Source organism: Pseudoxanthomonas sp. (assembly GCF_002863005.1).
In the GTDB taxonomy this organism is placed as follows: domain Bacteria; phylum Pseudomonadota; class Gammaproteobacteria; order Xanthomonadales; family Xanthomonadaceae; genus Pseudoxanthomonas_A.
Genome location: NZ_PKDG01000016.1, coordinates 1 through 57,671, shown reverse-complemented (window position 1 = coordinate 57,671; position 57,671 = coordinate 1). Strand labels below are relative to the sequence as shown.

48 protein-coding genes and 1 pseudogene (1 of these 49 running past the window's edge) are annotated in these 57,671 nt (G+C 66.0%); 29 read left to right on the top strand and 20 right to left on the bottom strand.

Features of this window, described 5'->3' with window-relative positions:
• The 3 genes from sbcB to CYU89_RS07640 all read left to right on the top strand — a co-directional run.
• On the top strand, positions 1 to 189 hold the 3' end of the coding sequence (gene sbcB / locus CYU89_RS07650) for an exodeoxyribonuclease I (RefSeq protein WP_296279934.1). Its footprint begins 1,251 nt before the window's first position; 189 of the gene's 1,440 nt are visible here — the last part of the coding sequence; its start codon lies off the left edge, out of view; its stop codon occupies positions 187 to 189.
• 59 nt (positions 190 to 248) lie between these two features.
• Entirely contained in the window at positions 249 to 935 is a 687-nt protein-coding gene (locus CYU89_RS07645) for a DUF2461 domain-containing protein (RefSeq protein ID WP_296279933.1), read from the top strand.
• Positions 936 to 1,002: 67 nt separating this feature from the next.
• Positions 1,003 to 1,509 carry a DUF2939 domain-containing protein gene (locus tag CYU89_RS07640; RefSeq protein ID WP_296279957.1) on the top strand — a complete coding sequence of 169 codons (507 nt, stop codon included), beginning with the start codon at positions 1,003 to 1,005 and terminating at the stop codon, positions 1,507 to 1,509.
• Positions 1,510 to 1,533: 24 nt separating this feature from the next.
• On the opposite strand, the gene CYU89_RS07635 is transcribed toward CYU89_RS07640, so the two are convergent.
• The 5 genes and pseudogenes from CYU89_RS07635 to CYU89_RS07615 form a co-directional block, all read right to left on the bottom strand.
• Positions 1,534 to 2,442 (bottom strand): 5'-nucleotidase, encoded by a 909-nt coding sequence (locus tag CYU89_RS07635; protein WP_296279931.1) that lies wholly within the window; start codon positions 2,440 to 2,442, stop codon positions 1,534 to 1,536.
• Between the two features lie 46 nt (positions 2,443 to 2,488).
• A complete protein-coding gene (locus tag CYU89_RS07630; protein WP_296279929.1) occupies positions 2,489 to 2,977 on the bottom strand; it encodes a hypothetical protein in 489 nt (162 codons plus the stop codon).
• 119 nt (positions 2,978 to 3,096) lie between these two features.
• On the bottom strand, positions 3,097 to 3,864 hold the full coding sequence (locus CYU89_RS07625; RefSeq protein WP_296279927.1) for an NAD kinase: 768 nt from the start codon (positions 3,862 to 3,864) through the stop codon (positions 3,097 to 3,099).
• A 24-nt stretch (positions 3,865 to 3,888) separates the two neighbouring features.
• Positions 3,889 to 4,491: a hypothetical protein gene (locus tag CYU89_RS07620; RefSeq protein ID WP_296279925.1), complete on the bottom strand. Its 603-nt coding sequence runs from the start codon at positions 4,489 to 4,491 to the stop codon at positions 3,889 to 3,891.
• 75 nt (positions 4,492 to 4,566) lie between these two features.
• A pseudogene (locus CYU89_RS07615) lies at positions 4,567 to 9,465 on the bottom strand (NAD-glutamate dehydrogenase domain-containing protein); the annotation flags it as partial.
• 484 nt (positions 9,466 to 9,949) lie between these two features.
• Here CYU89_RS07615 and CYU89_RS07610 point away from each other — a divergent pair.
• From CYU89_RS07610 to CYU89_RS07590, 5 genes are all read left to right on the top strand, one after another.
• A complete protein-coding gene (locus tag CYU89_RS07610; protein WP_296279923.1) occupies positions 9,950 to 10,663 on the top strand; it encodes a TetR/AcrR family transcriptional regulator in 714 nt (237 codons plus the stop codon).
• Positions 10,660 to 11,841: an efflux RND transporter periplasmic adaptor subunit gene (locus tag CYU89_RS07605; protein WP_296279921.1), complete on the top strand. Its 1,182-nt coding sequence runs from the start codon at positions 10,660 to 10,662 to the stop codon at positions 11,839 to 11,841. The genes CYU89_RS07610 and CYU89_RS07605 overlap by 4 nt, the downstream gene beginning before the upstream one ends.
• 15 nt (positions 11,842 to 11,856) lie before the next feature.
• Positions 11,857 to 15,021 (top strand): efflux RND transporter permease subunit, encoded by a 3,165-nt coding sequence (locus tag CYU89_RS07600; protein ID WP_296279919.1) that lies wholly within the window; start codon positions 11,857 to 11,859, stop codon positions 15,019 to 15,021.
• A gap of 305 nt (positions 15,022 to 15,326) precedes the next feature.
• On the top strand, positions 15,327 to 16,472 hold the full coding sequence (locus tag CYU89_RS07595) for an efflux RND transporter periplasmic adaptor subunit (protein ID WP_296279918.1): 1,146 nt from the start codon (positions 15,327 to 15,329) through the stop codon (positions 16,470 to 16,472).
• Positions 16,473 to 16,484: 12 nt separating this feature from the next.
• Positions 16,485 to 19,658 carry an efflux RND transporter permease subunit gene (locus tag CYU89_RS07590; protein ID WP_296279916.1) on the top strand — a complete coding sequence of 1,058 codons (3,174 nt, stop codon included), beginning with the start codon at positions 16,485 to 16,487 and terminating at the stop codon, positions 19,656 to 19,658.
• 131 nt (positions 19,659 to 19,789) lie between these two features.
• Here the strand turns inward: CYU89_RS07590 and CYU89_RS07585 are convergent, their stop codons facing one another.
• The 4 genes from CYU89_RS07585 to CYU89_RS07570 all read right to left on the bottom strand — a co-directional run bounded on the left by CYU89_RS07585 (position 19,790) and on the right by CYU89_RS07570 (position 24,659).
• On the bottom strand, positions 19,790 to 21,358 hold the full coding sequence (locus CYU89_RS07585) for a hypothetical protein (protein ID WP_296279914.1): 1,569 nt from the start codon (positions 21,356 to 21,358) through the stop codon (positions 19,790 to 19,792).
• Positions 21,355 to 22,218, bottom strand: coding sequence for a hypothetical protein (locus CYU89_RS07580; protein WP_296279913.1), 864 nt, complete (start codon positions 22,216 to 22,218; stop codon positions 21,355 to 21,357). Before CYU89_RS07580 ends, CYU89_RS07585 begins: the two co-directional genes overlap by 4 nt.
• Positions 22,219 to 22,252: 34 nt before the next feature.
• Positions 22,253 to 23,944, bottom strand: coding sequence for a type IV secretory system conjugative DNA transfer family protein (locus CYU89_RS07575; RefSeq protein WP_296279911.1), 1,692 nt, complete (start codon positions 23,942 to 23,944; stop codon positions 22,253 to 22,255).
• A 331-nt stretch (positions 23,945 to 24,275) separates the two neighbouring features.
• On the bottom strand, positions 24,276 to 24,659 hold the full coding sequence (locus tag CYU89_RS07570) for a helix-turn-helix domain-containing protein (RefSeq protein ID WP_093486189.1): 384 nt from the start codon (positions 24,657 to 24,659) through the stop codon (positions 24,276 to 24,278).
• A 126-nt stretch (positions 24,660 to 24,785) separates the two neighbouring features.
• On the opposite strand from CYU89_RS07570, the gene CYU89_RS07565 reads away from it, so the two are divergent.
• Complete coding sequence (locus CYU89_RS07565) at positions 24,786 to 25,682, top strand: SDR family oxidoreductase (RefSeq protein ID WP_296279906.1); 897 nt, start codon at positions 24,786 to 24,788, stop codon at positions 25,680 to 25,682.
• 60 nt (positions 25,683 to 25,742) lie between these two features.
• Here the strand turns inward: CYU89_RS07565 and CYU89_RS07560 are convergent, their stop codons facing one another.
• Positions 25,743 to 27,620 (bottom strand): DUF885 domain-containing protein, encoded by a 1,878-nt coding sequence (locus CYU89_RS07560; RefSeq protein ID WP_296279904.1) that lies wholly within the window; start codon positions 27,618 to 27,620, stop codon positions 25,743 to 25,745.
• 165 nt (positions 27,621 to 27,785) lie between these two features.
• Positions 27,786 to 28,934 carry an acyl-CoA dehydrogenase family protein gene (locus CYU89_RS07555; protein ID WP_296279902.1) on the bottom strand — a complete coding sequence of 383 codons (1,149 nt, stop codon included), beginning with the start codon at positions 28,932 to 28,934 and terminating at the stop codon, positions 27,786 to 27,788.
• A gap of 125 nt (positions 28,935 to 29,059) precedes the next feature.
• Here CYU89_RS07555 and CYU89_RS07550 point away from each other — a divergent pair, with 125 nt between their 5' ends.
• The 5 genes from CYU89_RS07550 (at position 29,060) to CYU89_RS07530 (ending at position 36,491) form a co-directional block, all read left to right on the top strand.
• Positions 29,060 to 29,989, top strand: coding sequence for a metalloregulator ArsR/SmtB family transcription factor (locus tag CYU89_RS07550; RefSeq protein ID WP_296279900.1), 930 nt, complete (start codon positions 29,060 to 29,062; stop codon positions 29,987 to 29,989).
• Positions 29,986 to 31,074 carry a homocysteine S-methyltransferase family protein gene (locus CYU89_RS07545; RefSeq protein WP_296279898.1) on the top strand — a complete coding sequence of 363 codons (1,089 nt, stop codon included), beginning with the start codon at positions 29,986 to 29,988 and terminating at the stop codon, positions 31,072 to 31,074. The genes CYU89_RS07550 and CYU89_RS07545 overlap by 4 nt, the downstream gene beginning before the upstream one ends.
• Entirely contained in the window at positions 31,071 to 33,758 is a 2,688-nt protein-coding gene (gene metH / locus CYU89_RS07540; RefSeq protein WP_296279896.1) for a methionine synthase, read from the top strand. The genes CYU89_RS07545 and metH overlap by 4 nt, the downstream gene beginning before the upstream one ends.
• Positions 33,759 to 33,839: 81 nt before the next feature.
• Entirely contained in the window at positions 33,840 to 35,285 is a 1,446-nt protein-coding gene (locus CYU89_RS07535) for an amidohydrolase family protein (RefSeq protein WP_296279956.1), read from the top strand.
• A gap of 21 nt (positions 35,286 to 35,306) precedes the next feature.
• Positions 35,307 to 36,491, top strand: coding sequence for an MFS transporter (locus CYU89_RS07530; RefSeq protein ID WP_296279894.1), 1,185 nt, complete (start codon positions 35,307 to 35,309; stop codon positions 36,489 to 36,491).
• On the opposite strand, the gene CYU89_RS07525 is transcribed toward CYU89_RS07530, so the two are convergent.
• The 6 genes from CYU89_RS07525 to CYU89_RS07500 form a co-directional block, all read right to left on the bottom strand.
• Complete coding sequence (locus CYU89_RS07525; RefSeq protein WP_296279892.1) at positions 36,483 to 37,202, bottom strand: alpha/beta fold hydrolase; 720 nt, start codon at positions 37,200 to 37,202, stop codon at positions 36,483 to 36,485. The two genes, CYU89_RS07530 and CYU89_RS07525, sit on opposite strands and share 9 nt — an antisense overlap.
• Complete coding sequence (locus CYU89_RS07520; protein ID WP_296279890.1) at positions 37,199 to 37,822, bottom strand: DUF2058 family protein; 624 nt, start codon at positions 37,820 to 37,822, stop codon at positions 37,199 to 37,201. Before CYU89_RS07520 ends, CYU89_RS07525 begins: the two co-directional genes overlap by 4 nt.
• 36 nt (positions 37,823 to 37,858) lie before the next feature.
• Positions 37,859 to 38,095 (bottom strand): SlyX family protein, encoded by a 237-nt coding sequence (locus CYU89_RS07515; RefSeq protein ID WP_296279888.1) that lies wholly within the window; start codon positions 38,093 to 38,095, stop codon positions 37,859 to 37,861.
• On the bottom strand, positions 38,085 to 39,437 hold the full coding sequence (locus CYU89_RS07510; protein WP_296279886.1) for a UDP-glucose/GDP-mannose dehydrogenase family protein: 1,353 nt from the start codon (positions 39,435 to 39,437) through the stop codon (positions 38,085 to 38,087). Before CYU89_RS07510 ends, CYU89_RS07515 begins: the two co-directional genes overlap by 11 nt.
• A 44-nt stretch (positions 39,438 to 39,481) precedes the next feature.
• Positions 39,482 to 40,417 carry an FKBP-type peptidyl-prolyl cis-trans isomerase gene (locus tag CYU89_RS07505; protein WP_296279885.1) on the bottom strand — a complete coding sequence of 312 codons (936 nt, stop codon included), beginning with the start codon at positions 40,415 to 40,417 and terminating at the stop codon, positions 39,482 to 39,484.
• 83 nt (positions 40,418 to 40,500) lie between these two features.
• Positions 40,501 to 41,040, bottom strand: a complete 540-nt coding sequence (locus tag CYU89_RS07500; RefSeq protein WP_296279954.1) for a glutathione peroxidase — start codon at positions 41,038 to 41,040, stop codon at positions 40,501 to 40,503.
• Between the two features lie 159 nt (positions 41,041 to 41,199).
• Between CYU89_RS07500 and CYU89_RS07495 the strand changes: the two genes are divergently transcribed.
• The 9 genes from CYU89_RS07495 (at position 41,200) to CYU89_RS07455 (ending at position 47,230) form a co-directional block, all read left to right on the top strand.
• Entirely contained in the window at positions 41,200 to 41,460 is a 261-nt protein-coding gene (locus CYU89_RS07495) for a hypothetical protein (protein ID WP_296279884.1), read from the top strand.
• A gap of 3 nt (positions 41,461 to 41,463) precedes the next feature.
• Positions 41,464 to 41,826 carry a GntR family transcriptional regulator gene (locus CYU89_RS07490; protein ID WP_296279883.1) on the top strand — a complete coding sequence of 121 codons (363 nt, stop codon included), beginning with the start codon at positions 41,464 to 41,466 and terminating at the stop codon, positions 41,824 to 41,826.
• Complete coding sequence (locus tag CYU89_RS07485; protein ID WP_296279881.1) at positions 41,826 to 42,701, top strand: ABC transporter ATP-binding protein; 876 nt, start codon at positions 41,826 to 41,828, stop codon at positions 42,699 to 42,701. The genes CYU89_RS07490 and CYU89_RS07485 overlap by 1 nt, the downstream gene beginning before the upstream one ends.
• Entirely contained in the window at positions 42,698 to 43,696 is a 999-nt protein-coding gene (locus CYU89_RS07480) for an ABC transporter permease (RefSeq protein WP_296279879.1), read from the top strand. The genes CYU89_RS07485 and CYU89_RS07480 overlap by 4 nt, the downstream gene beginning before the upstream one ends.
• 61 nt (positions 43,697 to 43,757) lie before the next feature.
• Complete coding sequence (locus CYU89_RS07475) at positions 43,758 to 44,426, top strand: hypothetical protein (protein WP_296279877.1); 669 nt, start codon at positions 43,758 to 43,760, stop codon at positions 44,424 to 44,426.
• 77 nt (positions 44,427 to 44,503) lie between these two features.
• On the top strand, positions 44,504 to 45,169 hold the full coding sequence (locus tag CYU89_RS07470; protein WP_296279875.1) for a hypothetical protein: 666 nt from the start codon (positions 44,504 to 44,506) through the stop codon (positions 45,167 to 45,169).
• Positions 45,170 to 45,237: 68 nt separating this feature from the next.
• The gene (locus tag CYU89_RS07465) at positions 45,238 to 46,074 is read left to right on the top strand and encodes a hypothetical protein (RefSeq protein ID WP_296279873.1); all 837 of its coding nucleotides are present in this window, start codon (positions 45,238 to 45,240) and stop codon (positions 46,072 to 46,074) included.
• Between the two features lie 16 nt (positions 46,075 to 46,090).
• Positions 46,091 to 46,741 carry a DUF2884 family protein gene (locus CYU89_RS07460; protein WP_296279871.1) on the top strand — a complete coding sequence of 217 codons (651 nt, stop codon included), beginning with the start codon at positions 46,091 to 46,093 and terminating at the stop codon, positions 46,739 to 46,741.
• 63 nt (positions 46,742 to 46,804) lie between these two features.
• Complete coding sequence (locus CYU89_RS07455) at positions 46,805 to 47,230, top strand: hypothetical protein (protein ID WP_296279869.1); 426 nt, start codon at positions 46,805 to 46,807, stop codon at positions 47,228 to 47,230.
• Positions 47,231 to 47,245: 15 nt separating this feature from the next.
• On the opposite strand, the gene CYU89_RS07450 is transcribed toward CYU89_RS07455, so the two are convergent.
• Positions 47,246 to 48,667, bottom strand: coding sequence for a class II fumarate hydratase (locus CYU89_RS07450; RefSeq protein ID WP_296279867.1), 1,422 nt, complete (start codon positions 48,665 to 48,667; stop codon positions 47,246 to 47,248).
• A 138-nt stretch (positions 48,668 to 48,805) separates the two neighbouring features.
• On the opposite strand from CYU89_RS07450, the gene purB reads away from it, so the two are divergent.
• The 6 genes from purB (at position 48,806) to CYU89_RS07420 (ending at position 56,722) form a co-directional block, all read left to right on the top strand.
• Positions 48,806 to 50,173, top strand: coding sequence for an adenylosuccinate lyase (gene purB, locus CYU89_RS07445; protein ID WP_296279865.1), 1,368 nt, complete (start codon positions 48,806 to 48,808; stop codon positions 50,171 to 50,173).
• Positions 50,174 to 50,195: 22 nt separating this feature from the next.
• Positions 50,196 to 50,594 carry a VOC family protein gene (locus CYU89_RS07440; RefSeq protein WP_296279864.1) on the top strand — a complete coding sequence of 133 codons (399 nt, stop codon included), beginning with the start codon at positions 50,196 to 50,198 and terminating at the stop codon, positions 50,592 to 50,594.
• Positions 50,591 to 51,499 (top strand): subclass B3 metallo-beta-lactamase, encoded by a 909-nt coding sequence (bla, locus tag CYU89_RS07435; protein ID WP_296279862.1) that lies wholly within the window; start codon positions 50,591 to 50,593, stop codon positions 51,497 to 51,499. Before CYU89_RS07440 ends, bla begins: the two co-directional genes overlap by 4 nt.
• An 85-nt stretch (positions 51,500 to 51,584) precedes the next feature.
• Entirely contained in the window at positions 51,585 to 52,835 is a 1,251-nt protein-coding gene (locus tag CYU89_RS07430) for a cupin domain-containing protein (RefSeq protein WP_296279860.1), read from the top strand.
• Positions 52,832 to 53,743 (top strand): GNAT family N-acetyltransferase, encoded by a 912-nt coding sequence (locus tag CYU89_RS07425; RefSeq protein WP_296279858.1) that lies wholly within the window; start codon positions 52,832 to 52,834, stop codon positions 53,741 to 53,743. Before CYU89_RS07430 ends, CYU89_RS07425 begins: the two co-directional genes overlap by 4 nt.
• A 180-nt stretch (positions 53,744 to 53,923) precedes the next feature.
• A complete protein-coding gene (locus CYU89_RS07420; RefSeq protein ID WP_343125245.1) occupies positions 53,924 to 56,722 on the top strand; it encodes a 2-oxoglutarate dehydrogenase E1 component in 2,799 nt (932 codons plus the stop codon).
• A gap of 103 nt (positions 56,723 to 56,825) precedes the next feature.
• On the opposite strand, the gene CYU89_RS07415 is transcribed toward CYU89_RS07420, so the two are convergent.
• Together CYU89_RS07415 and CYU89_RS07410 are read right to left on the bottom strand one after the other, a co-directional pair.
• Positions 56,826 to 57,068 (bottom strand): zf-HC2 domain-containing protein, encoded by a 243-nt coding sequence (locus CYU89_RS07415; protein WP_168915413.1) that lies wholly within the window; start codon positions 57,066 to 57,068, stop codon positions 56,826 to 56,828.
• On the bottom strand, positions 57,065 to 57,671 hold a 607-nt coding region (locus CYU89_RS07410), incomplete at its 5' end, for a sigma-70 family RNA polymerase sigma factor (protein ID WP_296279856.1). The genes CYU89_RS07410 and CYU89_RS07415, both read right to left, overlap by 4 nt.

The following is a 57,671-nucleotide window of genomic DNA, read 5'->3' as shown; positions in this document are numbered from 1 at the left end:
GATCGCCAGCGCTGGGACGACTACCGTCGCCGGCGCCTGGCGATGGACAGCGGCCTGTCCGAATACAGCTTCGACCAGTTCGATGCGGAAGTCGCCGAACTGCGCCGGGGCCAGGCCGGCAATGCCGACAAGCTGGCGCTGCTCGACCGGCTTCAGCAATGGCGCGCCGAGCTCGAGGCCGGGCTGTAGCGGCAGGTCGAGGACAGCCTTGTCGGTCCCATGACACCGGCTTGTCTAGAATGGCGTCCATGGCCACCTACTTCTCCGATGCCAGTTTCAAGTTCCTGCGCGGGCTGGCGCGCCACAACGACAAGACCTGGTTCGCCGACCACAAGGCGCAGTACGAAGCCCATGTCCGCCAGCCGTTCCTCCGCCTGCTGACCGACCTGCAGCCCGACCTGGCGGCGGTCAGCCTGCATTTCCGCTCGGATCCGAAGACGGTCGGCGGCTCGCTGTTCCGCATCTATCGCGATGCCCGTTTCTCCAACGACAAGTCGCCATACAAGTCGTGGCAGGGCGCCCGCCTGTACCACGAGCGCCACAAGCAGGTGCCCGCGCCGTCCTTCTATCTACACCTGCAGCCGGGCGAGTGCTTCGTCGGCGCCGGTCTCTGGCACCCGGAACCGGACACGCAGCGCCGCGTCCGCCAGTTCATCCTCGACAATCCGGGCAGTTGGAAGAAGGCCGCGCACGATCCGGCGTTCCGGCGCCGCTTCGACTTCGAGGAAAGCGAAAAGCTGGTCCGCGCGCCGCGCGGCTTCCCGACGGATTTCGAGTTCATCGAGGACCTCAAGCACCGCAACTTCGTGTTCTGGCGCTCGCTGGACGACACCACCCTGACGGGCCCGCGCCTGAGGCAGACGCTGGCCGGCGATCTCAAGACGCTGGGGCCGTTCGTCGACTACCTGTGTGCGGCGCTGGATCTCGAATTCTGACCGGGAGGATTCGCCGATGACGCGCTCTCAGACGAAGACGTGGCTCCTGGGCGGCACATTGCTGGCCATGCTGCTGGGGGTGGCCATCTATGTGATCGCTGGACCTTACCTCGCCCTGCACGGCATCCGCACCGCAATCGCGGAACAGGACACGGCCCGATTGCAGAAGCACGTGGATTTCCCCGCGCTGCGGGTCAACCTGCGCGCGCAGGTGGAGGACTATCTCGCACGCAAGGCCGGCCCCGACGTCGCCTCCAACCTGTTCGGCGCGGCCGCATTGTCCCTCGCCAATCAGGTGCTCGGACGCGGCGTGGACACGCTGGTCACGCCCCTGGGGGTCGCCGCCATCCTGCAGGGCCGCTCGACGTGGAAACGCGCGATCGGCGAGACGATCGGTGGCGATACCTATGCGCCGCCGGTACCGGCGGAACCGCTGAAGGCCGCCGAGCATCACTACGAATCGCTGTCGCGTTTCACCGCGACCGTGCACGACGATGACGGCGACCCGGTGGTGTTCGTGCTCACCCGACAAGGCCTGCGCTGGCGGCTGACGGATATCCGGCTGCCGCTTTGACATGCTTGGCGGGATGGGCCAGCGCTACGGATTGGCGACACCGTGGGGTACATGACCGGCCGCCACGTGAAGGCGCGCGCTGTCGATGTTGTGCTGCGAATCATCGAAGAAGATGTCGGCACCGAAAGCTTCCAGGAACGGCCCCTTGTGGCGTCCGCCGAGGAACAGTGCTTCGTCCAGGCGCACGCCCCACTCCCTCAATGTCCGGATCACCCGCTCGTGGGCGGGGGCCGAACGCGCGGTGACCAGCGCGGTACGGATCGGCGAGCGTTCGTCGGCGGGGAACACCTGCTGCAACTGGTGCAGGGCCGCCAGGAAGTTGCGGAAGGGTCCACCGGACAACGGTTCGCGCGCGCGCGCCTGTTCGTGCCTGCCGAAGGCCTCCACGCCCTGCTCGCGTGAAATGCGTTCGCTCTCGTCGCCGAAGATCACCGCGTCGCCATCGAAGGCAATGCGCAGCTGGTGCTCATGGCGTTGCTGCGGCGCGCCGGCCGGCAGGATGGTGGCCGCGGCGATGCCATGTTCGAGCGAGCGCCGCACCGATTCCGGATTCGCCGACAGGAACAGGTCGGTGCCGAACGGCTTGACGTACGGCCAGGTGGGTTCCCCCGCGGTGAACGTGGCACGCACGATGCCCAGCCCGTAGTGCTGGATTGAATTGAAGATCCGCAGGCCGGTATCCGCGGAATTGCGCGACAACAGGATCACCTCCACGCGTGGCGCGTCGGGCGGCGCACCGGCGTTCAGGGCCAGCAGCTTGCGCACCACCGGATACGCGATGCCGGGGGCCAGCACGTCGTCCTCATGGTGCCGCTGGTAATCGCTGTACGCCTTCACCCCCTCGCGTTCGTAGAGGGCGTGGCTTTCTTCCAGATCGAACAAAGCGCGCGACGTGACGGCGACGGTCAGCAGGCGGGGGGTGTTGTCGGGCATGCGCACAGTATCGGCGATCGACGGCGCGCGAAGCGAGACCGCCCGATCATCCCCCGGGAGCCGACGCGATGCGCAGTTGCGCCGGCGGGCCGCGTCGGTTGTCCGCGGTGACCGCACGTACCTCGACGATCAGGTCGATGCGCGATTGCTGCACGGGCGGTCCGTCCTTCCACAGGAACACGAACTCGCTGCGCCTGCCTTCCAGCCGTCCAGCGACCGGCTCGCGGGGAAAGATCGCAAGGGCGTCTTCCCCCACTACGCGGAACTCGAACCCCAGGTCACGCAGCTTGTAGTCCGTCCCGCGCGGCCACTCGACACTCAGCGTCAGCAGGCCGCTGGCGTCGCAGGATGCCCGCCCATCGACGCCGCGCGTGAGGCTGACCAGATCAAGGACCGGCGCTTTCAGACCCGCTTCATCGGCTGCCGCCGCGACGCCGTGCGTGGCGAACACGGTCGTCCCGGTGGACAGATTGCAGGCGTTTCCTTCCCCGATGGCAAGCAATAGCAATACCCAGACCGCGTACCTCATCTGCATCGTGACCCCTCCCCGGGTGGATGCGAACCGGACCGCTACGGGGCGCTGGATAACATGCGTGACATGACCCGGCAAGCCGCAATGCGGCGAAACCGCGATGTCCGCGGGGACATTGCGACTCAGGTCATGAACTGTTCGCTGAGGATGCGTTCTTCCAGGTTGTGCTCGCGATCGAACAGCAGCGTGACCGTCCGGTCGCGCGACTCGCGGATGGTTACTTCCACCACGTCGCGGATTTCGTGCGAATCGGCGGTCGCGCTGACCGGGCGCTTGTACGGATCGAGTACGCGGAAACGCACTTCGGTATCGGCCTTGAGGATGGCGCCGCGCCAGCGGCGCGGGCGGAAGGGCGCGATCGGGGTCAGTGCGATGGTGTGCGAACCCAGGGGCAGGATGGGGCCGTGCGCCGAGAAGTTGTACGCGGTGGAACCGGCGGGCGTGGCGGTGAGCACGCCATCGCAGATCAGTTCGTCCAGGCGTGTCTCGCCATTGAGGTCGATCTGGATGTGCGCGGCCTGCCGGGTCTGCCTCAACAGGGATACCTCGTTGTAGGCGAGCGAGGCCGTGGACGCCCCGGATTCCGTGAGGGCCTGCATCTCGAGCGGGCGCAGCTTGGCGGGTTCCGCCGCGGCGATGCGCTCCATCAGGCCATCGGGCCGATGGTGGTTCATCAGGAAGCCCACCGTGCCCAGCTTCATGCCGAATACCGGCTTTCCCAGGGCACCGTGGCGGTGCAGCGTCTGCAGCATGAAGCCGTCGCCGCCGAGGGCGCACAGCACGTCGGCCTGGTCCGGCGCATGGCTACCATGCTCGCGCTGCAGGACCGCCAGCGCTTGCTGCGCCTCGGGCGTCGGACTGGCGAGGAAGGCGATGTGCGGATCGGACATCCGTGGCTCCGGGTCGGCGCGGGATCAGTCGGGGCAACGCGCAATCAATGATGTCACGTCGAGGGCCTCGGCGATCTTGCCGGGATCGCTGATGATGAAGGCGCCGTGGTCGCGGGTCCAGTAGTCGTATGCCAACGCCCTGACATCGGGATCGGTGATGGCGAAGCCGCCTTCGGCTTCGCGCGATTCCAGCATCCTGCGCGTTGCGTCGAAGGCTTCCACGCCTGCCTGCTGGAACAGCAGGCGGCCGCCGCCATACGTGTCATGGAGTCGCTTCTGCAGCTTCACGTTGCCGATCAGCATCGTCAGCACCGCCTCCTTCTGCGCAGGCTCCTCCGGCAGCGCATAACCGTTATCGCTGCACGCGGCATAGGCGGTGATCGCCGCCTCGGCACGCTGCTTCTCGGCCGCTGTCGGACGCACCGCGTCCGCGTGCCGTCTCATCCATTGGCGCAGGACCGGGACCATGAATACCTCGCGCGCACTGTCGGCGCGCACCCGTCCCTCGCCCACGATCTGGTCGGCATAGACCGGCTGGCCATCGACCTGCCCGATCTGCCGGCGCGGCTCCGTCGCGTCCACCGTCAGTGCCCATGCCAACAACGCCCACGCTGCCATCCTGCGCATGCCCTGCTCTCCCTGGAAAGAAAAAAGGCGGCCCCGGAGGGCCGCCTCGATTCTAGCCAGCCTTCAGTGCCGGCATCATGCCTGCGACGCCAACTGCCCCAGTCGCTGTACCGCCACCGATGCAGTGGGATAGTCCAGCGTCTTCTGCGCCGCCAGCTCATTCAGCATGCTGAGCGTGAAGCGCAGGGCGGCATCGTCGCGACCCAGCCAGGCCTTGACCTTGGCGTCGGCATTGCCGCCCGGCAGCGAGAGCACCTGGTTGGTCAGGGTGCGCTGATGGGCGGCGAGCTCATCACGCAGCACGCCACGGGCGACCGCGTGCCAGCGGCCATCGACCTTCAGGGCCTCGATCTGGTCCTGCAGCCACGGCAGGTGCAGCGCTTCACCCAGGCGGTAGTGGACCTTCGACACCTCGACCGGCTTCAACTTGCGAGCACGTGCCAGTTCGATGATGTCGCACGAGGGCTCCAGGTACGGCAACGCCGCGATCTGGCCGGCCAGTGCCGCCGGCAGGCCCTTGTCCTTCCACGCCTGCAGGCTGGCGTTGTACGCCGGACGCAGCGAATCCGGCAGCACGCCATCCGCCGCGCGGATTTCGTTGAAACCGTCGTGGTAGCGCTCGACCGCGGTGGAGATCGCCGGGATCGGACCCTGCCGGGTCAGCAGCCAGCGGGTGAAATTGCGCTGCACCTGCCAGATGACCTGCAGCGCATCGATCTGCACCGACTCCGGCACCTTGCCGTCCAGCGCATCGATCTGGTTCCACAGCGCCCGCGCATCCAGCGTCTCGCGGGTGATGGTGAACGCCTTGGCGACCTCCGCCGGCGACCGGCCGGTGTCCTCCTGCATGCGCAGCAGGAAGGTCGCGCCCATGCGGTTGATGGTGGTATTGGTGACCGCCGTGGCGATGATCTCGCGCTTCAGGCGGTGCTTCTCCATCTCCGAGGCGTACTTCTTCTGCAGCGGCTGCGGGAAGTACCGCTGCAGCTCCTTGGAGAGGTACGGATCCTCGGGGATGTCGGATTCCAGCAACTGCTGGAACGCCACCAGCTTGGAGTACGACAGCAGCACCGACAGTTCGGGACGGGTCAGGCCCTGCCCACGCGCCTTGCGCTCGGCAAGCTCGGCATCGGACGGCAGGAACTCGATCTGGCGGTCCAGCAGGCCCTGCGACTCCAGCGTCTGGATGAAGTGCTGCTTGGAGCCCAGGCGCGAGACGCTCATGCGCTCCATCAGGCTGATGGCCTGGTTCTGGCGGTAGTTGTCCCACAGCACCAGGTCGGCCACCTCATCCGTCATGTCGGCCAGCAGCTTGTTGCGGGCGTCCATCGACAGCTTCTTCGCCTGCACCACGCCGTTGAGCAGGATCTTGATGTTCACCTCGTGGTCGGAGGTATCCACGCCGGCAGAGTTGTCGATGAAGTCGGTATTCAACAGCACGCCGTGCTGCGCCGCCTCGATGCGGCCGAGCTGGGTCAGGCCCAGGTTGCCGCCCTCGCCCACCACCTTGCAGCGCAGGTCGCGACCGTCGACGCGCAGGCCGTTGTTGGCGCGGTCACCGACGTCGGCATGGGTTTCGCTCGCCGCCTTGACGTAGGTACCGATACCGCCGTTCCACAGCAGGTCGACCGGCGATTTCAGGATCGCGCTCATCAGTTCGTTCGGGGTCATCGACTTCACGCCGTCGGCAATGCCGAGCGCGGCGCGCACTTCCGGGGTGATCTCGATGGACTTGGCACTGCGCGGATGGATGCCACCGCCCTTGGAGATCAGCCTGGCATCGTAGTCCGCCCAGCTGGAACGCGGCACCTTGAACATGCGTTCGCGCTCCTTGAACGACTTCGCCGCATCCGGATTCGGGTCCAGGAAGATGTGGCGGTGGTCGAACGCCGCCAGCAGGCGGATGTGCTCGGACAGCAGCATGCCGTTGCCGAACACGTCGCCCGACATGTCGCCGATGCCCACGCAGGTGAAGTCTTCGGTCTGGCTGTCGCGGTTCATCGCGCGGAAATGGCGCTTGACCGACTCCCATGCGCCGCGCGCGGTGATGCCCATGCCCTTGTGGTCGTAGCCGACCGAACCACCTGAGGCGAACGCGTCGCCCATCCAGAAGCCGTGCGCGATGGCCAGGCCGTTGGCGATGTCCGAGAAAGTCGCGGTGCCCTTGTCCGCCGCGACGACCAGGTACGGGTCGTCCTGGTCATGGCGCACCACGTTGACCGGCGGGACGATCCTGTTGCCGACGATGTTGTCGGTGATGTCCAGCAGTCCCTGGATGAACAGCTTGTAGCAGGCGATGCCCTCGGCCAGCACCGCATCACGGTCCCCGCCCACCGGCGAACGCTTCACGAAGAACCCGCCCTTCGCGCCGACCGGCACGATGACGGTGTTCTTCACCATCTGTGCCTTCACCAGGCCGAGCACTTCGGTGCGGAAATCCTCGCGACGGTCGGACCAGCGCAGGCCGCCGCGCGCCACCGGACCGAAGCGCAGGTGCACGCCTTCCACGCGCGGGCTGTACACGAAGATCTCACGGTACGGGCGCGGCTTCGGCAGATCGGGCACCTTCGCCGAATCGAACTTGAAACTGATGGTGTGCGCCGGCTTCCCGTCCTTGTCCACCTGGTAGAAGCTGGTGCGCAACGTGGCTTCGATCGCCCCCATGAAGCCGCGCAGGATGCGGTCGTCGTCCAGGCTGGAGACACGGTCCATCAGCTTCAGCAGCGACTGGTGCGCGACTTCGATCTGCTGTTCGCGCTTGCCGCCACGCGCCTCGACCAGCGCCGCCAGCGTCCTGGCCGCGGCCTCGTCGTCGCCGGCCAGCGCCTTCAGCTGTGCAGCGAACCGCTCCTGCCCTTCCTTGACCTGCGCCTTGCTCTCGCTGCCGGTCGACGGATCGAAGCGCGCTTCGAACAGCTCCACCAGCAGGCGGGCCAGCAGGGGATACCGGTTGAGCGTTTCTTCCACGTAACTCTGCGAGAACGGCACGCCGGTCTGCAGCAGGTACTTGCAGTAGCCGCGAAGCAGCGCGACCTGGCGCCACGCCAGGCCGGCGCCCAGCACCAGCTTGTTGAAGCCGTCGTTCTCGGCATCGCCATGCCACACGCGGGCGAAGGCTTCCTCGAACGCAGGCGCGAGGCGGTCGATGTCGAACTCGCCACCGACCGGCTCGACCTCGAACTCCTGGATGTAACGCGCACCCTGCGCGGTCTCCAGCCGGAACGGATGCTCCGAGATCACGCGCAGGCCCATGTTCTCCATCAGCGGCAGCGCGTCGGACAACGGAATGTCGGATTCCTGCCTGTACAGGTTCAGGCGCAGGCGGCCCTGCCCGGGACGCTTGCGGCGCGATTCGTGCAGGCTCAGGCGCAGGTCGTCGGCGCCCGACAGCGAAGCGAGATGTTCGACGTCGCGCGCCGCGCCTTCCGGCGACACGACTTCGATGTAGCCCGCGGGCAGCGCACGGCCGTAGCCGCCTGCGAGCAGCAGACCCTTGGATTCGCCATGGCGGCTGATCAGGGTTTCGCGCAGGTCGTCCTGCCAGTTGCGCAGCAGGTGGGCGATATCCGCTTCCAGCGCGGACGTGTCCACCTCGACCTGCTCGCCGGCCTTGGGTCGGATGGTGATGTGCAGCTGCGCCAGCGGCGACTCGCCGAGCAGCACGCTGCTGTCCACGTACTCGCCACGCATGGCGTCCTTGAGCAGCGATTCGATGCGCAGGCGCACGTCGGTATTGAAGCGCTCGCGCGGGATGTAGACCAAGGCCGAATAGAAGCGGCCATAGCGGTCGCGGCGCAGGAACAGCTTGCTGCGCACGCGCTCCTGCAGGCCCAGGATGCCCATCGAGGTACGGAACAGTTCCTCGTCGCTGGACTGGAACAGCTCCTCGCGCGGCAGCGTTTCCAGGATATGGCGCAATGCCTTGCCGCTGTGGCCGCTGGGCGACAGGCCGGACTTCTGCATGACGTATTCGTGTCGTTCGCGCACCAGCGGGATTTCCCATGGGCGGCGGTTGTAGGCGCTGGACGTGTACAGGCCGATGAACCGCTGCTCGGCGATCGGATTGCCCTGCGCGTCGAACTCCAGCACCCCGATGTAATCCATGTTGCCCGGGCGGTGCACGGTGGAGCGGCGGTTGGTCTTGGTGAGGATCAGCGCGTCCACCGAGCCGCCCTGCGGCAGGTAGTGCGCGGCGAGCGTCTTGATGTTGCGCGGCGGCGTGGTGTCGCCCTCGCGCAGCAGGCCCAGCCCGCTGTCCTCGACGGCGGCGAGGATGCCGGTGCGCTTCTCGACGCGGTACTCGCGGTAACCGAAGAACGTGAAGTGGTCGGCGGCAGCCCAGCGCAGGAACTCCTGCGCCTCGCGGCGGCCATCGTCGTCCACCGGCATGCGGCGGGTGGCCATGTCGTCGGCCAGGGCCAACATCTTCTCGCGCATGCTGGACCAGTCGCGCACGATGGCGCGCACTTCCTCCAGCACGCTGCGGATGCGCTTCTCCACCTGGGCCATTTCCTCCGGCGGCAGGCGGTCGATCTCCAGCAGCATCAGCGACTCATGCTTGCCCTCGCCCACGGCGGTGACCTTGCCGGCCTTGTCGCGCGCCAGCCGCACCAGCGGGTGGCCGAGCACGTGCACGCCCACGCCCATCTCGGCCAGCGCCATGCTGACCGAATCGACCAGGAACGGCATGTCGTCGTTGACGATCTGCAGCACGGTATGCGGCGACTCCCAGCCGTGCGTCTTCTGCGTGGCATTGAAGATGCGCACGTTGGCGGTGCCTGGCTTGCGGGTGCGCGCGAACGCCAGGGTATCGGCGGCGATCGCGGCCCAACCGTCCGCACCGTGGTGCGGGTACTCGTCTTCCTCCATGCGCTTGTAGAACGCTTCGGCGAACGTGCGGGCCTCGGCCTGCGCAGCGGCACCGGAGACGCGCTTGCGGATCGCGTCGAGGATCGGCGCCAGCGAGAACGCCTCGCCTGCCTTCGCCATCGCCTTGCCGGTCTTTTCCGCGGCCTTCGCCGCCTTCTCCGGTCGGGCGGCCACCTTCCTGGTGGGCGTGGCCTTCGGGCTCACCGCGTGGGTGGCCTTCTTGGCTTCCGGTTTGGACGACGGTTTGGCGGCTTTTTTCGGGCTGCGCGCAGCGTTCATGCAGAGAATGGCTCAACAAGTGGTAGTCGAATGGTCATTGTATCTCCCGACGCCGTGACAAAACTTGCTGCGAGGCGTCATTGGCGCGGGTTGCAATCGCATGCCGGATTGTCTAGCGAGAGCGGAACGGGCGTTTGTCGGCAAGCGCCTCGGCGGATTGCCGAGAACGCGACCAACATTCGGCAGCGCACGGAAGCACGCGCCTCGCCGTCACGCATCCCTCACGAAGTACACCCTTCGCTTTGTGCACGGAAATGCCGTGTTTTCAAGCCTGTCAAAATTCTGAACTGGACGGTATAGTCCAATCCGTATGAGCCCCTCCCCCGACCTTTCCGCGCCCGATCAACGTCGTGCCCGCGTCCATAGCGCCGTGCGGGAACTGATGTCGGAACAGGGCTTCCGCGTCAGCATGGACGCGGTCGCCGCCCGTGCCGGCTGTTCCAAGCAGACGCTGTATGCGCATTTCGGCAGCAAGCAGGAGCTGCTGCGCAGCGTGATCGCGGAGCACCAGGACGTCGCGACCGCGCGCCTGTCGCCAGTGGTGGAGGATCCCCGCGTCGCGCTGGTCGACTTCGCCACGGAACACCTGCGGCATCTCTGCGATCCGGCCATCGTCTCCACCAGTCGCCTGCTGGCGGCGGAAGCGCACCAGTTTCCCGACGAAGCGCGCGATCTCTACCGGCAGGCCTGCGATACTCTGGTCCAGCGCCTCGCCACCTGGCTGCAGCACGCCATGGACCAAGGCAGGTTGAGGCATGACGATCCGCATTACGCCGCGGAGTTGCTGCTCAGCATGATCGTGGGAATGGACTTCGAACGGCAGCGGTTCGGCGTGCGGCATCGCGCGGGCGATCGCGCGCGCCGACGCTGGGCCGAGTTCGCGGTAGATGCCTTTCTGCGCGCCTTCCAGGCTTCATCCGACACCCCCGACCCGGTCCCTTCCGATGCGCCCCCCGGGCGGCGCATCCGCTCATCGCATTCCCTTCCCACGTCTGCAAGAAAAAGAAACGGAGCTTCCCCATGACGTCCCCCGTCCGTTCCCTCGTCCTCGCCAGCGCGCTGCTGGCGATCCTCGCCGCCTGCAGCAAGCCCGAACCGCAGCAGATGCCGCCCCCCGAAGTGGTGGTGCTTAGCGCCACGCCGCAGGATGTGCCGCTGCAGCGCGACCTCGTCGGCCGCCTGTCGCCCTTCCGCAGCTCCGACGTGCGTGCGCGCGTGGCCGGCGTCGTGCAGAAGCGCGTGTACCAGGAAGGCAGCGACGTGAAGGAAGGCCAGGTGCTCTTCCTGATCGACCCCGCGCCGTTGCAGGCCTCGCTGAGCGCCGCGCAGGCGAACCTGGCCTCGGCACAGGCGTCCTACGCCAATGCCAGGGTGTCGGCGGACCGCGCCCGCCAGCTCGCGCCGCAGAAATTCGTGTCGAAGTCGGACCTCGACAACGCCGAGGCCGCGGAACGCAGCGCCGCCGCCGCCGTGCAGCAGGCGCGCGCCAACGTCGAGTCCGCCCGCATCAACCTCGGCTACGCCAGCGTCACCGCGCCGATCTCCGGCCGCGCCGGCAAACAGCAGGTCACCGAGGGCGCGCTGGTCGGCCAGGGCGATGCCACGCTGCTGACCACGATCGACCAGATCGATCCGCTGTACGCCAACTTCTCGATGAGCGCCAGCGAGATGCAGGCCATCCAGCAGGCCCAGGGCGCAGGCAAGGTGCAGCTGGCCGGTGAAGGCCAGCGCACGGTGCAGATCGTGCTGCCCAACGGGCAGGTGCTCGACCAGACCGGCACGCTGGACTTCTCCGACACCGTCGTCGATCCCGCCACCGGCAGCGTCTCGTTGCGCGCCACCCTGCCGAATGCGGACCGCGCCCTCCTGCCGGGCACCTTCGTCACCCTGCGCGCCACGCTGGGCGAACAGAAGGGCGCGTTCCTGATCCCGCAGGGCGCGATCCAGCGCGATACCGTCAGCGCCTATGCGATGGTCATCGGCAAGGACGGCAACGTGGCGCGCAAGAACGTCAGCGCGCAGCAGGCCATCGGTGCCGATTGGCTGGTCACCGAGGGCCTCGTGGCCGGCGACCAGGTCATCGTCGAGGGCCTTCAGAAGGTCAAGGAAGGCGCGCCGGCCAAGGGTGTGACCGCCGAACAGGCGGCCGCCGCCAAGGCCGCCCAGGCCAAGCCCGCGCCCGCGCCAGGCAAGGCCGAGTAAGAAGGACCCTCCCCCATGCCCAAGTTCTTCATCAACCACCCGATCTTCGCCTGGGTCGTGTCGATCCTGATCTCGCTCGCCGGCGTGATCGCGATCCTCAACCTTGGCGTCGAATCCTATCCCTCCATCGCGCCCCCGCAGGTCACGGTCAGCGCGAGCTATCCCGGTGCCAGCGCGGAGACCACCGAACGCTCCGTCACACAGGTCATCGAGCAGCAACTGACGGGCATCGACAACCTGCTGTACTTCAGCTCGAGTTCCAGCTCCGCCGGCCAGGCCTCGATCACGCTGACGTTCCAGACCGGTACCGACGCCGACATCGCGCAGGTGCAGGTACAGAACAAGGTATCGCTGGCCACCCCACGCCTGCCCAGCGAGGTCACCGCACAGGGCGTCGTCGTGGCGAAGGCGAACGCCGGCTTCCTGATGGTGGTGGGCCTGCAGTCCGACAACGCGAGCATCGACCGCAATCGCCTGAACGACATCGTCGCCTCGCGCGTGCTCGACCAGATCGCCCGCGTGCCCGGCGTCGGCAGCACGCAGCACTTCGGCTCCGAGTACGCCATGAACCTGTGGCTGGACCCGGGCAAGCTGCAGGGCTACAACCTGTCGGCCACCGAGGCCCTGTCGGCCGTGCGTGCGCAGAACGTGCAGTTCGCCGCCGGCTCGGTCGGCTCCGATCCCGCGCCGGAAGGCCAGGCGTTCACGGCCACGGTATCGGCGGAAGGCCGCTTCACCTCGCCGGAGCAGTTCGAGCAGATCATCCTGCGCGCGAACAACGATGGTTCCACCGTCCGCCTGAAGGATGTCGCGCGCGTGGAGTTCGGTGCGCAGAACTTCGGATTCGACACCCAGTTCAACGGCAAGCCGGTCGGCGCGTTCGCCATCCAGTTGCTGCCGGGTGCCAATGCGCTCAACGTCGCCGACGCCGTGCGCGCGAAGATGGATGAACTGGCGCCGAGCTTCCCGCCCGGGGTCACGTGGTTCTCGCCGTACGACACCACCACCTTCGTCAAGATCTCGATCGAGGAAGTGGTCAAGACGCTGATCGAAGCGGTGATTTTGGTGTTCCTGGTGATGCTGGTGTTCCTGCAGAACTTCCGCGCCACCATCATCCCGACCCTCGTCATCCCGGTCGCCCTGCTGGGCACGTTCTGGGGCCTGAGCCTGATCGGCTTCACCATCAACCAGCTGACCATGTTCGCGCTGGTGCTGGCGATCGGCATCGTGGTCGACGACGCCATCGTGGTGATCGAGAACGTCGAGCGCATCATGGCGGAAGAAAAGCTGCCGCCGCGCGAAGCGACCATCAAGGCGATGGGCCAGATCACTGGCGCCGTCATCGCGATCACCGTGGTGCTGGCGGCGGTGTTCATTCCGTCGGCGCTCCAGGGCGGCGCCTCGGGCGAGATCTACAAGCAGTTCGCGCTGACCATCGCCATCTCGATGGCGTTCTCCGCCTTCCTGGCGCTGGGCTTCACGCCGGCGCTTTGCGCGACGTTCCTGAAGCAGCACGAGCACGACAGCCACGAGAAGAAGAACGTCATCTTCCGGACGTTCGAGAAGTACTACGGCAAGCTCGAGAAAACCTACGTGGGCCACATCGGCGCCGCGATCAAGCACGCCCCGCGCTGGATGATCGTGTTCGCGCTGCTGACGGTGCTGGCGGGCTTCCTCTTCACTCGACTGCCCAGCAGCTTCGTCCCTGAGGAAGACCAGGGATATGCGCTGGCCATCGTGCAGCTGCCGCCGGGCAACACGTTGCAGAAGACCAAGCAGGTGTTCAACCAGGTCCGTGGCACGCTGCAGCAGATGGACGGCTTCGACGGCGTGATGGAAGTGGCGGGCTTCAGCTTCCTCGGCCGTGGCGAGAACGTCGGCATGGCCTTCATCCGCCTCAAGCCCTGGGACGAGCGCGACGTGACCGTGCCGGAGTTCATCCAGCAGGCCAACCAGCGTTTCTACGGCATCAAGGGCGCGCAGATCTTCGTGGTGAACCTGCCGACGATCCAGGGCCTGGGCCAGTTCGGCGGCTTCGACATGTGGCTGCAGGACCGCGCAGGCCTGGGCGAAGAAGCCCTGATGGCGGCGCGCAACCAGCTGTTGGGGGCGGCCGCGCAGGATTCGAGCCTGATGGCGGTGCGACCGAATACCCTCGAGAACGCACCGCAACTCCAGCTGCACGTGGATCGGGTGCAGGCGCAGGCGATGGGCATGTCGTTGAGCGACATCTACAACGGCATCCAGCTGATGCTGGCGCCGGTGTACGTCAACGACTTCTTCTATGAAGGCCGCATCAAGCGCGTGAACATGCGCGCCGACGCGCCGTACCGCACCGGCGCCGAGTCGCTGGCGAGGATCTATTCTCCGAGCAGCCAGCAGAGCGACGCCAACGGGGGCCGGGCGATGATCCCGTTGTCGAACGTGGTGCAGTCGTCGTGGGCCTCGGTGCCGCCGTCGCTGTCGCGCTACAACGGCTACTCCGCGGTGAACATCAATGGCTCGGCGGCGCCGGGCAGTTCGTCGGGCCAGGCGATGACGACGATGGAGAACATCGTCACCGACCAGCTGCCACAGGGCTTCGGCTACGACTGGAGCGGCATGTCGTACCAGGAGATCCTGGCCGGCAACAGCGCCACGCTGCTGATGGTGCTGTCGATCGTGGTGGTCTTCCTCTGCCTTGCCGCGCTGTACGAGAGCTGGTCGATCCCGGTGGCCGTGCTGCTCGTGGTGCCGCTGGGTGCGCTGGGCGCGCTGGCCTTCACCATGCTGCGGGGTCTTTCCAACGACCTGTTCTTCAAGATCGGGCTGATCACCATCATCGGCCTGGCGGCGAAAAACGCCATCCTGATCGTCGAGTTCGCGGTGATGGAGCGCAAGCAGGGCAAGACGTTGCGCGACGCGGTGATCTCGGCGTCCCACCTGCGCTTCCGTCCCATCCTGATGACCTCGTTCGCCTTCATCATGGGCGTGCTGCCGATGGCCATCTCGACCGGCGCGGGTGCCAATGCCCGCCATGCCATCGGCACCGGCGTCATCGGCGGCATGTTCTTCGCCACCTTCCTGGGCCTGCTGCTGATCCCGGTGTTCTTCGTGGCCGTAAGACGCGTGCTGGGCGACAAGATGGACGAGCCGTCGAAGGAGTACCTGCTGGAGCGGGACAAACCGGCCTCGCGCTGAGCCTCGCCCTCCGTTCGAAAAGCCCCGGCCAGGCCGGGGCTTTTCGTATTCCGGGCTGCGGACAACGGCAGCCCAGCCCTGCCCGCAATCCCGGGCAGGCAAGGTCGGCACCGAGGCCCCTTTCCACCCGCCTGACCTCCCGCACTTCTTGCGGCCGTCTCAATTCGTGATAATCCGCCGATTGATCCTGTCGATCACCCCGCCCCCCGTTCGTCGTCCTGAACGATCTCCCCCGCCCTGCCGAAGACATCCCCATGACACGGAAAGACCCAGCCGCAAGGAAAACACCCTCCACCACCCGCCGCATGATCCTGATGCTGATCGCCGTGGCGGTGATCTTCGGTGGCGTGTTCGTCGTGAAGGCCATCATGGGCAAGGGCATGAACGACTTCTTCGACAACATGCCCCAACCGGCCGCCGCGGTGACCGACTGGACGGCCAAGCAGGAAGAATGGATCGACGCACAGCAGGCCGTCGGCACGTTCGTGGCCATCAACGGCACGGACGTCACCACCGAGGCCGGCGGCGTGGTGCGCAGCCTGTCGATCGACGTCGGCAAACCGGTCAAGGCCGGCACCGTGCTGGCGCAGCTCAACAGCGCCAACGAGCTGGCGGTGCTGAAGTCGCTGGAAGCATCTTCCAAGCTCGCCGCCGTGCAGCGCGACCGCTGGCAGGCGCTGGCCCGCGACAAGCTGGTCTCCCAGGCCGAAGCCGAAGAACGCGCCACCGTGGCGGCCACGTCGCTGGCACAGGTCGAGGCGCAGCGCGCCTTGATCGCACAGAAGACGATCCGCGCACCGTTCGACGGGGTGCTGGGCATCCGCAAGGTCAACCTGGGCCAGTACCTCAACCCCGGCGACGCCATCGTGAGCCTGCAGGCGCTGGATCCGATCTATCTCGACTTCACCCTGCCCGAACAACGCGTGGGCCAGGTGCTGCCGGGCGCGAAGATCCGCGCCACGGTCGATGCCCTTCCCGGCCAGGTGTTCGAAGGCGAGGTCACCGCGGTGGAGCCGCAGGTCGATCCGGCCACGCGAAACTTCAAGGTGCAGGCGACGCTGGACAACCCCGAATACAACCTGCGGCCGGGTGCGTTCGCCCATGTCGGCTTCGATACCGGCGACGCGCGCAAGGTCATCGTGGTCCCGCAGACCGCGATCAGCTTCAACCCCTATGGCAACGCGGTGTACGTGATCCAGGAGGTACCGCGCGCCGAGGGCGAAAAGGACATGCAGGGCAAGCCGCTGACCGGCAAGAAGCTGGTGGTGCGGCAGCGCTTCGTCAAGACCGGCGCCACCCGCGGCGACCTGATCGCGGTGACCGAAGGCCTGAAGCCCGGCGAGCGCGTGGCGACCAGCGGCCTGCTGAAGCTGCGCAACGACGCCGAGGTAACGGTGAACAACAAGGTGCAGCCGGTGACCGAGGCCCAGCCCAAGCCCGAAAACCGTTGACGGAGCGCCGGCATGAAATTCACCGACATCTTCATCAACAAACCGGTGCTGGCCATCGTCGTCAGCCTGTTCATCCTGTTGTTCGGCCTGCGCTCGTTCACCGAATTGAACGTGCGCCAGTATCCCGAGTTGCGCAACGCCGTGGTCAACATCAGCACCACGTACTACGGCGCGGACGCCGACCTCATCCAGGGCTTCATCACCACGCCGCTGGAGCGTGAGGTCGCCAGTGCGGAAGGCATCGAGTACCTGAGCTCCACCAGTTCGGCCGGCGTCAGCGTGATCCAGGCGTACATCAAGCTGGAACAGGACCCGAACGAGGCGCTCACCCAGATCGCTGCCAAGGTCAACAAGATGCGCGGGCAGCTGCCGCCGGAGTCGGAAGACCCGGTGATCGACCTGCAGCAGGGCCAGCAGATCGCGGCGATGTACGTGTCCTTCGCCAGCGAGACGCTGGACAACAACCAGATCACCGACTACCTCACCCGCGTCGTCCAGCCCAAACTGGTCACCGTCGCCGGCGTGCAGCGGGCCGACATCCTCGGCGCCGGTACCTTCGCGATGCGCGTGTGGCTGAAGCCGGACCGGATGACCGCCCTGCAGGTCACGGCCAGCGACGTGTCCACCGCGCTGTCGTCCAACAACGTGTTGGCGGCGGTGGGCTCGACCAAGGGCCAGATGGTGGCGATCGACATGACCGCGCGCACCGACCTGCGCAGCGCCGAGGAATTCCGCCAGCTGATCATTCGCGAACAGAACGGCGCGATCGTGCGGCTCGGCGACGTGGCCGACGTGCAACTGGGCTCGGAAAGCTACGGCACGTCGGTCCGCATCAACGGTGAAGCGGCCACGTTCATGGGCATCTTCGTGTCGCCGGATGCGAACTCCCTCGATGTCATCAAGAACGTGCGCACGCTCTGGGACAACGAGATCGTGCCGCAGCTCCCGGAAGGCATCAAGGCGACCATCCCGTACGACAGTACCGAGCAGATCCAGGACGCCATCGACGAAGTGGTCAGCACGATCGTGGAAGCGGTGATCATCGTGATCGTGGTGATCTTCCTGTTCCTCGGCTCGCTGCGCAGCGTGCTGATTCCGGCAGTGACAGTGCCGTTGTCGCTGGTCGGTGCGCTGTTCCTGATGCTGCTGATGGGCTTCACGATCAACCTGCTCACGCTGCTGGCGATGGTTTTGGCCATCGGCATCGTGGTGGACGACGCGATCATCGTGCTCGAGAACATCCACCGCCACATCGAGGAGGGCATGTCGCCCTACGAGGCGGCGATCAAGGGCGCGCGCGAACTGGCGTGGCCGGTGGTCGCGATGACCACGACCCTGGTCGCGGTCTACCTGCCGATCGGCTTCCAGGGCGGCCTGACCGGCGTGCTGTTCACCGAGTTCGCTTTCACGCTGGCCGGCGCGGTGCTCCTGTCGGGCGTGATCGCGCTGACCCTGACCCCGATGATGTGCGCCAAGATCCTCAAGCCGCACAGCGAAGGCGGCAAGGGCAAGCTGGAGAAGTGGCTGGACGTGCGCTTCGAGAAGCTCAATGCCGGCTATCAGCGGCGCCTGCACGGCACCATGGAGACCAAGTCGGTGGTCGGCGTGTTCGGCATTCTGGTGCTCGTCTCGTGCGTCTTCCTGTACATGACCGCCCCCAAGGAGCCGGCACCTCTGGAAGACGAAGGCTTCATCTTCTCGGTCGCCAGCGCCGACCCCTATTCCACCCTGGACTACGTGGAGCGCTACACCGAGGAAGTCACCTCCATCGCCAAGGGCGTGCCGGAAGTGCAGGACTATTTCCTGTTCAACGGCGGGTTCGGCGGCAGTGGCGGCGGTGCCAGCCCGATGGCGATGGCAGGCTTCGTGCTGAAGCCGTGGAGCGAGCGCGAGCGCTCCACCAACGCGGTGCTGCAGCAGGAACTGCAGCCGAAGATGAGCCAGGTCAGCGGCCTGAACATCTTCGCACTGGTCCCGCCTTCGCTGCCCAGCGCGGGCGGCGACGGCGGCGGCGGCGAGTTCATCATCGGTGGCGTCGGCGACCTGAGCCAGCTGGCCGAGTTGGCCGACCAGATCCTGGCGAAGGCGATGGAGAGCAAGCGCTTCATCTTCCTGGACAAGGACCTGAAGATCGACAAGCCGCGCATCGAGGTCAACATCGACCGCGAGAAGGCGGCGACGCTCGGCATCGACATGCGCACGCTGGCAGCCGACATGGCAGCCATGCTGTCCGGTGGCTACACCAACCGCTTCGCCATGCAGAACCGCTCGTACCTGGTGATCCCGCAGGTGCAGCGGAGCGACCGCCTCAACGCCAGCGACCTGGAGAACTACTACACGCGCACCCGCGACGGCGAACTGATACCGCTGTCGACGCTGGTGACGCTGAAGGAGAGCGCGCAGCCGCAGTCCCTGAAGCGTTTCCAGCAGCTCAACGCCGTGTCGATCACCTTTGCCCCGCGCCCCGGCGTCAGCAAGGGCGAAGCGCTGGCGATTCTCGACCAGGCCGCCAAGGAAGTACTGCCTCAGGGCTATTCGGTGGATTACGCCGGCGAGTCGCGCCAGTTCAAGCAGGAGGGCGCGGCGATGCTGGTGACGCTGGCGCTGGCGTTGATCGTGATCTTCCTGGTGCTGGCGGCCCAGTTCGAGAGCTTCCGCGATGCGACGATCATGCTGCTGACCGTACCGATGGCCATCAGCGGCGCATTGCTGACCGTCAACGTGCTGGCGCTGGTGAGCGGCGTGCTCGGCTTCATGCAGATCGAAGCCTTCCCCGGCATGAGCATCAACATCTATACCCAGGTGGGCCTCGTGACACTGGTCGGCGTGATCTCCAAGCACGGCATCCTGATCGTGGAGTTCGCCAACAAGCTGCAGATGGAACGCGGCCTGTCCAAGCGTGAAGCGATCGAGGAAGCCGCAGCCATCCGCCTGCGTCCGGTGCTGATGACCACCGCCGCGCTGGTGTTCGCGATGATCCCGCTGTTGATCGCCAGTGGCCCGGGTGCCGCCTCGCGCTTCTCGATGGGCGTGGTGATCGCCTCGGGCATGACGATCGGCACGCTGTTTACCCTGTTCGTGCTGCCGGCGTTCTACCTGTACCTGGCGCGTGACCATGCGCACGATCGCAAGGATGCCGAAGAGGCGGCACCATCTCTGGAGGGTGAAGCCGCGCCCGGACATTGAGCACGGCCACGGCCGATGAAACTGAAAGCCCCGGCCATGCCGGGGCTTTCTTATAGGCAGGATTTCAGCTCGACTGTAGTCCTGCCGCGCGCCGCCGGGACAGATGCTTGTCCTGTCCTGATCCGCGCGACTCAGCTCAATGCCTGGCCTTGGCTGGCCGATCTTTGCTGCTCCTGGAGGTGCGCCATCTGCTGCACCTGCAGCCGGTCGGAAGATTCGATTCCGCGCAAGCTCTCCTGCAGGGAGGGTGGCGGTTCGGACAGCGATACGTTGGCGCGGTCGCCGGGTATCCGGCCAGCTACCCAGACTTGGTCTTCATGGACCACCACGGCTCGGATCTGGCCGGGATCGGTCACGCCCCCCAACACGGCCTGATGAGTGATCTCGGCGATCTTCTCCTTCGCCACGCCTGGCAGACGTTCCTCCAGAGCGGAATACAACGGGTAGCGAGGATGGTCCGTGGGAAACGTTTGTGCGTGATCGTCGCGTTGAAGCCGGGTGTCCGACGATGGCGTAGTCCGCTCATGGTCCGAGCCAACCGACCCCCGCCCTCTGTGCTCGGGTGACGCAGGTTGAAGATAGTCAGGCGTCCGGAAGCGGATGGTCGGCCCAGACCCGTCGTCTGTTTCGGGTCGCCGCAGCTGCTCTGGCGGCCGTGCATCGCGGTCAATCGGAGGAAGTCGGTCGCGGAAGAATTGTTGACGCTGCTCGTGATAATCCGCGAGCCGCTGCGTCGCCGCGGCCTCCGCCGCTGCGCTGCGCTCCGCACGTGCCGCCGGTTCACCGGCCGGCAACGGGCCGCGCAGTTCGCCAAGGGTGTCCAGCGCGTTGCCGTAGGGACCACGCGCGACCACCGTGGCGATGGCCCGGCCTGCGGCAACATCGCCTCGGAACTTGTCGATCATGGGGTCGAACACCTCGGCCAGTTGGCGTGCGGCCGGATCCGACAGGATGGAGCGGTCGGGCCTGCCCTCGCCGTCAATGCCGAGAAAGTGATGCATGCTGTGCGATCCGAGCAGCAAGCCAGCAACGCCGGGGGCACGCGGATCGAGAGGATCACGGTCGCTGGCATAGCCCGCGCCGTGCAGGGCCGCGATCTCGTTTGCGCTGGCGTACACCCGCACCTGCCCATAGTGCGGGCTGGCGGCGCTGACTGCATCCCCGACCTTGACGTGGTTGAGGACGCTGTCGCCTCCTTCTCCAATCCCGTAACCCAGGCTCGCCGCACCATAGGCATTGAAGGTCTCGCCACGCAGGTCGAAATGGTGCGCCGTGATCTGCGCCAGGGTGCCACCCAGAGAGTGTCCTGTAACGGTGACTTCCGGGACGTGGCCCCCTTCACGGCCGATATCCCGGGCTCTTTCAATCGCACGCCGCGTCAACGCGATGGCGTCCTGCACCTGAGGATTGACGCGGTCAAGCACCATCGCGCCATCGGTAATCAGGCCATCTTTGACCCAGCCCTCCCACTTCTTTTCGCCCTCGGTACCACGGTGAGCAACGATGATCTCGCCGGTGTCTACGCGCTGGTAGATGGTGCCCTGGTAGCCGTTGATAGGGCTGCTGGCGTGTTCGAGTATTTTGTAGGTTATTCCACCGAGAACAATATTCTGCTCTTTACCTTTTGGCTGTGGTTCTGGCGGATAGAACTTGTACGCGTCATTTGCCAGATAAGCATACTGCTGGCTAGTTAGGCTCATTGGACTGCTGCCCTAGAAGAAAAAACAACAGAAAAAACTTCTGCCTCGAGCTCTGCGCGAAAAACCTTGGGGCCTTGGGCTTCCCATATAGTCGGATCGGCAGGATCTGACCTACCACGCCCATCCTTCCAGAAATAGAAAGTTTCTACTTGTTCGGAAATCATCATTTCTGGCGTATACCAGAGCGCAAGCTCCGGGTAAAAATGTCTTGAATTAAACTGCATATCGGCGGCAATAAAGATGCCGGCGAGCTCCCATTGGCAAATTCCTCGCCCATAAAAATCCTCCTCATATATCGCGTCCAGATAGATCGTGCCAACGTATCTGCCATCCGCGACCTTAGTCAAAGAAAACGGGATTGAAGCACTCTTTGGCTCAGTTTGAACGCCAGCGAAATTACGTATCGGGGGCAGACATTGTTGATTCGAGATGTCGTATTGCAAGCTACTCCTGGATACCTCATACGGTCCAGATGCGTCGACTATGTCCATGGTTATGATATAGCCGTGTTTTGGATTCTTATTTAGCTTGTGCAATGGCTTCTCTTCCTGCACCGGCGCACAAGCCGCGAATGCCATGCTGGTCGCGACGACCATCGACTTCATACTCATCTCGCTCTCCTGATTATCGTCACTATCTATCGGAAACGCCTTCGCCGCTTCGCAAGATGGAAGGTTTGGCTTGCGCTTTGTAGCGGCTGGCAACCCTCCTACCGGCAGCGGACCCAACTCTGCCATGGTGCGGACATTGATGATTTCCAGATCGCGCAGCAATTGCAGGTCGTGCAGCTTGTCGCCCTTGTTGGCACACAGCTTCATCCGCGCAACGATGGCATCGTCATTGCATCCCTCCTGCGCCATCACATCCTCCTGCCCTTAAAGGGGAGCAATCGTTTCATTGTCCGACATCGATCATCTTCACATCGACCTTCGGCAACAGCCGCCTGGTGAAATACTTGTCCTGGTAGTACCTGATCTTCTCGCACATCACCGGATACGGGATGCCCTCGTACAGGAAAACCTCCTTCTCCGGCCCCATCGCCTTCAGCTCCTGCGGCAACATCAGCGCGCGGCGCTCCAACGATTCCGTGAATGACACGCTCCCCTGCTGTCCGTGCGATTGCGAGCGGTTGCGACGGTGCACGGTGGTGTAGCCCAGCATTTCGGAATAGTCATTGGCGTCCTGCTGTTCGCGGGGCGCGTAGATGATCTGCAACGCATGGTTGGTGATGATGGTCCGCGACACCTCCTTGCCGTACACCGCATCCAGCTGCGACATGCTTTGGATGATCGGCAGCAGGCGCAGGTTGTAGCCCGCCATGTAACTCACTGCGCTGGCGATGATGTCCACCCTTCCGATGGCCGTAAACTCGTCCATCAGCAGTAGGCATTGATGCTTGAGCGCCGGATTGGCCTGCGGCAGTTCGCGCGTGTTCTCGTTGATCAACTGACTGAAGAACAGGTTCACCAGCACCCTGCTCTCCGCCAGTTTATTGGGCTGGATTCCCATATAGATCGTCATGCGCTTCTTGCGGACATCAGTGATCAGGAAGTCGTCACCGCTGGTGGCCGCGTCGAGGACCGGATTGACGAATGCGTTGAGCGGCTCCTTGAAGGTGCCCAGGATGGATGAGAACGTTTCGTCCGCCTGCGAGAGCAGGTTGGCGAACGCCGTCCTCGCATGCTCGCTGAGGAATGGCTTGGCCGAAAGCTCTTGCAGGTACTGCTTCTGTTGCGAGCCGTTACCCGCCGAAAGCCGATGCACGCGGCCCAACGTGGGGACGGACATAAGTTCCGGAGGACACTTCCTGCGGCGCTCGTCGTCGTGATTCTCGAACAGGTACAGAGTGAATGCGAGGAACGCGTTCCTCGCGTGGCTGATCCAGAACTTGTCTTTTCCGTCTCCGTCCGGATACAGCATGGCGGCGATCGCCTGCAGGTCCGAGATGCGGAACGCAGGATCGGAAGACACGTAGCTGAGCGGGTTCCAGCGATGCGTCCGACGGTCTTCGGCGAAAGGATTGAACAGATAGATCTCCTGACCCTGGCTAGCGCGCCAGCCGCTGGTCAGGTCGAAGTTCTCCTGCTTGATGTCCAGGACCACCACGGAGCCTTGGTACTCCAGCAGGTTGGGGATGACGACGCCCACGCCTTTTCCCGAGCGCGTCGGCGCGGCCAGGATGACGAACTGCTGGCCCGACAGGCGGACCAGCTTTCTCCCCAGCCTGCCCACCACGATGCCTTCCGGCGCAGGCGCGAACATGCCACGTCTGGCGAGGTCGCCGGCGCGAGCGAAACGCGCGTCTCCATGCAGTGCGGCTCTTGGCGACCTGAGGAGCGGGATTGCCATCGCCAGCCACGCGAGCAATGGCACACCGAACCCCAACGCGCCGCCCGTCTTGATCTTCGTGGCGTAAGGCGCAACCTGGGATTGGTCGAGGGCTCGCAGGTAGCGGAGATAGGTGTCCCATCGGAGCGAAACATCCAGTCCGAGCAACCACTGGGTCGCGTATCCGGACAGATAGATACCCGCAACCAAAGCCAACAACCCCATTACCGACAGAAAGACTCCCTTCTTTCGTTCCATGTCCTTTTCCCGTTGTCACATTCCATGTATCACTGCAGCTGCATGCAACCTTCTTGTGCACTCAGCAGCGCGAGAATGAAACAAGCGGTTTACCGCGTCCAGCCGCGACACACCATTTCCTTACTAATGTCAGTCGATTCACTTGAATTCCGTGGTGATGTGGTGATGCGCAGACTTTTCCAGATCGAACCAAACCCGTCGACGTGGCGCGATACGTACGAATCGTGACTTCTCGGGTGACGATTCAACTCGCGCAGTCTTCTCAGGCGCACAGGACCCACGTTGATCATCGGACGTCGAGCCCGAAACGGCGATTCCATCGCAAAGGCGACTACTTCGGCGCGTTCGCGGCAGGTGCTACGTAGGCCTTGCGCGCTGCGCGGACTTCGTCGTGGTGATCCGATGCCCACTGCGCCAGCATCTCCACGCGTTCGAAGAACGATTCGCCCAACGGCGTTAGCGCATAGTCGACGCGCGGCGGCACCGTGGGAAACACCGCGCGGCTGACCAGGCCATCCTGCTCCAGGTGCCGCAGCGTCTGCGCGAGCATGCGCGGCGAGATGTCGGCTACGCGTTTGCGGACCTCGGAAAAACGCAGCGTGCCCATAGCCAACTCGTGCAGCACGAGTACCGTCCAGCGGTCGCCGAGGCGGTCCAGCACGTCCCGGATCGGGCAGTTCTCGACGAGGATCAGGGATTGGCGGTGCAGGGTCATGAGGATCTCCAGGATCGGTTACCTCCGGGTAACCGGGTTACTTCGGACACCCTGCTTGTACGGGCGTCGTCCATTACTACCATAGGGTAACCAATATCCTTTCCGTTACCAGACCCAGGAGCCGCCATGTCTTCCCCCACCCTGCTCGTCACCGGCGCAGCCGGTCATCTCGGCCACGCCGTGGTGCGCCACCTGCTGGAAACCCTGAAGGTCCCGCCCGCCCGCATCATCGCCACCAGCCGCAAGCCGGAGGCCCTGGCGGACCTCGCCGCCGCCGGCGTGATTGTGCGCGCCGCGGACTTTGACGCACCCGCCACGCTGGCGACCGCCTTCGCCGGCGCGGACCGGGTGCTGCTGGTCAGCACCGACGCACTGCTCGAACCGGGCAAGCGCCTGGCGCAACACCGTACCGCCGTGCAGGCGGCGGTCGAGGCCGGTGTTAAGCATGTCGTCTATACGTCGCTGCCCTCGCCCGCCACGTCGCACGTCGCGTTCGCACCCGACCATCTGGGTACCGAACAAGCACTGGAGGCCAGCGGTCTAGGATGGACCATGCTTCGCAATGCCTGGTATGCCGAGAACCTGGCGTATTCGCTTCCGTCCGCGCTCGCATCGGGCGAATGGGTCACCGCCGCCGGTGAGGGCGGCGTCGCCTACATCGCCCGCGAAGACCTGGCACATGCCGCGGCCGTAGCGCTCGCCGCCGACAGCACCGCGAACCGCACGTTCACGCTCACCGGCACGCAGGCGCTGAGCGCCCGCGAGATTGCCGCGAAAGTTAGCGCGGCGCTCGGCAAACCGCTGGCGATCGTCGGTGTCACGCCGGACCAACTGGCCGAGGGGTTGCGCGGACATGGATTTCCGCCGGTGCTTGCGGACGTGTTCACTTCGTTCGATGTGGCGACGGCGGCCGGCGACCTGGGCGAAGTGACCGACGATTACGCCGCGCTGACCGGTCGGGCGCCGGCGACGTTCGATGCGTGGCTCCCCGCGAACGTCGACCTGCTGACCGCCTCGCACTGACGTCTGAAAACAAGAACCCCGGCTTGAGCCGGGGTTCTTTCTTACCGTGGAAGGAATGACTCAGGCTTGCTTGGCCTTTTCCTTCGCGATCCACTGGTCAACACGACGCTCCAGCAGGGTCAGCGGCAACGCGCCTCCGCCCAGCACGGTGTCGTGGAACCCCTTGATATCGAATTTGTCGCCGAGTTCGGTTTCAGCCTTCTTGCGGAGTTCCTGGATCTTGATCATGCCGATCTTGTAGGCCGTGGCCTGCCCCGGCATGATCAGGTAGCGCTTCACCTCCGACTCGATCGCCGCACGCGGTACCGCGCTGTTGGCATCGAAGTACTCGACGGCCTGCTGCTCCGTCCAGCCCTTCGCATGCAGGCCGGTATCCACCACCAGGCGGATCGCACGCCACATCTCGGAACTCAGGCGACCGAACTCGGAGTACGGGTCCTGGTATGTGCCCGGCATTTCTTTCGCAAGCCATTCCGAATACAGGCCCCACCCCTCGGCGTATGCGGTCACGCCGTACTGCGTACGGAATTTCGGCACGCCGGTCAGTTCCTGCGCGATGGCGATCTGCATGTGGTGGCCCGGCAGGCCCTCGTGGTACGCAATGACCTCCAGCTCGGGCTTCGGCATGGCGTTCATGTCGGAGAGATGCGCGTAATACACGCCCGGACGGGAGCCATCCGGAGTTCCTGGGTAGTAATGCTGTGCGGCGCCGTCCTGCTCGCGGAAAGGTTCCACGCGCTTCACCACCAGGTCCGCCTTCGGCAGCAGGCCGAAGTACTGCGGCAACACCTTCTTGATGTTGTCGATGGCGCGGGTTGCATCGTCGATGTAGGCCTGGCGGCCGGCATCGGTATTCGGATACTTGAACTGCTTGTCGCTGTCGATGAAGGCGAAGAAGGCGTCCAGGTCACCCTTGAAGCCGACCTTGTCCTTTAGTGCCGTCATCTCGCCCTTGATGCGCTCGACTTCCTTCAGGCCGAGCGCATGGATCTCGTCGGCGGTCATGCCGGTGGTCGTCATCTGCCGCAGCTGGTACTCGTAGTACGCCTTGCCGTTCTTGTGCGTCGTACCCACGCCGGTCGCGTTGACCGCCGCTTTCGGCAGTTCCTCTTCGCTCCACGCGATCACGCCGTCATAGGCCGGCTTGAACTGCTCCAGCAGCGCCTTGCGCGCTTCGTCCTTCAGGGCGGTCGCACGCGCCGCATCGATCTTGCCGGCCTTGACCAGCGCATCGGCCTTGGCCTGCGCATCGGCCCAGATCGCCGAATCCTTGCCGGCCGAGAATGGCGCGCCGGTCACCACCTTCTTCGCCTGGTCGATCACGCCCTCGTAGGCGAACTTCGGCGGGCGCACGCCTTCGGCTGCCGATGCGCGTGCGCGCTCCAGCAACTGGTCGAAGGCGCGCTGGGTGGCCTTCAGGCGGGCGATGTAAGCCGTGTAGTCGGCCTCTTCATCGACCTTGTGGAAGCTGATCAGGAAGGTCGGCCAGAAGCCCTGGGCACCGTTCATCTGGTCGAATGCGTAGCCGTCCAGCAGGAACGGCAGGCCGTCGCGCGCGTTCTCGTACTGCAGCTTCCACAGGTCGTAGGAGAACTTCGCCTCGTCGTCGAGCTTGGCGTAGTCGAAGGTCTTCTCCATTTCCTCGACGCTGGCCTGTTGCCACGCGACCTGGTCGCGCGTCGCTTTCTCCGACATGTCGTCGACCTGGTCGTACAGGTCCTTGCGACCCTGGAACGTCAGCTGGATGGGGCTGAACTTCAGTTGTTCCTCGTACTTCTTGTCGAACCACTCGTTCAGCCGCTTGCTTTCTGCTGCGACATCGGCGGCGGACGCCGCCGGGGTCGCCGCATCCGCAGTGGTGCCGGCAGCCGGAACAGGGCCCTTGTCGCAGGCAGCCAGGGCCAGCGTGAGGGCACAGACGATCAGGGTTTTGCGCATCGGGGTCTCCAGGAGGAAAACGGGGGACAGACCCCCGCATCAGGCCACTTTAGCGGAGCGCCGGTCCCGGGTCCCATGACCAAAGACGGGGGTCGTCCGTGCACGCGTCCCGTAACGAAGAACGCCGCCTCGCGGCGGCGTTTCCGTACCGGACTGGCCCGGGCCTCAGCGCAGCCCGGTCTCGATGCGCGCGATCACCAGGCGCTGGATCTCCGAGGTGCCCTCGTAGATCTCGGTGATCTTGGCATCGCGGAAGTATCGCTCGATCGGCATTTCCTTCGAATACCCCATGCCGCCGTGGATCTGCAGCGCCTGGTGGGTGATCCACATGGCGGCTTCGGAAGCGGTGAGCTTGGCGATGGCCGCTTCGTTGCTGAAGCGCTGGCCCTGCCCCTTCACCCATGCGGCACGCAGCGTCAGCAGGGTGGCGGCGTCCAGCTTGCACTTCATGTCGGCGATCTTGGCCTGGGTCATCTGGAACGTGCCGATCGGCGCGCCGAATGCCTTGCGTTCCTTGACGTACGCGATGGTGGCTTCGTACGCAGCACGCGCGATGCCGATCGCCTGGCTGGCGATCCCGATGCGACCGGCATCCAGCACGCCCATGGCGATCTTGAAGCCCTCGCCTTCCTTGCCCAGCACGGTATCCGCGCTCGCCACGTAATCGGTGAATTCGATCTCGCACGTCGCCGAGGCACGGATACCCAGCTTCGGCTCGGTCTTGCCGCGATGGAACCCGGCCTTCTCCGTGTCGATCATGAACGCGGTGATGCCGCGCGCGCCCTTGTCGGGTTCGCTCATCGCGAACAGCACGATGTACTTGGCGACGGGGCCGGAGGTGATCCAGCTCTTCTTGCCATTGATGACGAAGCTGCCATCCGCCTGCTTGACGGCACGGCAGCGCATCGCGGTGGCGTCGGAGCCGGACTGCGGTTCGGTCAGCGCGAACGCGCCGATCTCCCGGCCTTCGGCAATGGCCCGCACGTAGGTCTGCTTCTGCTCTTCCGTGCCGAAGGTCAGGATGCCGTTGCAGAACAGCGAATTGTTCACCGACACGATGGTGGAGTGCGCGGCGTCGGCTGCCGCGATTTCGATCATGGCCAGCACGTAGGCGATGGGATCCATGCCGGCGCCGCCGTATTCCGCCGGCACTTCGATACCCATCAGGCCGTTCTCGCCCAGCAGGCGGATGTTGTCCAGCGGGAACTCGCCGGTCCGGTCGTGGTGCTCGGCGCTCGGGCCGATCTTTTCCTGGGCGATCCGGCGCGCGACGTCCTGGATCATCAACTGCTCTTCGGTGAATGCGAAATCCACGGGTACCCCTCGACCAAAGTTAGATACCAATTGTAACCCGCCACCATCCGTCGGCGTATGCCATGGGTTGACCGCGGGCGGCGCCGAACTTCAGAATATCTCTATATCGCGATAGGAAGATATTTATGGATCTCGAAGCCTGGTCGGCCCGCCTGAAAGTATTCGCCGACGCCACGCGCGTGCGCCTGCTGGCATTGCTGTCCCGCGAGGAGTTGACCGTAGCCGAGCTGTCGGCGATCACCCAGTTGGCCCAGCCACGCGTATCCACGCATCTGGCAAAGCTGAAGGAAGCCGGCCTGGCGCGCGACCGCCGCGCCGGGGTATCGGCGTACTACCGCTTCGACGAAGACAACCTGGACACCGTCCAACGCGAACTCTGGCGCAGCCTGCGCGATGGCAGCGACGACCCCTTGCTGCGCCAGGATGCCGAGCGCATCGCGGCCGTGCTGGCCAACCGCGCCGCGGACCAGAACTGGGCCGACAGCGTGGCCGGCGACATGGAACGCCACTACTCGCCCGGACGTACCTGGGAAGCGCTGGCCCGCACCGCCCTGCCCCTGCTGGAAACCGGCGACGTGCTCGACATCGCGTCCGGCGACGGCGTGCTGGCCGAACTGCTCTCGCCGCATGCCAAGCGCTACGTCTGCATCGATACCAGCAGCCGCGTCGTGGCGGCGGCCGGGGAGCGCCTGCGCCGCTTCCCGAACGTGGAGGTCCGTGAGGGCGACATGCATGCGCTGCCGTTCAAGGACGGCAGCTTCGATCTGGTCGTGCTGATGCATGCGCTCACCTACTCGGCCAAACCGGCGCAGGCCGTCGCCGAAGCGGCCCGCGTGCTGCGCCGGGGCGGCCGCCTGCTGCTCAGCAGCCTCGGCAAGCATGAACACAAGTCGGTCGTCGACGCCTACGGCCACGTCAACCTCGGCTTCTCGGAGAAGGAACTCCGCAAGTTCGCCGAGAAGGCGGGGCTGGAGATCGCCAACGCCGAAACCGTCACCCGCGAACGCCGTCCACCCCATTTCGAAGTGTTGTCGCTGACCGCGCAGAAGCCATGAAGACCCTCCCCTGGTTACACCCCGCCCGCGCCGCGTTGCTGCTCAAGGCCCTCGAAGAACGCATTCTGATCATAGACGGCGCCATGGGCACGATGATCCAGCGCCACGGCCTGCAGGAAGCCGACTATAGAGGCCAGCGGTTCGCCGACGGCTGCGATGCCGCCCACCCGCACCCACACGGCCCCGGCTGCGACCACGACCTCAAGGGCAACAACGACCTGCTGCTCCTCACCAAGCCCGACGTGATCGCTGGCGTGCACACCGCGTATCTGGACGCCGGCGCCGACCTGATCGAAACCAATACCTTCAACGCCACCGCGATCAGCCAGGCCGATTACCGCCTGGAACACCTGGTGTACGAGTTGAACAAGGCCGGGGCCCGCGTCGCACGCCAGTGCTGCGACGCCATCGAAGCAACCACGCCCGCCAAACCGCGCTTCGTGATCGGCGTGCTCGGCCCGACCAGCCGTACCGCCTCGATCAGTCCCGACGTCAACGATCCGGGGTACCGCAACACCAGTTTCGATGAACTGCGCACGACCTATCGCGAGGCCATCGAAGGCCTGATCGATGGCGGTGCGGACACGCTGATGGTGGAAACCATCTTCGATACGCTCAACGCCAAGGCGGCGCTGTTTGCGATCGAGGAAGTCTTCGACGCGCGCGGCGGCCGGCTGCCGGTCATGATCTCCGGCACCATCACCGACGCGTCCGGCCGCACGTTGTCCGGACAGACCGCTGAAGCGTTCTACGCGTCCGTCGCACACAGCCGACCGCTGTCGGTCGGACTGAATTGCGCGCTGGGCGCACGGGACCTGCGCGAACATGTCGAAACGCTGGCCACCGTGGCCGATGCGTATGTCAGCGCACACCCCAACGCGGGTCTCCCCAACGCGTTCGGCGAATACGACGAGACGCCCGAGGAGATGGCCGCCACGCTGAAGGAGTTCGCCGAAGCCGGCCTGCTCAACCTGGTGGGCGGTTGCTGCGGCACCACGCCGCCGCATATCCGCGCCATCGCCGACGCCGTCGCCGGCATTCCTCCGCGCCGGTTGCCTGCCCATGCCGTGGAGCAGGCCGCGTGAGCGTCCCCGTCCGCTACACCCGCCTGTCCGGGCTGGAGCCGCTGGTCATCACGCCCGACCTGCTGTTCGTCAACGTCGGCGAGCGCACCAACGTCACCGGCAGCGCGCAGTTCCGCAAGCTGATCAAGGAAGAACGCTACGAAGAAGCCGTCGAGGTCGCACGCCAGCAGGTTGCCAACGGCGCGCAGATCCTCGACGTGAACATGGACGAGGGCCTTATCGATTCCGAGAAGGCGATGGATCGCTTCCTCAACCTGATCGCCTCCGAACCCGACATCGCACGCATCCCGGTGATGGTGGACTCGTCCAAGTGGAGCGTGATCGAGGCCGGCCTGAAGTGCCTGCAGGGCAAGGGCGTGGTCAACTCGATCTCGCTGAAGGAAGGCGAGGACGCCTTCATCGACCACGCCCGCAAGGTCCTTCGCTACGGCGCGGCTGCCGTGGTCATGGCCTTCGACGAGACGGGCCAGGCGGACACCTGCGCGCGCAAGGTCGAGATCTGCACCCGCGCCTACCGCATCCTGACCGAAGAGGTGGGTTTCCCGCCGGAAGACATCATCTTCGATCCGAACATCTTCGCCGTCGCCACCGGCATCGAAGAGCACGACAACTACGCGGTGGACTTCATCGAAGCCACCCGGATCATCAAGCGGACGCTGCCGCACTGCCATGTCTCCGGTGGTGTCTCGAACGTGTCATTCTCGTTCCGCGGCAACGAGCCCGTGCGTGCCGCGATCCATTCCGTCTTCCTGTATCACGCCATCCAGGCCGGCATGGACATGGGCATCGTCAACGCTGGCGGCCTGCCGGTCTACGACGACCTCGACGCCGACCTGCGCGAGCGCGTGGAGGATGTGATCCTCAACCGCCGCAAGGACGCGACCGAACGGCTGCTGGAGATCGCCGACCGCTACAAGGGCAAGAAAGGCGAGGCGCCGGTCGAGAACCTGGCCTGGCGCGAGAAGCCGGTGCGCGAGCGCCTTGCGCATGCTCTGGTGCATGGCATCGATGCCTACGTCGACGAGGATACCGAGGAAGCACGCCGCCAGGCGTCACGACCGCTGGACGTCATCGAGGGGCCGCTGATGGACGGCATGAACGTGGTCGGCGACCTGTTCGGCGCCGGCAAGATGTTCCTGCCGCAGGTGGTGAAATCCGCCCGCGTCATGAAGAAGGCCGTGGCCTACCTGCTGCCATTCATCGAAGCGGAGAAGCTGCGCACCGGCGATGTCGGCAAATCCAACGGCAAGATCGTCATGGCCACGGTCAAGGGCGACGTGCACGACATCGGCAAGAACATCGTCGGCGTGGTGCTCGCCTGCAACAACTTCGATGTGGTGGACCTGGGTGTGATGGTGCCCACGCAGAAGATCCTGGACACAGCACGCGCCGAGAATGCCGATTTGATCGGCTTGTCAGGCCTGATCACGCCGTCGCTGGAGGAAATGACCCATGTGGCGCGGGAGATGCAGCGGCAGGGCTTCGAGATGCCGCTGCTGATCGGCGGCGCGACCACGTCGCGCGCGCACACGGCGTTGAAGATCGATCCCCACTACAGCGCGCCGACCGTGTGGGTCAAGGACGCATCGCGTGCCGTGGGTGTCGCGCAGTCGCTGATCTCGCGCGACATGCGTGCAGCCTTCGTCGCTGCCAACGACGCCGACTACGCCGAGATTCGCGAGCGCCACAAGAACCGCGGGGATGCCAAACGGTTGGTCTCGCTGGAGAAGGCCCGCGGACAGAAGTTCGATGGCGGCTGGACCGACTATGTGCCACCCGCGCCGCGCCAGCCGGGGCTGCATGTGTTCGAGGACTATCCGCTCGGCGAGCTGGTCGACTGCATAGACTGGACACCGTTCTTCAACGCGTGGGAGCTGTTCGGCAAGTACCCGGCAATCCTGACCGACGAGGTGGTCGGCCCGCAGGCCAGTGAGCTGTACCGCGATGCTCGCGCGATGCTGGCGAAGATCGTGGACGCGAAGTGGCTGACGGCCAGGGCGGTGTTCGGGCTGTGGCCTGCGAACAGCGTCGGCGACGACGTGGAACTGCAGGTCGACGGCAGGACCGAACGCCTGCACTTCCTGCGCCAGCAGGTCGACAAACCGGCCGAGCGACCGGATTTCTGCCTGGCCGACTTCATCGCTCCGAAGGATTCCGGCCGGCAGGACTGGATCGGCATGTTCGCCGTTACCGCCGGCATCGGCATCGACGAGCACGTCGCCCGCTTCGAGGCCGACCACGACGATTACAACGCCATCCTGCTCAAGGCGCTGGCCGATCGCCTGGCCGAAGCGCTGGCCGAGCGCCTGCACCAGCGCGTCCGCAAGGAGTTCTGGGGTTACGTGGCAGACGAGTCTCTGGACAACGACGCGCTGATCGCGGAGCAGTACGTTGGCATCCGTCCCGCGCCCGGGTATCCGGCGTGCCCGGAGCACAGCGAGAAGGACACGCTCTTCCGCCTGCTCGATGCCGGCCGCAACGCCGGCATGTCGCTGACGGAAAGCTTCGCGATGCTGCCCACGGCGGCAGTGTCCGGCTACTACTTCAGCCATCCGCAAAGCCAGTACTTCGTGGTGGGACGCGTGTCCAAGGAACAGGCCGCAGACTATGCCAAGCGCAAGGGCGTGGACCTGCCGCAGGTGGAGCGCTGGCTGGCTTCCAACCTGGATTACGACCCCGACTGACTCCAAGGACGACACGTGCCTCCTCACGACGGGATGGGGGCCGCGTACGATATGCAGGTACGCATACGCCCGGAATCCATCATGAAATCCTGTTTCCTGCTGTCCGTCCTGCTTGCCGTGTCCACGCCGGCATCCGCTGGCGGCGAGCATGCGGACGTGTTGATCCGGCATGTCAACGTCGTGGATGTGGAGCACGGCCGCACGCTGGCAGGACAAGCCGTCGCCATCCGCGGTGGCGACATCGTCGCCGTCGGCCAGGACGCAAGACTTGGTCGCGCGTGGCAGGCAACGACCACCCTGGACGCACGCGATCGTTACCTCATTCCTGGGCTCTGGGACATGCACGTCCATTTCGGCGGCGGCGAGGCATTGATCGAAGAGAACAAGGCTCTGTTGCCGCTTTACGTTGCTCACGGCATCACCACGGTCCGCGATGCTTCCGGCGACCTGCCGGAGCAGGTCCTGTCATGGCGTGCGCAGATCGCCGGTGGTCGCTTGTTCGGCCCTCAACTGTTCACGGCTGGCGCCAAGATCGAAGGCATCGCGCCCCTCTGGAAGGGCACGCTGGAAGTTGGCGATGAGACTGCGGTGGATGCCGCACTGGACCGTGAACAGCGCGACGCGGTCGACTTCGTGAAGATAACCGACAGCACGCTGAAGCCGGAGCTTTTCCTCTATGCGGTCTCGCAGGCCAGAAAGCGAGGCCTGCGCACCTCCGGCCATATCCCCATGGCCATCACGGTAGGAGAAGCGGTCGAAGCCGGGCTGAGTTCCATCGAACACCTCGACTATGCCTTCAAGGCGGGCGTCGCCGACGAGGCCGCGATCGCCGCCGACTTCGCCGCCGGGCGGATCGACCGCACCGAAGCCAACCGACGCCTGCACGCCGGCTTCGACCGAGATACCGCGATGAAAGCGTACCGCCTGTTCGCGGAACGCGGCGTAGCGGTCACGCCGACGCTTGAAGGCAGCCGCATCATCGACTTCCTGGATACGGAGTCGCACGAAGGGGACGACTATCTGGCCTACATCGGCCCTGGGCTGCGCAAGACCTACGCATGGCGTGTCGAGCGTGCTGCCAAAGCCACGCCCGAGCAGATCGTCGCGCGACACGAGCGGTTCGCGCGGATCGCCGCCGTGCTGCCGATGCTGCAGGAGGCTGGCGTGCGCATCATGGCGGGAACGGATGCCGGCTTCCTCAATTCCTACAATTATCCCGGCGTCGGACTCCACAACGAAATGTCGTTGTACGTGCGCGAGGGCCTGACACCTGCGCAGGTGATGGTTGCTGCAACACGGAGCGGCCCGGCATGGTTCGGCAAACTGGAGCGTTATGGCGCGATCTTGCCTGGCAGGGCCGCCGACCTGGTCCTGCTGCGACGGAACCCGTTGGAGGATATCGAGGCAGTGCGCGCCATCGAGACGGTCGTGCTTCGCGGGAAGGTCTTCGACCGTGCGGCACTCGATGCGATGCTGGCGGAAACGCGGGCCAAAGTCGCAGCGTGGAACGCGGCGGCTAGCCACTGACGACCTCCTGCCCCGATCACCATGGGTCCCGCATCCGAGTCCTCGCCCCGCGTGCCGACGGCGCACCTGTCGAGCTTCTACTTCTTCTACTACGCCACGCTGGGCGCATTCACGCCCTACTGGAGCCTGTACCTGGAATCGCGCGGCCTGGGCGTGGCCGCCATCAGCGTGCTGATGAGCCTGTGGTACGGCACGCGCATCGTGTCGCCCAGCCTGTGGACCACGCTGGCCGCCCGGGCGTCGCACCCGATCCGGTGGCTCCACCTCGGGTGCGCTTTGGCGCTGGGCTGTTTCGCACTGTTCCTGCTTCCGTTGGAACACGCAGGCCTGTTCGCGGTGATGCTCGGCTTCTGCTTTGCCTACAACGCGGTGATGCCGCAGTTCGAATCGATCACGATGTCGCACCTGGGCGCGCGCAGTGACCGCTATGGCCTGATCCGCGTCTGGGGCTCGATCGGTTTCATCGTCGTGGTGGCCGGCTTCGGCTGGATGATCGACGAACGTCGGCTCGGCGTCGGCGCGCTGCCGTGGCTGATGCTGCCCGTGCTGGCGGGCGTACTGGGCTCCGCGCTGCTCAATCGGTACGCGCACGATCCGCGGCCGCCGACACGCGAGGGCGATGACACGTTCCGTTCGCGACTGCGGCAGCCGCGGGTAATCGCCTTCTTCGCCGCAGCGTTCCTTACGCAGGTATCTTTCGGTCCGTTCTACACGTTCTTCTCGATCTACCTGTCCGAGCATGGCTACCCGACCGCCACCCAGGGCGTGTTGTGGACGGTGGGCGTGCTGGCGGAGATCGGCGTGTTCTTCGTGGCAAGCCGCATTTTCAGGCGCTGGGATGCGAGCCTCGTCCTGATGGTGGCGCTGCTCAGCGCATCGGTGCGCTGGCTGGTGACGGGCCTGTTTCCCGACAACATGCCGGTGATGGTGCTCGCTCAGCTGACGCATGCATTGAATTTCGGAGCGTTCTTCGCAGCCGCGATGCAACTGCTGGTGCGCTTCTTCCCCGGCCGCATGAACGGACACGGCCAAGGGGTCTTCTATGGCTTGTCATCGGGCGTCGGCGGCGTGACCGGCGCCCTGCTCGCTGGCCAGCTGTGGCGCTTCGGTGGCGGAACCGCCTTCTTCGCATCTTCGTTCATCGCCCTGCTCGCCGCCTGCATCGTCTGGCGCTGGCTGGTGCGCGCTCCCATCCCGTCAGGCTGATCCAGCGCCTGCGAGCTGGGCGAGGAAGCGACGGATCTCGCTGGCTGCCGGTGCGGGCGCGATCTGGAACAGGAAATGCGGTGCGTCGACCACCGCATGTAGGACATCGCGCGCCCCGCGCAGGATTTCGCGCGCCGCTTGCGGCCAGATGAGCCTGTCGCGCTTCGCCTGCAGAAACAACAGCGGAACGCGAAGCTCCGCCAGCTGCGGCCGGACATCCACGCGCAGCGCCGCGAGCGCACGCTGGCGCAGCACCTCAAAGGGCAGCGATGCCAGGATCGCCTCGAACTCAGCGCGCAGCGGCGGTGGCAGGCCACGGCCCGCCAACAGTCGTTCCAGCGCGAACACAGGGGACGCGACTGCCGGCAGCGCGTCCAGAAGCCGGGCGCCGGCCCGGCTCAGGGGTAACGGGGCATGGACGAACGTGGCCGCCATCACCAACCCACGCACGCGCGCCGGATGACGATGGGCAAACAGCACTCCGAGGGGGCCGGCGAAGGACTCGGCCACGAGGGTGACATCGGCGTGGCGCAGCAGCGCGGGTTCGATCGCAGCGGCCAGCGCGGGATAACTTTCGAAGTGTCCGCTGTCGTAGGACAACACCTCGACGTCCGCGGCATCCGCCAGCGCCGCGATCAACGGGGTGTACAGACGGCCGGTGCCGTCCAGGCCGGGCAACAGGCAGAGCCGCGGCCGCGCGGGCGAAGTCACCAGACCAGGTCGTCAGGCACCTGGTACTGCGGATCGGCGTAGGGATCCTGGTCGGCGGGCGCGTCGGGGTCGACCTTCAGCGCCACGGCGGGGGCGAAGATCGCTTCGGCCTCCGCCAGAACCGGCGCCGTGACCAGCAGATAGCGGCCGTTCTGCTGCACGACGCCGAGATCTCCCTTGTTCAAGGCTTTCAGCTGCTCGGCGTTGACATAGATGCGCTTGATCTTGCCGCCGTAGGGAAAATGTCGCGCGATGTCGGCATCCGCATCGTTGAGCGCCTTGTCCTTGAGGAAGGCGTCGAGCCTGGCCTTCGCCTCGCGGCGCACGCGGGCTTCCTCCTGCTTGACGCGCTCGGCCTCGATGCGCTCGTCCTTCTCGCGCTGGGCGCGGATCGCGTACGCCTTGGCCAGGTCGATGTCTTCTTGGCTGCGCTTCGGTTTGCCTGCGGCATGCGGTGGCCGCGGCTTGCCGCCTTGGCCAGGCTTGGGATGCGCTGCGCCCTTGCCCGCGGGCTTCTGGGCATCGCGCCGCGGATCGGGACGACGGTCGGGCTTGCGCTCGGGTTTTGGCGCGGGCTTGAAACCCAGGCCCAGCAACTGGTCGCGGAGTGAATCGGTCATCGGTCTTTCGTGGGGAACTGCCGTGCCCCAAGCCTATCAATAATGCGGTGGCGGTGGTTCATCCACGGGGCTGTCGTGCAGTGACGTGCGCACTTTGCCCAACTCCTCGACCATCTGCCTGAGCAGCAGCGAAGTACGCTGGTTCTCGGAGCGCGCCTCGGCCAGCGCATCGCTCAGTTCGCCCATCGCGTGCTCCTGGAACGCCAGCCGGGTTTCCAGTTCCACCAGCCGACGCTCCAGCGAATCCCCTTGTAGGGGCAGATCAGTTTGCATGCACGGACCTCCCGCGCCCGATGCCGTAGTAGGCGAGTCCCGCGGCTTCCACTTCCGCGGGGTCGTACAGGTTGCGGCCGTCGAAGATGACGGCGTCGCCCAGCGCGTCGTGCAGGCGGGCGAAATCGGGACTGCGGAACTGTTTCCACTCCGTCACCACCACCAGCGCATCGGCGCCTTCCAGCGCGGTGCGCGCGTCCTCGCACAACGTGAGGTCGTCACGCTCGCCGAAGATGCGCGCTGCCTCGGGGCCGGCCTCGGGGTCGTAGGCACGCACGCGTGCGCCCGCCTCCCACAATTCCGCCAGCAGCCGCCGGCTGCTCGCTTCGCGCATGTCGTCGGTGTTGGGCTTGAAGGACAGCCCCCACACCGCGAAGGTCTTGTCGCGCACGCCTTCGTCTTCGCCGCGGTCGTAGTGGCGCTGTATCAGTTCGAACAGATGGCCCTTCTGGCGGTCGTTGACCGATTCCACCGCCTGCAGCAGTTCCGGGACATACCCGTGCTGCTCGGCGGTGCGCGCCAGCGCCTGCACATCCTTGGGAAAGCAGGATCCGCCGTAGCCGGCACCGGGATAGATGAAGTGCCATCCTATGCGCGGGTCCGAGCCGATGCCCTGCCGCACCTGCTCCACGTCCGCGCCCACGCGCTCGGCGATGTTGGCGATTTCGTTCATGAAACTGATCTTGGTGGCCAGCATGGCGTTGGCCGCGTACTTGGTCAGCTCGGCGGAGCGCACGTCCATGACGACGATGCGCTCGTGGTTGCGATTGAACGGCGCATACAACCGGCGCAACTTTTCAACCGCGCGCGCCTGGGATGCACCGACGATGATGCGATCGGGCCGCATGCAGTCGTTGACAGCGTCACCCTCTTTCAGGAACTCGGGATTGGACACCACGTCGAACGCGATCTCCACGCCGCGCGTCGCAAGTTCCGCGTCGATGGCGGCGCGCACCCTGTCCGCCGTACCCACCGGCACGGTCGACTTGTTCACCACCGTGCACGGATGCCGGAGACCGCGTCCGATGGTCCGAGCCACCGCCAGCACGTACTGGAGGTCGGCACTCCCATCTTCATCCGGCGGCGTACCGACTGCGATGAACACCACGTCGCCATGATCGATCGCCTCCTCGGCGACCGTCGTGAAGCGCAGCCGGCCGGCGGCGTGGTTGGCCTTCACCATCGGCGACAGGCCGGGTTCGTAGATCGGCACGACGCCGCGGTTGAGACCGTCGACCTTGGCCGGATCGATGTCGACGCACACGACGTCGTGCCCGACTTCGGCCAGGCACGTGCCCGTCACCAATCCGACGTATCCGGTACCGAAGATCGCAACGCGCATCCGCTGACTTCCTGGCCGAGGGAAGACCCTATTGGATCAGCTGCTTATTGCAGGACGCCCATCAGTTCGACATCGAAGGTCAGGGTGGCGTCCGGACCGATCTTGCCGCCCGGCGCACCGTTGGGACCATAGGCGAGGTTCGACGGAATCCAGAAGCGGTACTTCGCACCCACGGGCATCAGCGACACACCCTCGGTCCAGCCGGCGATCACCTGGCCGAGGCCGAATTCCGCCGGCTCGCCACGCGCATAGGAGCTGTCGAACACATCGCCGTTCAGCAGCTTGCCCTCGTAGTTCACGCGTACGCGGCTGCTGGCCTGCGGACGCTGGCCGTTGCCCTGGCGCAGCACCATGTACTGCAGGCCGGACGGCGTCGTCACCACGCCCGGCTTGACCTTGTTGGCGGCAAGGAACGCCGCGCCTTCGTCGCGGTTGCGCTGTGCGACGCCGGCCTGGCGCTTGGTGAGGTAAGCCTGCATCTCGGCCTGCGCCTGCTCGAGCGTCAACAGCGGCGTGCCGCTCTTGGTCGCGACGGCCTTCACCGCCTGCGCCAGCACGGCGGGATCCACTTCGTCCTTGAAGGGCAGCAGGGACGGGCCGATAACGTAGGTCCCCAGGAATACACCCACCTTCGTCTTGTCGACCGGCGGCGGCGTGCTGCCCGGCGGCATGCCCGGGATCGTCTGGCCATCGGCGACGGCCAGGTTCATGCGCAGCAGCTGGTCGGTGGCCTGCGCTTCCTGCTCGGTCATGGCCTTCGGCTTGCCGGCGAAGGTGTCCGCAATGGCACGCTGGAAGGCGGCGATGTCCATGAAGGGACCTACCGGCTGCAGCGAATTGCCGACGTCCACGCCAATGGCGTAGCTGACCTTGTCGCGCTCGGTGACCAGCGCGGTCTTTTCCTGTGCAGACACGCTGCCTCCCAGCATCGAAAACGAGATTGCCAACAACACGGCTGCGCCGCGGACCGACCGCTTCATCCTTTCTGCTCCTGGAACCTGCGCCACGAGGGTGGCGCCAAACCAATATTGTGGCACGCCCGCTGCGGGCGCAGGCACTGGCATCAACGCGTCGCGCGGGGCGCCTTCAGTTCGCGCTCGATCGCGGCTACCACCGCAGGGTCATCCGGCGCGACCTTGCTGGGGAAGTTCGCGACCACGCGACCATCGCGCCCGATCAGGTACTTGTGGAAATTCCATGCCGGGGACGTGCCGGTGGCGCTCGCAAGCGATTTGTAGAGAGGCGTGGCGCCGTCGCCCGTCACCACGACCTTCTCGAACATCGGGAACTTGACCCCGTAGGTCAACGTGCAGAACTCCTGGATCTCCTTCTCGCTGCCCGGCTCCTGTCCCTTGAAGTCATTGGAAGGGAAGCCGAGTACGGCAAACCCCTGGGCGGCATAACGCTGGTGCAGCGCCTCCAGTCCCTCGTACTGGGGCGTGTATCCGCATTTACTGGCCGTATTGACGATCAGCAGCACCTGCCCGGCATACCTGTCCTTCAGGTTGACGGCCGCCTTGCCGGCCAGCGGGCGGTAGCTGACGTCCAGCAGGCTGGCCGCGATTGCCGTGGCGGACGCCAAGACAAGCCCGACAAAGACCATGGTTTTCAATATCTTGGAACGCACGGGCGGACTCCACTAGTGTGAACATGACAAGTATGCCTTCAGTTGGGTGACAAACTCCCGCAGGACAGTTGACGACCTGTGTTTTGGTGTTATAGTTGAATACAACACCACTCACCCAACTCAGGGGGGTACCCGATGAACCCGAAACTGACCCACACCCTGCCCAGCCTGGCCGTCGGCGGCCTGTTGCTGGCGGCGGGCGCCCTGGCGGCCATGTCAGGCGCCCGCACGTCCGAGGTGGACACCGCCGCGCTGGTGGGCGCGCTGGAGTCCGATGTCCGCGAGATCGCCGGGGATGAAGGCAACCCGGAGGCCACCCGGCACAAGCGCCGCGCCCGCGCCTCGCTGGCCATGCCGTACTTCTCGTTCGGCCAGTCACTGCGTCCGAGGAGCTGAGCCATGGCACCCATCCAATGGAGCGACGGCGCTCCCATCTACCGCCAGCTGAAGGATCGCGTGATCGCGATGATGCTCGACGGCATCCTGAAGCCCGGCGACGCCCTGCCCTCCGTGCGCCAGGTGGCGGCGGAGTACCAGTTGAATCCGATTACCGTTTCGCGTGCCTACCAGGAACTGGCGGATGAAGCCCTGGTGGAGAAGCGCCGCGGCCTGGGCATGTTCGTCACCGACGAAGCGTCCCGGAAGCTGCGCGGCAGTGAACGCGAGCGCTTCCTGACCGAAGAGTGGCCGGCCGTCGCCGAGCGCATCGAGCGCCTGGGCCTGTCCATCGAAGAGTTGCTGCAATCCAAGGGGAACAAGTGATGAATGCCGCAATCGCCAACACCGTGGTGTCGGCCCACGGCCTGCGCAAGGCCTACAAGAACAAGCTCGCGCTGGACAACACCAGCTTCGAGATCGAGGCGGGCAAGATCATCGGCCTGATCGGTCCGAACGGCGCGGGCAAGACCACCGCACTGAAGGCCATCCTCGGCCTGACGCCGTTCGAAGGCCAGTTGAAGGTGCTGGGCCTGGATCCGCGCAAGGACCGCGACGAACTGATGAAGGATGTCTGCTTCATCGCCGACGTGGCCGTGCTGCCGCGCTGGATGAAGGTCAAGGAGGCCATCGACTTCGTCGCCGGCGTCCATCCGCGCTTCGACCGGAGCAAGTGCGAACGCTTCATCGCCAACACCCAGCTCAAGCCCAACCTGCGCGTGCGCGAGATGTCCAAGGGCATGATCGTGCAGCTGCACCTGGCGCTGGTGATGGCCATCGACGCCAAGCTGCTTGTGCTCGACGAGCCCACGCTGGGCCTGGACATCCTTTACCGGAAGCAGTTCTACCAGCGCCTGCTGGAAGACTACTTCGATGAGCAGAAGACCATCATCGTCACCACCCACCAGGTGGAGGAGATCGAACACATCCTCACCGACGTGATGTTCATCCGCGACGGCAAGATCGCGCTGACCTCGCAGATGGAGGATGTGGCCGAGCGCTACACCGAGCTGCTGGTCAGCGGCGACGCGGTGGAGCAGGCGCGCGCCCTGAAGCCGATCGACGAGCGCGCCCTGCCCTTCGGCAAGACCGTGCTGCTATTCGACGGCGTACCGAAGGGACATCTCGCCGCCCTCGGCGAAACACGCACCCCTGGCCTGGCCGACCTGTTCGTCGCCATCATGAAAGGAACCTACGCATGAACGCCGTGACTTCGACATTGGGCAAATCCTCCAAGCCGGGCGCGTTCACGTGGCTGCTGAAGCGCGAGTTCTGGGAGAACCGAGGCGGTTTCTTCTGGGCACCGGTCATCACCGGTGGCATCTTCGTGGTGCTCAACCTGATCCTGGCGATCATCGGCAGCATCGCGGCCCGGGGTGAGATCAACGGCGGCGGTTTCAGCATCGAGGAAGCGCCGGAGAAGGCGTACCAGATCGTCGGCGGCATCGGTGATGGCATGCTGCTGGGCGGCGTGATCCTGGCCTGCGTGGTGCTGGCGTTCGTGGTGTTCTTCTACGCGCTGGGCACGCTGTACGACGACCGCCGCGACCGCAGCGTGCTGTTCTGGAAATCGTTGCCGGTCTCCGATACGCACATGGTGTTGTCCAAGCTGGCCTGGGCACTCTTGCTGGCACCGCTGCTGGCCGTGGGCGTGGGCATCCTGATCGGCCTGGCGATGTGGCTGATTTCGGCCCTGACCATTTCCATCAACGGCCTGCCCGCTGGCGGCGCGGTGTTCACCCACTCGCATCCGCTGCGCATCATCGGTGGGGTGCTGGCCTCGCTGCCCGTCTATGTGTTCTGGGCGTTGCCCGCGGTCGGCTGGCTGATGTTCTGCTCGGCCTGGTCGCGCAGCAAGCCGTTCCTGTGGGCGGTGCTGGTGCCGGTACTTGCCTGCGTGATCATCAGCATGACCGACATCCTGCCCGGCCTGGAGGTCCGCCACGACCTGATCTGGTACACCGTGGTCTACCGCGGACTGGCGAGCGTGATCCCGGGCGCCTGGTTCCCCACCCTGCCCGGTGGTGCCGCCAACCCGCATGCCGACTTCAACTCGCCGGACGAACTGGCCAATGCCATCGACCTGACGCGCAGTTGGCACGCCTTCGCCACGGCGGACCTGTGGATCGGTGCGGTGATCGGCGTCGCCCTGATTGTCGGCGCGATCTACCTGCGCCGCTGGCGCGAAAGCGAATAAGCCTGCTCCGGGCGGCGCCCCCTGCCGCCGCCCGTCCCTTTCCGCAGAACGAGGATCTCCCATGCGCAATCGTGTTCACCCGATCCAGGGCGCCTGCATCGCCACGGCCCTCCTGCTGACGGCCTGCCAACCGGCGCAGGACAAGCAAGGCAACGCTCCCACCGGCATTGCAGCCGAGGCGATGGGAGAGGTCGCCAAGGGCCTGGGCGACGCCAGCAAGGAAATGGAGAAGGCGCGGCAGGAAATCGCCGACGCACGCGATCGCCTGGCCCGCGAAAACCTGTCGCTGAACCGCAACGAGAGCGAATCACAGCCGAAGGCGGAGATAACCCCCGCAGGCGAACTGCTGATCGAAGGCAAGCAGATCGCCACCACGCCGGAACAGAAGGCACTCGTTCTGGCATATCGCAAGGAGCTTCTGGGGGTGGTCGGCGACGGCATGGCCATCGGCATGGAAGGCGCGCGCGTCGGTATCGATGCCGCCGCCTCGGCGCTGAAAGGCGTGCTCGCCGGGCAGTCCGGCGACGAGATCGGGCAGCAGGTCGGCGAGCAGGCCAAGGCGAAGATCAAGCCGATGGTCGCGCAACTCTGCACGCGCATGCCGGGCCTGCTGGCTGCGCAGCAGGCGCTCGCCGCTGCGGTCCCCGAGTTCAAGCCCTACGCCAACATGGACCAGTCCGACGTCGACGACTGCGCAGACGCCAACGGCGACGGTACCTGGTCCTTCTGAGCACCGCGCGCGGTGCCCCGCATCGCGGGGCATCCGATTTCCCCTTCCATCCAGCGTCCCCACGCGGAGAACCCGACATGCGCCTCCACCCCGTCGTCATGCCGCTGTTGCTGACCCTCCTGCTTCCGTTCGCCGCTCCCGCAGCGTCCGCCAAGGACACGCCTGTCCGCGACGAGATCAGCGCGGACCTCGCCGACGCACGGAAGGAAGTGCGGGCGGAACTCGCCGCTGCCCGTCGCGAACTGGAAACCGACAACTTGGAGCTCGGCGCCCATGTCCATTTCGGCAAGTCCGACAAGCGCGCTTCCGATGCTGATCGCGCCTTGCTGAAAGCGGAAATCACGCCCCGAGGCGACTTCCTGATCGAGGGCAAGCCTGTCGCCATCGACGAGCGGCAGCGTCGCGACCTGCTGCTTTACCGACGCCAGGTGATCGACATCGCAAAAGCCGGGATCGACATCGGTGAACGCAGCGCGGAGGTCGCGCTGGAGGCAGTGGACCGCGGTGTGTTCAGCCTGCTGTTCGGCGCGATGACCGGGAACCTGGAACGCCGGATCGAGAAAGCCGTCAGCGAGACCGTCGAACCCGGCGTCCGCCGGATCTGCCGCAGCCTGCCCGCGCTCCGGGACAGCCAGCAGCGGCTGTCCGCAAGCCTCCCGGCGTTCCGCCCCTACGCGACGCTGGACGTCGACGATGCCGAGGACTGCGAGAAGGACATCCGCCAGACGTTCGCATCGCGATGACGGCCTGCGGCCTGCACCCGCGTCCAGGCCGCCGATGCCTCCCTCGGTTTGATTCCGGAAACTCCCTCATGCGTATCGCGTCGCTCACCATTCCCCTCCTTGGCCTGCTGACCCTGTCTGCGCCCAGCCTGGCCTCGGATCGCTACTGCAAGCACGAAGCTCCGCGCCAGCTCACGCTCGACGTCGGCGATGCCCGGACCGTGGTGTTCGACGTCGGCCCCCACGACCTCACCGTGACATCGCGCGCGGGTGCCCCCGCCGCCATGACGGGCAGGGCGTGCAGCAGCCACGCCGACCGGCTGGATCGCCTGAAGCTGGAACAGCGTCGCTCCGGCGACAAGCTGATCGTGCGCATGTACCAGGAAGGCCGTTTCAGTGGCCTATCCTTCGGCAGCAACTACGCGTACATGAACCTCACAGCCACCCTGCCCGACCACCTGACGGTACAGGTCAAGGTCGGCTCCGGCGAAGCCACCGTTACCGGCGCGCCGGTATTCAGCGCGGATGTGGGCTCAGGCCACGCGGTGGGCCGCAACACGCGCGGCCTGGCCGCCGCTTCGGTGGGCTCGGGCAGCATCGAGCTCCATGGAGCCGGCAGCCTCAACGTCGTATCGATCGGTTCTGGCCAGGTGGAGGCGGAGGCCATCAAGGGGGTCGCCAAGGTGGGCAGCATCGGCTCGGGGGGTTTCAGCCTGTCGCACGGCGGCAGCGTCGAGATCGGCTCGATCGGTTCCGGCGGTGCCGAACTCCGCGACATCGCCGGCGACATCGCGGTGGACTCGGTGGGATCGGGCGGCGTCGAAGTGCGCAATGCAAGCGGTGGATTGACCGTGCGCTCGATAGGCAGCGGCGACATCGACCATGAGGGCGTGAAAGGCGCTCTCGATCTTCCCAAGCGACGTTGATACCTGAGGAACGAACATGACCCGTATGCCCGCACTCGCCCTTACCGTGCTCCTGCTCGCCGCGTGCTCGCCAGACCGTGACCCCAGCGACGGAACGGCGAGCTCGAATGCGCTCTGGGGGCAGAACGTGAAGCTCGACGCGACCGGACACCCCCGGGCGGAAGTATCGGCGAAGGGCGATTTCATCGTGGACGGCAAGGCCGTGCCGGTGAACGACCAGCAGCGCGCACTGCTGGTCGCCTATCACCGCGAACTGGGCGGTATCGCCGATGCCGGCATCGCCACCGGCAGGGAAGGCGCAAAACTGGCCGGCAAGGCGGTCGGCGCGGCCGTGCGTGGCATCTTCAGTGGCAATCCGGACCAGATCGACAAACAGATGGAAGCCGAAGCCAAGAAGGTCGAAGCGGAAGCCATGAAGATCTGCGATCGCCTGCCCGGCCTGTACAAGGCGCAGCAGGATCTCGCCGCCGCGTTGCCGGCCTTCACGCCCTACGCGAGCATGGAACCTGATGACGTGACCGAGTGCCGCACTTCGCACAACGATAGCCACGAGGCGGGCAAGGACGTGGGGCGCGCCATCGGCCAGGCGGTCAAGGCCACCCAAGGCAATGCAGCCCAGGAAGCGGATGCGGCCGCCGCCGAGCCGGCGGAAGCTCCTTCCCCCTGATGCTGCGCCGGTGGTCGCGTCGTCCACCCTCCCCCACGCCGACACGCCCGTGCGAGGCCGTCCATGAAGTGTGCGTACCCGATCCTGCTGGCGACACTGATGACGATAGCCCCGGCGCGGGCGGCGGATGTGCCAGATGCTGCGCGCGAGCAAGCGTTTCAGGACCATATCGCGTATGTGGCCACGTTCGCGATGCCGGTGATGATCGAGAAGTGCGCCCTCATGGATGAAACTTACCTGGCGCGCGCCGCGCCCGCGTACTTCCGGTATGTCAATGGCCGTCAGGACCAGATCGAGCGCGGACGCCTGCTCACGCTGGCGGAATTCGGCCCGTCCGATACGCTGGCGACCTACCGTGCACGCACGCTGTCGCAGCGCCTGGGGCGGCTGGACACCGGAACGCCTGAGCAGAAACGGCAGATGTGCGAGGGTGCCCTGGCGATGCTCATGGGCAAACGGGTACCCGGCGAATGGCCGCCGCGCGATTGATCCACGGCCCGCGGATCAGCCGCCTCCCGCCCCCGGCTTGCCATGGATGCCACCCTTGGCGAGCACGGCGGGATCCAGCAGCCGCTTGAGCGTCTTTTCCGGTAGCCCGGTGACCTCGCGCGCGACATCCAGTACCGCCCGGTTCTGCTTGTAGGCCTGCTTGGCGATGGCCGCGCCCTTCTCGTAACCGATCACCGGATTCAACGCAGTCACCAGGATCGGATTGCGATCCAACGCCTCCCGCACGCGGTCCGTCCGTACCGTGAGGCCGGCGATGCAGTCGTCCGCCAGCAGTCGGGAAACGTTCGACAACAGCTGGATGCCATCCAGCAGATTGTTGGCGATGAGCGGCAGGGTGACGTTGAGCTGGAAGTTGCCGGTCTGGCCGGCGACCGTGATCGCCGTGTGGTAGCCCATCACCTGGGCACAGACCATCACCGTGGCTTCGGGAATCACCGGGTTGACCTTGCCCGGCATGATCGAACTGCCCGGCTGCAGTGCCGGCAACTCCACTTCGCCCAGGCCGGCGAGCGGCCCGGAGTTCATCCAGCGCAGATCGTTGGCGATCTTGGTCAAGGCCACCGCCAGCGCACTGAGTTGGCCGGACAGTTCGACCGCATCGTCCTGCGCCGCGAGACCTTCGAACTTGTTGGCGGCGCTCTCGAACCGCGTGCGGGTGCGGGTGGACAGGACCTTGGCGACCCGGGCACCAAACCGGGCGTCGGCATTGATGCCCGTCCCGATCGCGGTGCCGCCGAGCGGCAGGCGGCGCACCCGCTTCAATGTGTCTTCGATGCGGGCCTGCGCGGACGACAATTGCGCGGACCAGGCCGAGAATTCCTGGCCGAAGGTGAGCGGCATCGCGTCCATCAGGTGCGTGCGGCCCGTCTTGACCACCCTGGCCAGCGTCCTGCCGCGCGCATCGATGGTCTTGCGCAAGTGCTTGATCGCGGGCAGCAGGTCTTCCATCACCGCGAGTTGCGCCGCAACGCGCAGCGCGGTCGGGATGACGTCATTGGAACTCTGCCCCAGGTTGACGTGGTCGTTCGGATGCACGGCCGCCCTGCCGGCGCGCGAGGCGAGCGTGGCGATCACCTCGTTGGCATTCATGTTGGAGGAGGTGCCCGAGCCCGTCTGGTACACGTCGATGGGAAAATGCGCGTCGTGCTCGCCGGCGGCCACGGCCCGCGCCGCCATCTGCACCGTCGCCGCGATGCCCTTCGGCAACAGGCCCAGGCCCGCATTCACCTCGGCGGCAGCGCCCTTGACCAGACCCAGTGCGCGGATGAAGCCGCGCGGCATCGGCCGGCCGGAGATCGGGAAGTTCTGCACCGCACGCTGCGTCTGGGCACCCCAGAGCGCGTCCGCAGGAACCTGCAGTTCGCCCATGCTGTCGTGCTCGATGCGGGTGCGGCCCGCAGACTTCTTGCTGGTCATCGACCGTCTCCTGCGAGGATTTCACGGCGTGCTCGCCGGTGCGGGACCGGCGACTGGCGGGCCCACAGGATACGCCAGGCCGGTTCGTCGCCTTCCCGGGGTAAAATGGAACGCTCCCTTTCAAGCCCACCCGCGCCCATGTCGGATTCGTCCCTGCTCGCCCTGTCCCCGCTCGATGGCCGCTATGCCGGCAAGGTCGACGCGCTGCGCCCGATCTTTTCCGAGTACGGCCTGATCCGCGCCCGCGTGAAGGTCGAGGTGGAATGGCTGCTGGCGCTGGGTGCCGAAGCGGGCATCACCGAGCTGCCGGCGTTCTCGGCCGCCGCGACGACGAAGCTGCGCGCATTGGCGGACGGCTTCAGCGTGGCGCATGCGGCGCGCGTGAAGGAGATCGAACGCACCACCAACCATGACGTCAAGGCGGTGGAGTACTTCATCAAGGAGCAGCTGAAGGACGATGCCGAACTCGCGCCGGCGCTGGAATTCGTCCATTTCGCCTGCACCAGCGAAGACATCAACAACCTGTCCTACGGGCTGATGCTGGAACAGGCGCGCCGCGACGTGCTGCTGCCCGCGCTGGACGGTGTTGCCGCGACGCTGCGCGCGCTGGCCCATGCGCAGGCGGCGCAGCCGATGCTGTCGCGCACGCACGGCCAGACCGCCTCGCCGACCACGCTGGGCAAGGAAATCGCCAACGTCGTCGCCCGCCTCGAGCGCCAGCGCACGCAGATCGCCGCGGTGGAACTGACCGGCAAGATCAATGGCGCGGTCGGCAACTACAACGCGCACGTGGCCAGCTATCCCGACGTCGACTGGCCGGCATTCGCGCAACGCTTCGTCGAAGGCCTGGGCCTGGTGTTCAACCCGTACACCACCCAGATCGAGCCGCACGACAACGTCGCCGAGATCGGCGATGCCGCGCGCCGCGCCAACACTGTCCTGATCGATCTGGCGCGCGACGTCTGGGGCTACATCTCGCTGGGCTATTTCAAGCAGCGGCTCAAGGAAGGCGAAGTCGGCAGTTCCACCATGCCGCACAAGGTCAACCCGATCGACTTCGAGAACGCGGAAGGCAACTTCGGCATCGCCAATGCGCTGTTCGAACATTTCAGCGCCAAGCTGCCGATCAGCCGCTGGCAGCGCGACCTCACCGACTCCACCGTACTGCGTGCCCTGGGTACCGCCTTCGGTCACACGCAGGTCGCGCTGGATTCGCTGGCCAAGGGCCTGGGCAAGCTGGAAGTGAATCCGCAGCGCCTGGATGCCGACCTCGATGCGGCGTGGGAAGTGCTGGCCGAAGCCGTGCAGACCGTCATGCGTCGTCACGGCCTGCCGAATCCGTACGAACAGCTGAAGGCGTTGACGCGCGGCCAGGGGATCACCGCCGACTCGATGCGCGCGTTCGTCGAATCGCTCGACCTGCCGCCCGACGACAAGCAGCGCCTGCGCGACATGACGCCAAGCCGTTATACCGGCCTGGCCGAACGCCTCGCACGCGACATCTGATGCACCGGCAAAGGGAACGGCGATGCACCTGCTGATCAACATCGACGTTCCCGACCTGCCTGCCGCCGAGGCGCTGTACACGCGCGCCTTCGGGCTCACCGCCGGCCGCCGCTTCGGCGCCGGGGGTGTCGAACTGCTGGGCGCACAGGCCCCGATCTACGTGCTGCAGCATCCGTCCGGCAGCATTGCCGCCGCGGACGCGCGCCGCGACTACGCCCGCCACTGGACGCCCGTGCACCTGGACGTGGTGGTGGACCATCTAGAGCCTGCCCTCGACCGAGCCCTGGAAGCCGGCCTGGTGCAGGAAACCGACATCCGCGACGCGAACTGGGGCCGCATCGTCCGCCTGGCCGATCCCTGGGGCCATGGCTGGTGCCTGCTGCAGTTCGTCAATCGTGGTTACGACGAGATCACTACATGACCCTTCGCTGCCTCTTCGCTGGCGGGCTACTTGCCCTCGCGCTCCCTCTCGCCGCCGTCGCCGCGGATGCTCGCCCCCCCGTCAAGGCCTGTGAAGACGACGCAGGCTGGAACGAGCCGGCCACGCCCCTGAAGGTGTACGGCAACACCTGGTACGTAGGTACGTGCGGGATCAGTGCCCTGCTGCTGACCTCGGACGAAGGCCATGTCCTCATCGATGCCGCCACGCCGCAGGCCGCTCCACAGATCCTCGCCAACATCCGTGCCCTCGGCTTCGAGCCGGCGGACGTGCGCGCCATCGTGTTCTCCCACGAGCATTTCGACCATGCCGGCAGTCTGGCCGAGCTGCAGGAGGCCACGGGCGCACCCGTGTACGCACGCGCGCCTGCCGTCGCCACGCTGAAGCGCGGCGCCAGCGACCGCAACGATCCGCAACACGAGGTACTGGACCCGTTCGCACCGGTCGGACAGGTGGTCGTCGTCGCGGATGACGGCGTCGTGCGCGTCGGTCCGCTCTCCCTGCAGGCCGTTCCCACACCGGGGCACACGCCGGGGGGGACGAGCTGGACCTGGCGTTCGTGCGAGGGCGACGACTGCCGGCAGATGGTCTATGCCGACAGCCTGACCGCGATCTCCGACGACGTGTACCGTTACAGCGACGACGCAGCGCATCCAGGTTACGTAGCAGCGTTCCGCGACACGCTTGCGCGGGTCGCGGCCCTTGACTGCGACATTCTGGTCACTCCGCATCCCTCCGCCAGCCAGCTGTGGTCAAGGATCGGGCCGCGAGCGAACGCGCCCCTCGTGGACCGCGACGCCTGCCGGGTGTACGCGCGGAAAGCCTCCGAACGCCTGGACAAGCGCTTGGCAGACGAAGCCGCCAGCGGAACGCCGGCGCGGCCTTGACCGGCATCAATGTCGCAGGTGGCGCGATCGGTGACGCTGCCCTTCCCCCTTCCTGCCCGGCGCATTGCCCCGCGAACACGACCCCATGACCAAGAAGACGCTCCCCCGCGCCGCCTCGCTTCCGTTCGAAGTCGACGCCACCCGTGACCATCCCCTCGGCATGCCGGCCGAGCGCTTCCTGCGCGACTACTGGCACAAGCGTCCGCTGCTGATCCGCAACGCATTCCCCGGCTTCGAGACCCCGGTGCAACCGGAGGATCTCGCCGGCCTGGCCTGCGAAGACGGCGTGCTGGCGCGGATGATCAGCCTGGACCGCGCCACCGGCGCGTGGGATGTCCGCACGGGCCCGTTCCAGGAAGAGGATTTCCCCGGACTGCCCGACCACGACTGGACCCTGCTGGTGCAGGACGTGGACAAGTGGGACGCCGACGTACGAGCGCTGCTGGAGCAGTTCCGCTTCCTGCCGCGCTGGCGGGTGGACGACATCATGATCAGCTTCGCGGCCACCGGCGGTTCGGTCGGCGCGCACGTGGATCACTATGACGTGTTCCTGCTGCAGGCCCAGGGCGAGCGCCGCTGGGCGATCGACGCCCGCGTGGCGATGGGGCAACCCGCGCCGGACCTGGGTTTCCTGGAGGACGTGGCGATCAAGCTGCTGCGCACGTTCCAACCCACCCACGAATGGGTGCTTTCACCCGGCGACATGCTGTACCTGCCGCCGCTGGTCCCCCACCACGGCGTGGCCGAGAACCCGTGCCTGACCTTCTCGGTGGGCATGCGCGCCCCGTCGTCGGCCGAACTGATCGGCGACTATCTGGACACGCTGATCGCAGAAGCGGACGAGGCCGTGCGCTACCACGACGAAGACCTGACCGTGCCGCAGGATCCCAACGAAATCGATGCGCGCGCGATGGCGCGCGCAGTCGAGGCCCTCAACGCCTTGCGCATGAACGATCCCGACCTGGTCGGCGACTGGTTCGGCCGCTTCATCACCACCTACCGTGCTTCGGGCGATGTCATGCCGCCTCCGGATGCGCCCTCGCGCATCGAGATGGAATGGGACCTGCAGCGCGGCGCGCACCTGCTGCGCCACCCGTTCTCGCGATTCGCATGGCGTCGGCGCAGCAAGGGCGCCACCCTGTTCTGCAATGGGGTGGATTACGTGCTGCCGGTCAGGGAAGCCCAGCAGTTGGCAGGCCTCGAGAGCCTGGACGGCGCTACCTACGGTGCACTCAGCGAGGACGCGCGCGATGCGGTGATGGGATTGGCGGCGCAGGGCCATTATCAGCTCGCGTTCGGGGATGACGATCCGGACACCGGGGACGAGGAAGCATGAACGCCGCCGGGGACTACCGCGTCGCACCGGTCGACTACGCCACCGACGCCCGCCTGGTCCACCAGGTCAGGGACGTGGTGTTCGTCCAGGAACAGCAGGTGCCGCGCGATCTCGAGCGGGATGCGATGGACCCGCTCAGCTACCACGTGCTCGCCCGCGATGCCTCCGGCACCCCCATCGGCACGGCGCGGTTGACGCCAGCGCACCGCATCGGCCGCATGGCCGTCCTGGCGGCATGGCGTGGGCGCGGCGTCGGCGATGCCCTACTGGCCGCCCTTCTGGACGAGGCCCGCCAGCGGCAGTGGCCCGATGTGTCGTTGCACGCCCAGGTGTCCGCCGAGGCGTTCTATGCGCGCCATGGCTTCATGCCGGAGGGCGAGCGCTTCCTCGAAGCCGGCATCGAACACCAGGCCATGCGCCGTGTGGTGGCGGGCGCCGCCCGCATCACCCGGCGCGCTGAAGCCGTGGCCATCACCACGGCCGTGATCGCGCAGGCGCGCCGCGGCCTGGTGGTCTACAGCCGGGCGCTGGATCCGGGGCTGTGGGACGCACCGACGGTCGTCGAGGGCCTGCGCCGCCTCGCCACGCGCCAGACAGGCGCCCACGTGCAGCTGCTGCTGCAGGATGCGGCCACGCCGCAGCGGGCACTGGCGCCGCTGATCGCCCTGGGGCAACGACTGCCCAGCGTGTTCTCGTTCCGCGAAGTGCAGGATCCCGTCGACCTGCCCTACACCGCCGCGTTCGTCGCCAACGACGACCACGGGTACTACTTCCGGCCGCTCGGGCATCGCTTCGACGGTGAGGCCGGGCTGGCGCATGCCGGCCGTGCACGCCAGCTGCGCGAGGAGTTCTCGCAGATCTGGGAACGTTCGCGGCCCGTCAGCGAATATCGCGCGCTGGGCCTCTAGCACGCTGCGCATGCGGTCGCATCCGGCAGCGCCAGCGGCCCGCACCCTGCGTCTTTAGTCCAATCCGGTTACGCCCCCTTCCCGGCATGGGGGTATAATTTCCGGGTTTTCGTCCATGTCCGTGGGACATCGCGCGACATGGACCGCAAGCGCCCCTCGACTACCCCACCGAACCCCATCGTGGACAATCTCCTGAAGCAGTTCGCGCAATCCTCGCAGCTCAACGGAGGCAATGCCTCCTACGTCGAAGACCTGTACGAGCAGTATCTCGTCGCCCCGGACAGCGTGGGCCCCAAGTGGAAGGCCTACTTCGACGGATTCAAGGGCCACGAGGCGGGGGATGTCCCGCATTCGGTCGTGATCCAGCAGATCACCGAGGCCGCCCGCCAGGCTGCCAACAACGGGCATGTCGTCGCCGCAGGCGGCGATGAACGCGAGCGCAACATCGGCCGCCTCATCACGGCGTACCGGTCGCGCGGCCATCTGGGGGCCCAGTTGGACCCGCTCGGCCTGACCCCGCCGGTCAATCCCCCGGACCTGGACCTGTCCTTCCACAACCTGTCCGACAAGGATCTCGACAGCGAATTCAGCACCGGCAACGTCGGCGGCAACTCGCGCATGAAACTCCGCGACCTGCTGGCGCGCCTGAAGGCGGCCTACACCGGCCCGATCGGCGTCGAGTTCATGCATATCTCGGAAGTCGACCAGCGCCAGTGGCTGTACCAGCGGCTGGAGACCGCCGGCGGCCAGTTCGGCCTGTCCGACGACGCCAAGCGCCGCACCCTGGAGCGCCTGACCGCGGCCGAAGGCCTCGAGCGCTACCTGCACACCAAGTACGTGGGCCAGAAGCGCTTCTCGCTGGAAGGCGGCGATGCGCTCATCCCGCTGCTCGACACCATGATCCGCAGTGCCGGCGAAGGCGGGGTCAAGGACATCGTGGTCGGCATGGCCCACCGCGGCCGCCTCAATGTGCTGGTCAACACGCTCGGCAAGAGCCCGCGCAAGCTCTTCGACGAGTTCGAGGGCAAGTTCGAACACGACAACAACCTGGCGCACGCCGGCGACGTGAAGTACCACATGGGCTTCTCCGCCGACATCGCCACGCCGGGAGGCCCGGTCCACCTGGCGCTCGCGTTCAACCCGTCGCACCTCGAGATCGTCGACCCGGTCGTGGCCGGCAGCGTCCGTTCGCGCCAGGAGCGCCGCAACGACGCCGCACGCCAGGCGGTGCTACCGATCATCATGCACGGCGACGCTGCGTTCGCCGGCCAGGGCGTGGTGATGGAGCTGTTCCAGATGTCGCAGGCGCGCGGATTCGCCGTCGGCGGCACGCTGCACATCGTCATCAACAACCAGATCGGCTTCACCACGAGCAACAAGGAAGATGCGCGCTCCACGCTGTACTGCACCGACGTCGCCAAGATGGTCGGCGCACCGGTCTTCCACGTGAATGGCGACGACCCGGAAGCGGTGGTGTTCGTGGCGCAGCTGGCCTACGACTTCCGCCAGCAGTTCAAGAAGGACGTGGTCATCGACCTGGTGTGCTACCGCCGCCACGGGCACAACGAAGCCGACGAGCCGGCCGCGACCCAGCCGGTGATGTACCAGACCATCCGCAAGCACGCGACCACGCGCGAGATGTACGCCGCCAAGCTGGAAGGCGCCGGCGTCATCCCGGCCGAAGGCGGCAAGGCGCTGGCCGACGCCTATCGCGACAAGCTGGACTCGGGCGAGTACACCACCGAACTCGCCAAGCAGAAGGACGACGAGCTGGCGATCGACTGGTCCAAGTACCTCTCCGGCAAGCTCAGCGATCCGGTCGATACCAAGGTCAAGCGCAAGTCCCTCGATTCGCTGGCCAAGATCATTACCACGATTCCCGCCGGCGTCGCCCTGCACCCGCGCGTGGCCAAGATCTACGAAGACCGCGTGAAGATGGCCGCCGGCGAGCAAGCCGCCGACTGGGGCTTCGCCGAGAACCTCGCCTACGCGACGCTGCTGGCCGAAGGCAACGGCCTGCGCCTGGTGGGCCAGGACGCGGGGCGCGGCACGTTCTTCCATCGCCACGCGATCCTGCACGACCAGAAGACCGACAGCTATTACCTGCCGCTTCGCCAACTGGTGGAACAGCCCGAGCAGGCCACCATCATCGACTCGCTGCTGAGCGAAGAAGCGGTGATGGCGTTCGAATACGGCTTCTCGACCACCGATCCCAACACGCTGTGTATCTGGGAAGCGCAGTTCGGCGACTTCGCGAACGGCGCACAGGTGGTCATCGACCAGTTCATCGCCGCCGGCGAGGCCAAGTGGGGCCGCATCAGCGGCCTGACGCTGCTGCTGCCGCACGGCTACGAGGGCCAGGGCCCCGACCACTCGTCGGCCCGCATCGAGCGCTTCCTGCAGCTCGCCGCCGAGGACAACATGACGATCGCGCGCCCGTCGACGCCGGCCTCGTACTTCCACCTGCTGCGCCGGCAGGCCTACGCCCGCCCGCGCCGCCCGCTCGTGGTCTTCACCCCGAAGGCGATGCTGCGCCTTCGCGGCGCGACAAGCGACGTAGCCGACTTCACCTCGGGCAAGTTCGAGCCCGTGCTCGACGACGCGCGGATCACCGACGGCGCCGCCGTGCGCCGCGTGCTCGTGCACGCCGGCAAGATCCACTACGACCTCAAGAGCGAGATCGAGAAGCGCGGCACCGAGGGGGTCGCCCTGGTGCGGCTCGAGCAGCTCTACCCGCTGCCCGCGGTCGAGCTGCAGGCCGTGCTCGACCGGTACCCGAACGCCGAGATCGTCTGGGTGCAGGACGAGCCCGAGAACCAGGGCGCGTGGCCGTTCTTCGCGCTCGAGAGCGCGAAGCGCTCCGGCCCGCGCGGAGTGCGCGTCATCTCGCGCCCGGCCTCGGCCTCGCCCGCGACCGGGTCGACGAAGCGCAGCGCGCAGGAGCACGCCGCGATCATGGACGCGGCCCTGGCCGAGTAGCGCCGGGGGAACGTCGAAGGGCCCGTCACCGCGAGGTGACGGGCCCTTCGACGTGGAACGGGGTGCGCGGGGCCGACGGGCGGCCCGCGGCGGGCATCCCGCGTCAGGCGTTCGCGTCGGCGCGCAGGATGGCGCCCTCGATCATCGCGCGCAGCTCCTCCGGAGCCTTCTCCTGGCAGGACTGCTTGACCTTCTCGGTCAGCGTGATGCCGACGAGGTGCTCAGCTGAGCAGTCGTCGCAGTTCGCCATGTGCTCGCGGATGTCGCTGCACTGCTGCTCGCTGAGCTCGTTGTGCAGGAACTCCTCGAGCTCGGCCTTGGCCTTGTCGCAGCCGCAGTCGGTCATCGGGTCCTCCTCGGGGCCGTGCTCGCGGTCATGCCGCGCTCGCGCGCGTAGTCGGCGAGGGATTCGCGCAGGAGCCGGCGGCCGCGGTGCAGGCGGCTCATGACGGTTCCGACGGGGGTCTTCATGATGTCGGCGATCTCCTGGTAGGAGAAGCCCTCGACATCGGCGAGGTACACCGCGAGGCGGAAGTCCTCGGGGATCGCCTGCAGGGCGTCCTTCACGACGCCGGAGGGCATGCGGTCGATCGCCTCGGCCTCGGCCGAGCGGCTCGAGCTCGAGGTCGCCGACACGGCGCCGCCGAGCTGCCACTCCGCGAGCTCGTCGACCGAGCCCTGGTACGGGTCACGCTGCTTCTTGCGGTACACGCTGATGAACGTGTTCGTGAGGATGCGGTAGAGCCACGCCTTGAGGTTCGTGCCCTGCTCGAACTGGCCGAACGCGGCGAAGGCCTTCACGAAGGTCTCCTGCACGAGGTCGCTGGCGTCGGCCGGGTTCTTCGTCATGCGCATCGCGGCGCCGTAGAGCTGGTCCATGAACGGCAGCGCCTGCTCCTGGAACATCGCGCGCCGCTCGACGAGCTCGGCCTCGCGGGCCGCCGCCTCG

Coding starts and splice junctions, on each gene's coding strand:
- CYU89_RS07515 (WP_296279888.1), bottom strand. CDS start 38,095: ATGCAAACTGATCTGCCCCTACAAGGGGATTCGCTGGAGCGTCGGCTG.
- CYU89_RS07520 (WP_296279890.1), bottom strand. CDS start 37,822: ATGACCGATTCACTCCGCGACCAGTTGCTGGGCCTGGGTTTCAAGCCC.
- CYU89_RS07595 (WP_296279918.1), top strand. CDS start 15,327: ATGATCCTGATGCTGATCGCCGTGGCGGTGATCTTCGGTGGCGTGTTC.
- CYU89_RS07425 (WP_296279858.1), top strand. CDS start 52,832: ATGAACGCCGCCGGGGACTACCGCGTCGCACCGGTCGACTACGCCACC.
- CYU89_RS07485 (WP_296279881.1), top strand. CDS start 41,826: ATGAATGCCGCAATCGCCAACACCGTGGTGTCGGCCCACGGCCTGCGC.
- CYU89_RS07625 (WP_296279927.1), bottom strand. CDS start 3,864: ATGTCCGATCCGCACATCGCCTTCCTCGCCAGTCCGACGCCCGAGGCG.
- CYU89_RS07570 (WP_093486189.1), bottom strand. CDS start 24,659: ATGACCCTGCACCGCCAATCCCTGATCCTCGTCGAGAACTGCCCGATC.
- CYU89_RS07605 (WP_296279921.1), top strand. CDS start 10,660: ATGACGTCCCCCGTCCGTTCCCTCGTCCTCGCCAGCGCGCTGCTGGCG.
- CYU89_RS07450 (WP_296279867.1), bottom strand. CDS start 48,667: ATGACCAGCAAGAAGTCTGCGGGCCGCACCCGCATCGAGCACGACAGC.
- CYU89_RS07580 (WP_296279913.1), bottom strand. CDS start 22,218: ATGGCGCAGGAGGGATGCAATGACGATGCCATCGTTGCGCGGATGAAG.
- bla (WP_296279862.1), top strand. CDS start 50,591: ATGACCCTTCGCTGCCTCTTCGCTGGCGGGCTACTTGCCCTCGCGCTC.
- CYU89_RS07480 (WP_296279879.1), top strand. CDS start 42,698: ATGAACGCCGTGACTTCGACATTGGGCAAATCCTCCAAGCCGGGCGCG.
- CYU89_RS07635 (WP_296279931.1), bottom strand. CDS start 2,442: ATGCCCGACAACACCCCCCGCCTGCTGACCGTCGCCGTCACGTCGCGC.
- CYU89_RS07600 (WP_296279919.1), top strand. CDS start 11,857: ATGCCCAAGTTCTTCATCAACCACCCGATCTTCGCCTGGGTCGTGTCG.
- CYU89_RS07590 (WP_296279916.1), top strand. CDS start 16,485: ATGAAATTCACCGACATCTTCATCAACAAACCGGTGCTGGCCATCGTC.
- CYU89_RS07640 (WP_296279957.1), top strand. CDS start 1,003: ATGCTGCTGGGGGTGGCCATCTATGTGATCGCTGGACCTTACCTCGCC.
- CYU89_RS07510 (WP_296279886.1), bottom strand. CDS start 39,437: ATGCGCGTTGCGATCTTCGGTACCGGATACGTCGGATTGGTGACGGGC.
- CYU89_RS07505 (WP_296279885.1), bottom strand. CDS start 40,417: ATGAAGCGGTCGGTCCGCGGCGCAGCCGTGTTGTTGGCAATCTCGTTT.
- CYU89_RS07415 (WP_168915413.1), bottom strand. CDS start 57,068: ATGACCGACTGCGGCTGCGACAAGGCCAAGGCCGAGCTCGAGGAGTTC.
- CYU89_RS07495 (WP_296279884.1), top strand. CDS start 41,200: ATGAACCCGAAACTGACCCACACCCTGCCCAGCCTGGCCGTCGGCGGC.
- CYU89_RS07530 (WP_296279894.1), top strand. CDS start 35,307: ATGGGTCCCGCATCCGAGTCCTCGCCCCGCGTGCCGACGGCGCACCTG.
- CYU89_RS07455 (WP_296279869.1), top strand. CDS start 46,805: ATGAAGTGTGCGTACCCGATCCTGCTGGCGACACTGATGACGATAGCC.
- CYU89_RS07575 (WP_296279911.1), bottom strand. CDS start 23,944: ATGGAACGAAAGAAGGGAGTCTTTCTGTCGGTAATGGGGTTGTTGGCT.
- CYU89_RS07550 (WP_296279900.1), top strand. CDS start 29,060: ATGGATCTCGAAGCCTGGTCGGCCCGCCTGAAAGTATTCGCCGACGCC.
- CYU89_RS07560 (WP_296279904.1), bottom strand. CDS start 27,620: ATGCGCAAAACCCTGATCGTCTGTGCCCTCACGCTGGCCCTGGCTGCC.
- CYU89_RS07490 (WP_296279883.1), top strand. CDS start 41,464: ATGGCACCCATCCAATGGAGCGACGGCGCTCCCATCTACCGCCAGCTG.
- CYU89_RS07475 (WP_296279877.1), top strand. CDS start 43,758: ATGCGCAATCGTGTTCACCCGATCCAGGGCGCCTGCATCGCCACGGCC.
- CYU89_RS07465 (WP_296279873.1), top strand. CDS start 45,238: ATGCGTATCGCGTCGCTCACCATTCCCCTCCTTGGCCTGCTGACCCTG.
- CYU89_RS07440 (WP_296279864.1), top strand. CDS start 50,196: ATGCACCTGCTGATCAACATCGACGTTCCCGACCTGCCTGCCGCCGAG.
- CYU89_RS07500 (WP_296279954.1), bottom strand. CDS start 41,040: ATGGTCTTTGTCGGGCTTGTCTTGGCGTCCGCCACGGCAATCGCGGCC.
- CYU89_RS07585 (WP_296279914.1), bottom strand. CDS start 21,358: ATGAGCCTAACTAGCCAGCAGTATGCTTATCTGGCAAATGACGCGTAC.
- CYU89_RS07470 (WP_296279875.1), top strand. CDS start 44,504: ATGCGCCTCCACCCCGTCGTCATGCCGCTGTTGCTGACCCTCCTGCTT.
- CYU89_RS07630 (WP_296279929.1), bottom strand. CDS start 2,977: ATGCAGATGAGGTACGCGGTCTGGGTATTGCTATTGCTTGCCATCGGG.
- CYU89_RS07545 (WP_296279898.1), top strand. CDS start 29,986: ATGAAGACCCTCCCCTGGTTACACCCCGCCCGCGCCGCGTTGCTGCTC.
- CYU89_RS07460 (WP_296279871.1), top strand. CDS start 46,091: ATGACCCGTATGCCCGCACTCGCCCTTACCGTGCTCCTGCTCGCCGCG.
- CYU89_RS07565 (WP_296279906.1), top strand. CDS start 24,786: ATGTCTTCCCCCACCCTGCTCGTCACCGGCGCAGCCGGTCATCTCGGC.
- CYU89_RS07430 (WP_296279860.1), top strand. CDS start 51,585: ATGACCAAGAAGACGCTCCCCCGCGCCGCCTCGCTTCCGTTCGAAGTC.
- purB (WP_296279865.1), top strand. CDS start 48,806: ATGTCGGATTCGTCCCTGCTCGCCCTGTCCCCGCTCGATGGCCGCTAT.
- CYU89_RS07645 (WP_296279933.1), top strand. CDS start 249: ATGGCCACCTACTTCTCCGATGCCAGTTTCAAGTTCCTGCGCGGGCTG.
- CYU89_RS07620 (WP_296279925.1), bottom strand. CDS start 4,491: ATGCGCAGGATGGCAGCGTGGGCGTTGTTGGCATGGGCACTGACGGTG.
- CYU89_RS07535 (WP_296279956.1), top strand. CDS start 33,840: ATGAAATCCTGTTTCCTGCTGTCCGTCCTGCTTGCCGTGTCCACGCCG.
- CYU89_RS07610 (WP_296279923.1), top strand. CDS start 9,950: ATGAGCCCCTCCCCCGACCTTTCCGCGCCCGATCAACGTCGTGCCCGC.